Source organism: Mesorhizobium sp. M2D.F.Ca.ET.226.01.1.1 (genome assembly GCF_004022705.2).
Classification (GTDB): domain Bacteria; phylum Pseudomonadota; class Alphaproteobacteria; order Rhizobiales; family Rhizobiaceae; genus Mesorhizobium.
This window is the reverse complement of the sequence record NZ_RZOY02000013.1, coordinates 57,672-109,020: the sequence shown is the minus strand read 5'-3', so window position 1 is coordinate 109,020 and position 51,349 is coordinate 57,672. Positions and strand designations below refer to the sequence as shown.

Genomic DNA, 51,349 nt, shown 5'->3' with positions numbered 1-51,349 from the left:
ACCGGAGCAACAGGTGCCACCGGCGCGACCGGTGCCACGGGTGCTACTGGCGATACGGGCGCAACCGGCGCGACGGGTGCCACCGGCGCAACCGGCGCGACGGGTGCCACCGGCGCGACAGGCGCTACGGGTGCGACTGGCGATACCGGTGCAACTGGCGATACCGGTGCAACTGGCGCTACCGGCGCGACCGGTGCCACGGGTGCGACTGGCGATACCGGAGCGACAGGTGCCACCGGCGCGACTGGTGCCACAGGTGCGACCGGCGATACCGGCGCCACAGGTGCGACCGGCGATACGGGTGCGACTGGAGCAACCGGAGCCACAGGCGCGACCGGCGATACGGGTGCCACTGGAGCAACCGGCGCCACGGGTGCGACCGGCGATACCGGAGCAACAGGTGCCACCGGCGCGACCGGTGCCACGGGTGCGACTGGCGATACCGGCGCGACGGGTGCCACCGGCGCGACAGGTGCCACGGGTGCGACCGGCGATACCGGAGCCACGGGCGCTACCGGAGCGACCGGCGCCACGGGTGCGACCGGCGATACGGGTGCAACTGGCGCCACCGGAGCAACCGGTGCCACTGGTGCTACTGGCGATACGGGCGCAACCGGCGCCACAGGTGCGACCGGAGCCACCGGTGCGACTGGTGATACGGGTGCCACTGGTGCCACCGGCGCAACCGGCGCCACAGGTGCGACTGGCGATACCGGAGCAACAGGTGCCACCGGCGCGACCGGTGCCACGGGTGCTACTGGCGATACGGGCGCAACCGGCGCGACGGGTGCCACCGGCGCAACCGGCGCGACGGGTGCCACCGGCGCGACAGGCGCTACGGGTGCGACTGGCGATACCGGTGCAACTGGCGCTACCGGCGCGACCGGTGCCACGGGTGCGACTGGCGATACCGGAGCGACAGGTGCCACCGGCGCGACTGGTGATACCGGAGCGACGGGTGCAACCGGAGCAACAGGCGCCACGGGTGCGACTGGCGACACCGGAGCCACGGGTGCAACGGGCGCGACAGGCGCTACGGGTGCGACTGGCGACACCGGAGCCACGGGCGCGACCGGCGATACCGGAGCAACAGGTGCCACCGGCGCGACAGGTGCCACCGGCGCGACTGGTGATACCGGAGCGACGGGTGCAACTGGAGCAACAGGCGCCACGGGTGCGACCGGCGACACCGGAGCCACGGGTGCAACGGGCGCGACAGGCGCTACGGGCGCGACCGGCGATACCGGAGCAACAGGTGCCACCGGCGCGACAGGTGCCACCGGCGCGACTGGTGATACCGGAGCGACGGGTGCAACTGGAGCAACAGGCGCCACGGGTGCGACCGGCGACACCGGAGCCACGGGTGCAACGGGCGCGACAGGCGCTACGGGCGCGACCGGCGATACCGGAGCAACAGGTGCCACCGGCGCGACAGGTGCCACCGGCGCGACTGGTGATACCGGAGCGACGGGTGCAACTGGAGCAACAGGCGCCACGGGTGCGACCGGCGACACCGGAGCCACGGGTGCCACCGGAGCGACCGGCGCCACGGGTGCAACCGGCGATACGGGTGCCACGGGTGCCACCGGCGCGATTGGTGATACCGGAGCGACGGGTGCAACCGGAGCAACAGGCGCCACGGGTGCGACTGGCGACACCGGAGCCACAGGTGCGACCGGCGATACCGGCGCCACAGGTGCGACCGGTGCGACCGGCGATACTGGCGCCACGGGTGCCACCGGTGCGACTGGCGATACCGGAGCGACGGGTGCCACTGGCGCAACCGGCGCCACGGGTGCGACTGGCGATACCGGCGCGACTGGTGATACCGGAGCGACGGGTGCCACCGGAGCAACTGGCGCCACGGGTGCAACCGGCGATACGGGTGCAACTGGCGCCACCGGAGCAACCGGTGCCACGGGTGCAACCGGCGATACGGGTGCAACTGGCGCCACCGGAGCAACCGGTGCCACGGGTGCTACTGGCGATACGGGCGCAACCGGCGCCACCGGAGCAACCGGTGCCACGGGTGCTACTGGCGATACGGGCGCAACCGGCGCCACAGGTGCGACCGGAGCCACCGGTGCGACTGGTGATACGGGTGCCACTGGTGCGACTGGAGCAACCGGGGCCACCGGTGCGACTGGTGATACGGGTGCCACTGGAGCCACCGGCGCCAGAGGTGCAACCGGCGCTACGGGTGCCACGGGCGCAACTGGTTCGACCGGCGCCACGGGCGCAGCTGGTGCCACTGGCAGCACTGGAGCTACCGGTTCGACCGGAGCGACTGGCGCAACGGGAGCCACCGGTGCAACCGGAGGCACCGGAGCCACAGGCGCGACCGGACCGAAGGGAGCCACGGGCGCTACCGGGGCAACCGGTGCCACCGGCGCCACGGGTGCGACCGGACCGAAGGGCGACACCGGGCCTAAGGGCGATACCGGGCCGAAGGGAGCCACGGGCGCGACCGGAGCAACCGGTGCTACGGGTGCGACCGGACCTAAGGGCGACACCGGACCGAAGGGCGCAACTGGGGCAACCGGTGCCACGGGTGCGACCGGACCGAAGGGCGACACCGGGCCTAAGGGCGATACCGGGCCGAAGGGAGCCACGGGCGCGACTGGGGCGACCGGCGCTACCGGCACCACGGGTGCGACCGGACCCAAGGGCGATACCGGGCCGAAGGGGGCCACGGGCGCGACTGGGGCGACTGGCGCAACCGGAGCCACGGGTTCGACCGGACCCAAGGGCGACACCGGGCCGAAGGGAGCCACGGGCGCAACCGGCGCAACCGGCGCCACGGGTGCCACTGGGCCTAAGGGCGATACCGGGCCAAAGGGCGCGACCGGAGACAGGGGCCCGACAGGTCCCACCGGCCCGACCGGTCCGACTGGATCCGGTGGCGGCAACCACAACTCAAGTGTTGTGACGGCCTCGACGCTGGCGACGACGTCGACCCAAAAGACGGCAAAGGTCACCACCAGTTCCCTGGGGCTCAAGGATACGACGCACTTCCTGCAGTCCGGCTCGGGCGATGGTCCCGCCGGCGGCCATGGGTCGTTCCGCCAGCTTCTCGGCCAAGTGACCGGCTCGGTGACGACCGACCTCCTGAATGTGCTCAGCACGATCTGGGGATCTGGTCAGAACCAGAATAAGTCGTCGGGCGTGAGCACCGACCTGGCCTCGGACAAGACCAAGACCGGCGCCGGCTTCGGCAACATCGACGACACGTTCAAGAAGGCTTTGAAGGATATCTTGAAACCGCATGAGTGAGGGCGAATGGCGACCGGACGGGCCTCGGTGGAAACCGGCCCAGGATTGAGAAACGGGCGTGCGGGCCTTGCGCAAAATGCAAGGTCCGCGCGTTCATCGCTCCGATTGGCGAGAGGGCTCGCCTGGCCAACCCGCTCGGAGTATAGTGCAGGCTGCCGGGGAACGCGGGTGGGGTCGGCCCGTCTCGGCAACGTCGCCCGCGTGACGGAAGTAGGGTAGATGGTTGGTGTACCTATCAACGCCGAAGGCCAGCCGGTCCTGATCAAGGCTGACACGAAAGCGGACGCGCCCGGCAAGGTTGGGCCAGACAGCGAAGCGGCACGGAGTCCTGGCGGGCCCGCCGAGTTCGATCGGCTCGCGCCGCGCTTGAAGGCGACGGTGCGCGTGGCCCGCTACCACGGTGTCGAGCTCGACCCCAACGAATTCAGGGCGGCGAGCGCCAGCCCGGTTCCGGGCGCCGCCGATCTCTCCCAGTGGGCGCAGAACGGTGGCATGTGGGCGCGCGCTGTCCGCATCCGCTGGTCGCATCTTTTGCGCTTCGAGCAGACGGGGCCGGTGGTTCTGCTGTTCAGTGACGGCGGCGCGGGCCTGCTTACAGGGGCGAGCGCCGAACGGAATATCGTTTTCCTCAAAAGTGTCGATGCGCCCGACGACGCGGAAGGCGTGCCGATTGACGAGCTTCGGCTGTTGCAGGTGTGGTCGGGTGAAGCCGTCCTCTTGCGGCCGACACGATCCTTCATCGCGGCGGATGCGCCCTTCACCTTTCACTGGCTGGTCGACCTCGTGCGGCTGGAGAGCAGGCCGCTGCGTGATATCGGAATCGCCTCGTTCACGCTCAGCATCCTGACCATCCTGCCGCCCCTCATCGTGATGACTGTGGTCAACAAGGTGCTCCAGTTCAACAGCATATCGACCCTGGTGTTGCTGACCGCCGTGATCGCCGTTGTCTTCGCTTACGAGACGCTCCTCGGCCACGCGCGGCGGCTGATCATCAATGTTGTCGGCGCCCGCCTGGACACCAAGCTGAACTTGCACGTCTTCAGCCGGCTCCTGCGCCTGCCGCTTGACTATTTCGAGCGCCATCCGGCCGGCGAAACCATGTACCACCTTGCGCAGGTCCACCGCATACGCGAGTTCCTGACTGGCAAGCTGCTCAGCACGTTTCTCGACCTGATCACGCTGTGCGTGCTCATACCCGTGATGTTCTACATAAATGCCACGCTTGCCTGGATTGTGCTTTTTTGCGCGGGGGTGATCATGGCGATCATCTTCGCCTTCCTTGCGCCGCTGCGCCGACGCTACCAGCAGGTGGTCGACGCAGAGACCTGGAAGTCGGCCGCGCTAGGCGAAACCGTCGTTGGCATCAAGACCGTCAAGGCGCTCGGTCTCGAACCGCAGCGCAAGGCGCTGTGGGACGAGCGGGTGGCGGAGGCAGGCAAGGCGCGCCTCTCCTTCGGGCAACTGGCGAATTGGCCGCAGACCCTCGTGACGCCGATAGAGCGTGTCATGGTCCTCGGCACCATGTTGATCGGCGCCTATCTCGCGATGAACGACCGATCAGGATACATGGTCGGCAGCCTCTTTGCCTTCATGATGATCGCTCAACGCGTCGCGCAACCGCTGGTCGGCCTGGCTCGGCTGGTCGAGGATTACGAAGAGGTCGGGGCCGCGATCGGCGAGGCCGCGTCGGTACTCAACCGCCCGCTGGAAAGCACGTCCACTTCCGCGGGGTTGAGGCCAAAACTCGTCGGCGAGATCAAGTTCAGCGATCTGACCTTCAGTTACATCGGCACCAAGACGCCGGCGCTCGACCGGGTCAGTTTCGACATTCCGGCAGGTACGATGTTCGGTATTGTCGGTCGCAGCGGGTCGGGAAAATCGACGATTGCGCGACTGTTGCAGGGGATCAATCGCGACTACAGCGGATTCCTCAAGCTCGATGGGGTAGACCTCAAGGAAATCAACCTTCGCCACCTTCGCCAGGGGCTGGGCGTTGTCCTTCAAGACAACTTTCTCTTCCGCGGCTCGATCAGGGACAACATTATTGCCGGACGTGCCGGCTTGACGCTTTCCGACGCCATGCGCGCAGCGCACCTCGCCGGCGCCGCCGAATTCATCGAACGCATGCCAAACGGTTACGACACCTACATCGAGGAAGGTTCGCCCAACCTGTCGGGCGGCCAAAGGCAGCGCCTGGCGATCGCCCGCGCTCTCATCCACGATCCGACCGTCCTGATACTTGACGAGGCGACCAGCGCGCTCGACCCCGAGAGCGAGGCCGTCGTCAGCGCCAATCTCATGCGCATCGCCAGTGGTCGCACGATGATCATAGTTTCGCACCGGCTGGCCTCGCTGACCGAATGTGACCAGATCCTGGTCATGGATCAGGGCAGCGTCCTCGACGTCGCACCTCATTCGGTCCTGCTGGAACGGTGCGGGGTCTACCGCCAGCTCTGGTTCCAGCAGAACCGGCATCTTGACGGCCGACATGGCCGTCTGGCGGCAGTGCCGCCTCGGCTGACTTGAGCTCGGTTGGCCATGAGCAGCACCACCTATTCCACCCTTCCTGTCCGCCGGCGCCAGACGGAGTCGCGCGATCCGACGCTGCCTGCCATTCTGGAATTCCAGTGGCCATCGACGGCCGTCGCCAATGCGCCCATTCCGCGTGTGGCGCGAAGCATCGTCTGGATCATCTTCAGCCTGGTCGTCGCGTTGGTAACAGTGGCGGCACTGATACCGGTCGATCAGGTTGTCACGACACGGGGCCTCGTGGTCTCACAGTCTCCCAACATCATCGTCCAGCCGTTGGAGACAGCGATCGTCCGCTCCATCGAGGTGCGGGAAGGACAGCGTGTGAAGGCCGGTCAGTTGCTGGCCCGGCTCGACGCCACCTTTGCCTCTGCCGATCTCGCGGCATTGGCCACCCAGGTCGCGACCCTTGAAGCCGAAGTTGCGCGCTTGAAGGCGGAGGCCGATGGAAAGCCTTTCAGCTATGACGGGCTCGACCCGAGCTGGACGCTGCAGGCCTCGATCTTCGATCGCCGCAAGGCGGTGTATGATGCCAAGCTGGAAAGCTTCGACCGGCAGAGTGACGAGCTCACGTCAGTCATCTCACGCTCCCAGTCCGATGCCGATGGCTACCGGCAGCGGTTGGCCGTCGCGGGGTCGATCGAGCAAATGCGCAAGCAGCTCGAAGCGAGACAGGTTGGAAGCCGACTCAATACGCTTCTCGCCGAGGACAACGCGGCGGAAATGTCGCGAGCACTTACCAACGCCGAGCAAACATCGGAGGCCGCCAAGCGCCAGCAGGCGGCGGTCGCGGCCGAGCGTGACGGCTACATTCAGAGCTGGCGTGCCGAGGTCTCGCAAAGTCTGTCGGAAGCCAATTCGCGCATGTCCGACGCCCGCGAACTTCTCAACAAGGCGAAGCTGCGCAAACAGTTGGTGGAACTGAGGAGCGAAGCGGACGCCACCGTTCAGTCGGTGGCCAAGGTTTCCGTGGGCTCGGTCATGCAGTCTGGGGAGCGGCTGATCACGCTGGTCCCGACCGACGCGGTGCTTGAAATCGAAACGAACATTGTCGGTCGCAGCAGCGGCTTCGTCCATGTCGGCGATCCAGTGGCCATCAAATTCGATACCTTTCCCTATTCGCAATATGGCTTGGCTCACGGAACGGTTCGCACGGTCAGCCCCGACTCCTTCTCGGCTAGGGAGCAGGCGCGCGACCCGAACAGTTCGTTGGCCATGCTGCCCGCCGATACTGAGCTGTTTTATCGCACCCAGATATCCATCGATGACATAGCCCTGCATGGCGTGCCTGCTGGCTTCGCAGTAAGCCCCGGCATGCCGGTCACCGCGGACGTTAAGGTGGGTCGACGCACGGTGCTAAAATACATCCTCGGTGCGATGCTTCCGATAGGTCAGGAAGCGATGCGGGAGCCCTAAGATGGCGATCTTGGATCGGCTGACTGGGTTGCACCCGGCGCTGGCGCTGCGCAGAGCGGTTCGGCTTGCCGAGAGTGGAAAGCTCGCAGAGGCCTTCCCCCTTATGGCGATCGCCGCTCGGGCCGGCTTCCCCGAAGCCGAGTATCGCGTCGCCCGGTCTTACCTCGAAGGTTCCGGTGTACCGCCAAGCCGATCGGAGGGCGCGCGATGGCTGCGACTGGCCGCTGATCACGGCAGTGCAGATGCACAGGCCCTTCTCGCCGCGCTTTTCGTGGCCGGTCTCGCCGCGAACGAAGACGACGCGCAAGGCAGGAGTTCGCAGCGCCTGTTCGAAAAGGAATCCCCACAGGCCCCGGACTTTGCGATGGCTCTCCACTTCGCTGGAAAAGCGGCCGAAGCAGGGTCGGCAACCGGGCAGGCGATTCTCGGCTACATCCTCAGCAAAGGTCCCCAGGCCCTGCGCGACCTCGATGCCGCGCATGGCTGGTACGAGAAATCCGCGGCGGCGGGCTGCCCGGAAGGATGCCTCGGTCTTGCCCTCTCGCTCGCCAGGCGCAGGCAGCCGGAGGACAGGGGAAGGATCGCCGCCGAGGTCCGACGCGCGGCGGACGCGGGTTTGCCGACGGCAATCTATCTTCTGGCCGCCCTTACTGAGCATGGAATGGGCGTGCCGGTCGATCTTCAGGCCGCGGCGCAACTCTACCAGCTTGCCGCGGAGAAAGGCCTCGCATCAGCTCAGCTCAGGCTCGGGCTGGCGCTGACCGAGGGCAGTCTGGGAGGTCACGACCCGATGGCTGGAGAGGCATGGATGCGTCGTGCCGCCGTGGCCGGGAACCTCGACGCCGCCTATCGCCTCGGCGAACGGTATGTAAAGGGCCCCGAACCAGACTATGCGGAGGCCGCAACGTGGTACAGGCAGGCCGCGGATGCAGGGCATCAGGCAGCCGCGCGTGCCTTGGGCTCGCTTTATCTCTCGGGAAATGGGGTGGCTCAAGACGCCGAAGAGGGAAAGCGATGGCTGCGCGCCGCCGCAAAAAGGGGCCACCGGGAATCGCAAGTCGACCTCGCGAACCTCGTTCTTGACGGTGCGGTCGGGCCTGACGACGGTGTTAATGTCGCGGGATGGTTCGAGGCGACTGCCTTGTCAGGTGACTTGATATCGGCCTTCAATCTCGGCCTCTGTTATGCGGAGGGGGTGGGTGTTGTCAAGGATCAGGAGCGAGCGGCGCATTGGATGAGACGCGCGGCCGAAGGCGTGGCGCAAGCACAGTACATGTACGCACGCATGCTTCAAGACGGGCGTGGTGTAGCCAGCGACCTTGCGCAAGCCCGCTTGTGGTTCAAGCGCGCGGCGGACGCCGGTATGGCCGACGCGCAGGCGGCTCTGGCCGAAATGCTGCTTAACGGGCGCGGCGGAGAACGGTCTCCGCTGGCCGCTGCACACCTTTTCAAACAGGCCGCCACCGCAGGTCACGTCGGCGCAATGTTCGCGATAGCTGCGCTTTACGAAACCGGGGAAGGCTTGTCTTTTGATCACAAGGCGGCGCAGAAATGGTTCGTGGCCGCCGCCGAGCGAGGTCATGGGCATGCGCAACTCATGCTGGGCCGCTATCTTTCCAAAGGCATTGCCGGCGAGCGCGACCCAGCTGCGGCTCGCATCTGGCTCGAGCGCGCGGTCGCGCAAGGTGTCCATGAAGCCGCCGATGAGCTTGCGGATCTCCAGCCGGCTTGAGGTCTTCGAACTGTCTCAAGCATTTGGCCGGCTTCGCGGTATTGCGCTGCCGTTGGAGCGGTGACGGTACTTTTCGCGACGCTGGGGTGCGCCCGCCGGACGCTGCACTTCCGCAAACGTTCGCTACCCCGGCTGACGGTCCGAAGAAGAAATGAGAGCCGAGCAATTTTGGCGATCATCAGCTTGACACTCATGGACCTTTGGTCCCGGCCCGCCCTTCCAAAAGGCGGGCCGTTCGCGTTGTGACTTGGTTTCTACCTGAGGAGGGGACCATGTCGCGAGAGTTTGGGTCGCGCTAGCCGTGTTCGAAGCGATGATCCCCGCGTATATCGTATGCTCGCTCTTGCAAAGGAAGAAGTAGCAAGACTGGCTTGGTTCGTTCGCATACTTTGCGTGATAACGATGATGGCGATATGGCTGGGAATCGAAGCGTTAGACGCTCTCCGCGCCGCCGACCGAATTGCGGGCACTTGTGATTCCTATCCAACATCTCAATCGCTGTGTCGCTAAGTATATGCGAGTGACATGCACTATTGGCCGGTTCCCGTAACCTTTTGCCGGCGAGATTTGACTGCCTCCAGCAGTTCGCGCTCGTTCGTATGAGCATTCCGAAAAATGGCCACGACCAATATCGCCAAAATTTCAGCGTTCGGGTCCAAGGGATCGAGGCGTTCATCCGCGCAGACCTGATTGAACACGCGTTCGCAAACAGCCAGATCGAGAGGGCTAAGACAGGTACGGTTGAAACGCTGACGCAGCATGTGAGCGAACCTTTTCAGGGCCCGCCGCCCGTGCTTTGCGGCGGGCTTGTATCACGAGGCATGAACGATGTTGTCTATAGCTTTCTAGCAACGTTACTCCATAGCCGGCGATTGCGTTGTCAATAATCCCAAAATCTGCGCGCACTCGCGAGACCTATATTGCCCGGCCGTCATCAGCTGGTAATAGTCTTGCCGCTTATTTTCCGGTATACGAAAGCCGCGCCGAAATTCAGCCGCCTCTTTTGGAGATCGAGTGCATCCAAGTTTGCTGGCGCTGACTTTCAAACTCGCCAGTGAGCATCCGAGCTTTGCCGCGATGTCTTTCAATGGTTCGTTATTGACGTATCCATCAAGAATTATCTTGCGGCGAGCTTCTCCTTTAACCTTTTCATTCATTTCGTGGTCTCCTCACGTCGCTTTCACGATGTCGGAATCTATAGGCACCACTCTGAAATGTGTCGTTAGCCTCGCATCCAGAAACTTATCTCAGGATGCATTTCTCGCTGTAACTCAGCGTGATCGATGATCCGGCCAACAGGCTTGCCAGATACCTGGAATACACCACATGATTGCGGGGGGCATGGGCATACCGGAATCGGATATGGCACCCCGCGCGATGGACGCTAACAAGCAGGACGAGGCGCATACGAGGCAGGCGCCGGAACGTGAGCGACGTCGTTGGCCCCGCGACGTTCAACCTGACAACGTGGCGGCTCCGCCAATCGCGCCGGCGTTGGAGCCACTGTCTTTTTCAACGCTGGACCTGGCACCGAAGGACCAATTTCCCGCTTGGCAAGCGCATGTGGCACCGCTTGTCGAGCTCAGGTTGCCGGACAACAAATCGCTGGACGATGGCTTCCCCGCCGCCCACACGGCCTGGAATCTTGGTGGCATGCTGATCGTTGAACAGCGGACGCCGGCACACAGTTATATCCGTTCCGCGGCAAAACTTCGCTCCAGTTCGATCGATCACTGGTATGCTGTCATGCCACATACTGGCCGGTCATGGACGGAGGTCGATCGCCGCGTCGCGGAGGGACAACCGGGCAAACTTGAGATAAGATCGCTGGGCTACCCGTTTCGCGGCAGGACAACGGATTCGGAAAGTCTCATTCTCTATTTGCCGCGTGATTTGTTCGCCGACACGGCGGCAACCCTCGACGCGAACAACAATTCCATTCTTTCGGGCAACTTTGCTAACCTTCTGATCGACTACATCGACAGCATCGTGACAAGACTGCGAAGCCTCACAGCGGACGACCTGCCTCGCATCGTACACGCAACACGCAGCATGATCATTGCGTGCCTCGCACCGCCGGCCGAAAACGCGGCTGCGGCCGAACAACTGGCGAGTGTCGCGCTAATGGAACGGGCGCGTCGATACGTCCAAAGCAACCTGGACACGATTCGTTTGACGCCGGATTCAATGTGCCGGGCGCTCGGGGTTTCGCGATCTCGTCTCTATCAGTTGTTCGAACCGAGCGGTGGAGTGCTCCATTACATTCAAAGTCGCCGACTTTTGGCAGCCCATGTTGCGCTCAGCGATCCGGCGGACAGCCGGCGCATCGTTCAAATTGCGGAAGCGTTCGGCTTCAGTTCAGCAGCAAATTTCAGCCGAGCATTTAGCAAGGAGTTCGGTTACAGCCCCCGCGAAGGGCGCAGGACGACAGTGTTGCCGCGTCCCGCCCACTCTGTTTCGCTTGGCGAGCATGATAAGGCCTCCTCCTTTGAAGGATGGCTCAAGGCGCTTGGAAGCTGAGCACAAGCGCCGCGCCGTTTGAGATCGGCGACATTTCATCAGAACGCCTCGCGGGGTTCTGCTAGATGCAGAGCAATCCCCTGCCGGGCAAGAGACTGCGTGGGGGGACGGCAACCAAATGGCAACAGCCCTGGGCGGAAGATGCCGCGCCGATATCGAGATATGTACGCCCGGATAAGAATTTGGATGCGCAGCTAACGACAACGCGACGTTACTCGTAGATGTTTGCGATGACTTTAGCGGGGGGCTCGGCACAGGCGGCAGGTTTCCAAGTTGGGGGGAATATCGCACCGCCTGTGCCGACCGCGCCGCCGCTATCCGTCAAAGGTGGTGGCGTAATCGAGTTAGCGTGCCAAGGCCGGGGGACGGCCGGCTGGTGTTCATTCCGCCGCAAGATGGCTTCGTGGGGGCTCGACGGCTTAGTGGGGGCTCGGCACAGGCGGCAGGTGTCCAAAGTTGGGACATCAGATCGTCTGTGCCGCTCGCGCCACTTCTGTCCGTCAAACGTGGTGGCGTATTGAGTAAGCGTGCCAATGGCCGGGGGCGACCGGCCGGTGTTCAATCCGTCGCAGAATGGCTTAGTGGGGGCTCGGCGCAGGCGGTAGGTGTCCAAGTTGGGGATACCGGATCGCCTGTGCCGCTCGCGCCACCGCTATCCGTCAAAGATGGTGGCGTTGTTGGGTAAGCGTGACAAGGTGGACGGCGAACGGCTGGCATTCATTCCGCCGCAGATGCCAACTCTTGCCAAGCAGCCGCCCGAAGATGACGGGTGGGTCCACGAGGTCAAGCTCGACGGCTACCGGACGCAGATCATCATCGATAAGGGCGGCGTGCGGCTCTACAGCAAGAATGGCCGTGACTGGACGACAAAATACTGGCCCATCGCACTGGCGGTCGACCTGCCCTGCCGGGCTGCCATTCTCGACGGTGAGATGATTGTGTCAGGCGAGCGGGGCACGCCCGATTCCGCTGCGCTGGAAGCCGCGGTCTGGAATGAGCCGAGCGAACTGGTGTTCGTCGCGTTCGATCTCCTTCATCTCGACGGTCGCAATCTTACCCCCCTACCTTTGTTGCAGCGCAAGCACGCCCTGCGGCGACTGGTTGAACCCGGCCTTGGCAAGATCCAATACAGCGAGCATTTTGAGCGCGGCGCGCTGGCGAACTTTGGCGTCATCGAGAAGACAGGGCCTGGCGGCATTATCTCGAAGCGTTCCGACAGCCCCTACAGGAGCGGACTGTCGAAAACATGGCTAAAGACCGAATATTTGTGAAAGCCGGTCTTGAATTGCCAGGACAGCCCCGCACAGCGAACGCCGCTCCCCGGGGCTCCAACAGTTCGAATCACCTGCGGTGATATTTTACCATTAGCTAATTTACGTTTTGTTAATGAAATAACGTGTTCAGCGTGTGGATAACGTGCCGTCAATAGCAATGGAGCATGAATTTGCGATGTGGCGCACGCGGCGCTTGTTAAACCGCCGAGTTGAAAGTTTGCCAAGCTTGTTACTTATGTTATTTCTAATCTGGGGGACGCTAATTTACACCGCCTATGGAGGTGGCTTTTGCGCCCAGAGGCATCAGGCGTCGGCACAGAGAATGAGAAGTCTTCCTCGATCGATGTTTCACGTGCCGGCGAAGCGCTTCTCGCTGACCTGTTGGCGAATACGACCGAACTTTTGTCGCTCTATGATCGCGACTTTCGGCTAACGCACTACGCAGCCAGGCTCAAAGGCCTGTACGGAGGCGCGGTGGCGCCTGGCGCCGCCATTTGGGAGATCTACCCGAGCTTCCTCGATACAAGGTGCCGTGACGAATTTCTTCGGGTATTTCAGGGCGGCCCTGCGGCAAGCATCGACTTGCCGCGATCATCGGGCGAAGCGCCTAGGTCCGTTTTCGTCTTCGGCACCGCAGATGGTGTCGGAATCATCGAATCACAGGGGCAGGGAGGGCGCAGCGCGGCAGAGGAGCAGGAGCATGTAATTCTGCTCCATCAGGCGACCCACGACGTGCTGACCGGACTGCAGAATCGACGGCAATTCGGAGAGCGACTGCAGGAAGCGCTGGCGGCAATCGGCGGCCCAAAACCGAAAGCCGCCCTGCTCCAGATCGACCTTGACGATTTCAAGTCGGTCAACGACACGCTCGGCCATGGAGCAGGCGACACGCTTCTGCAGCTCGCGGCAGGTCGAATCCGCGACGCGCTGCAGGATGGCGAATCTGCATACCGGTATGCCGGCGACGAGTTCGCTGTCATCCAATTGGGCAAGGAGCAGCCGGTGGAAGCCGAGCGCCTCGCTGGATCCCTGGTCAATGCCTTCAAGGACCCGTTCGTCATCAACGGCATTCCCGTTTTCGTCGGTTCAAGTATCGGAATAGCTTTCGGGCCGGAGCACGGGACCGACGGCGAGCAGTTGATGAAAGCCGCCGACATCGCTCTTTATGCAGCCAAGACGGATGGACGCGGCTGCGCCCGAACGTTCAATCGCTCGATGCTGCTCTTGCTCGAGCAACGCGAGAATCTGCGGCGCAGCCTTCGAACCGCGCTGGAGCGCGGCGAGCTCTATATTGAGTATCAGCCGCTCATCCGGCCTCCTTCATCGGTGACCGGTTTTGAAGCGCTGCTGCGTTGGCGACACCCCGAGATCGGCATCATCCCGCCCGGTGTGTTCATTCCGATCGCCGAAGCCGACGGTCTGATGGACGAGATTGGACGATGGGTGCTCGAGCAAGCCTGCCGTCAGGCATTGACGTGGCCTTCCTCGCTGACAGTCGCAGTCAACCTGTCTCCGGCTCAGTTTCTGAGTGGTTCGTTGACAGATACGGTCGCTCAGATCATCGACGCAGTGGGAATTCGAGCTGAAAGACTTGAACTTGAGATAACCGAAAATGTTCTTCTTGAGAAGACAATAGATAATATAGATACATTAAATACCTTGAATGTCTTGGGAATAAGAATCTCTCTTGACGATTTTGGGACATACTACTCATCGTTGAGCTACCTTAAGAACTTTCCATTCGACACCTTGAAGATAGATCAATACTTCATCGCGGACTTAGAAACCGATCTCAAGAGCCAAACGATCGTGCAATCGATCATCAATCTGGCGCACGGCCTGGGTATAAGCGTCACCGCCGAAGGGGTCGAGACGACGGCACAGGCACGGTGGCTGGTCAAGGAGAATTGCGATTGCCTGCAGGGCAATTTCCTGGGACGGCCGCTTGGAGCCGAGGCAACCAGCGATTTCATCAGGCGGTCGCCATCAAAGGAGGTGCGAGCGATGGAGGAATCAAATCGGGCGCTTTAGCCCTGCACTCTTTGTGGAGGGTTGAAAAACGATCGAACTGGATAACCGCGCAATGCGGAAAACTCATCACGAGGCGGTTAGATTTCCGTCTCGGAGGTCAGGAGGATGCTGATGGGATCTGTTCATCACGAACCGGCTGGCGAGCCGACTTTTGAGGCGATGATCCAGATCGACATGGAGATCAAAACTTTTGTCTCCGCTTGGAAACACTGCGACTATGTCTCGACATACATGGCGCGGATGATCAGTCAAAACAGATCAGACTCGGTCCGACATTCGAATCTGTTTTCCTCTGCCTTCAACGAATTGCTGGAGGTCGCTTTTCGTACGCGCCATACTGACGGCGAACTGGCATGCAGGGTGTCTCGCCATGGCGCGACGGATAGAATCGAGCTGACATTTCCTTGCGTGCCGGAGGAACGCCAGTTCTACCAGGAGGCCGTGTCGCAAGTCGCCGGATTTGAGGCCAGGGAGCGATATCTTAATTCCGTATCTGGAGATCTGGCGCCCAGCCGGGAGGTGGTACTTCTGGAACTGGCTGTCGACTACAACGCGACACTCAGGGTCGAGGAAGCCGAAGGCGATGCGGTCAAGCTTGTCGTGGATCTTCCACTTGAGGGCCTGCAGCATTGAGCCCTTACAACCTTCTCCCGCGCTTCAAGGCCCAATACGACGCGAACAACCAGGAGTTCTCGATATCTGGGGTGGTCCGGCCGCAGGCGATCGATGAGCTTGGGCCCAGCCTGGCATTGCTACGCGATGCGATCGGCCGTGTACGCGGCGTTCTCTATGTCAATGTCAGGCGCCTGACGCAGATGAATAACGCTGCATTCCACGCCTTTTCGAGGATCATTATTGACGCCTGTCGCGCTCGACCCGATCTCAGATTTGTCGTCATCACATCAAGCGTCGTCGGATGGACCTCAAGAAAATTCGGTCGCTTGAGCGGAATCGAACCGAACATCACGGTCGAGGAGTATGACAGCGAATTCTATCCAGGGCAGGGCTTCCTCGAGGAAGGCGGGTTCGTTCCAATCCTGCGCACACAGACAAAGATGACCTGGCGCCACGAGCGTACAATCTTGCCGCGACACGGCATGAGGCCCGGGATCGTTATGGCCGACATCTGTTGCGGGCTCGGCGATTTCGTCGTGCTCGTGCAGAAAGAGTTCCAGCCATCGCGGATCGTCGCCCTCGACCACTCCATATCAAGCCTGGACTACGCGCGACGAGTGATGCGCGAGTTCGATATCCGGGGCATCGAATATACTTATGGCGATGCGTCGGAAATGCTGCTCGACGAAGCGCAGTTCGACTTGGTCACCTGCCGACATTCGCTTCAAATCTTCAATCGACCGGAACTCATCCTCAAGGAACTCTACCGCATATGCAAGCCAGGCGGGCGGGTCTACATCACCAACGAGAAGAATTCGCATTGCCTCGGCGAGCCGCGCGCAGAAAGCATTCGTTGGACATACAATGAAGTGGCGAAGCTGTTCGCGCATTTCGAGATGGACGTCGAGCTCGGGCCTAAGAGTCGGCGGTACCTGATTGAAGCCGGATTCGAAGACATACGTGTCGAGACCTTCATGGTCACCAACCTGGACGGAGATCCGCAGGACTTCGCCGATGTCATTGTGGCTTGGGCGGATGTCTATGCGGGCGATATGGCCACCAGACGCGGCGATGGGCCGGAGTTCATTGCACGATTCCGGCAGGGCTTTCAGGATCACATTTTCGCTGCGCTGCACCCCAAGGGTTATGCGGGTTGGCCGATCTGGGTCGCATCGGGGCGGCGGCCTCAATGAAAGCCGACGATCAGCCTAAACCGCGCTTCGGCCTGCGCTCCTTTCGAGCAAAATTCGTATTGGTCGTTGGCGGCGCGGTGCTGTTCGACCTCTTGCTGAGCGGTGGTCTGGCGCTTTGGAACGTTCAAAAGCTGTCGCGCGACGCCACATCGGAAGTCGGTGAGGGCCTGACCACCGCAAACCAGGAATACATTCGCTCGTATGCCGACTCGACAGCGTTAAGTGTCGACCTCCTGCTCGATCGAGTTCATGGGGACGTGAAGGCGCTGGCTGGCGTTCTGCAGGCACAGATCAACGATCCGAGCAGGCAGCAACAGGTTGGAGCAACCCTTTCGCATCAAGCGCCGGGGTCGGTGAAGGTCGTCTATGACGCGCAGGGCGATTGGGCGCAGAACCTGCCGGGCACGCCTTCCGTGATAAGCGTCTGGGGCTACCTGCTGGGCGCTGACCACACTCCGCTGCCCAGCGTTCAGCGGGAAATAGAAGACAGTACCGTGATCGATCTCGTCGCGCCGACCCTCATGGCCAGCGGATCGCCAAAACTCCAGATGTACTATATTGGTCCAAAGGAACGGCCGATCTTCAGGACGGTACCCTATACGGACCAGGCGCAGACCTTCGACCGACTCTATCCGGGTCACAACAAGGCGGAGTTCTGGGAGTTCTTCTTTCCGGGGATATATGGGTCATGGCAGCAATGGGCCAGGGATCCGGCCTTGCGTCCGGTCGCCGACGACATCACTCAGACAGCGCCTTACACCGATGCGATCACGGGAAAGCTGATCGTCAGCTTTTTCCACCCGCTGTGGACGCGCGATCGCTCCGGTATCGCCGGTGTAGCGGGTGCAGACATCACTCTCGATCAGCTCGCGGAAGTCGTCGAGCGCGTGAAGATCGCCGAAACCGGGTTCGGCTTCCTCACCATGTCGACCGGCAATGTGGTGGCGATCAATCCATCGGGCCAGGCGATCATCGGCCTGACTTCATCCAATGATGCGGGCACGCAAGGCGTCACCGGTCTGGAAAGGTCGTTGCGGGGAAGTACGCAGCCGGCCATCGCGTCGCTGCCACTCGACCAGAACAATGACGGTGTCATTCAGCATATCATGCTCGAGAACAAGGGCGAACGCGTGCCCTACATAGTGGTCCTCAAGAGATTGAAGCCGACCAACCTGTGGAGTTCGGGACCGGTCAAGTCCGAAGCGATGTCGGTCGGAATCGTCGTTCCCGAACGCGAGATCTATGCGTCTTTGTTCGCCGCGCAGAAGAGTATCTCCCTCGCGACCAATCGTATCCTGCTCTTTCAGATCGGCGCCATCGTCGTTTCGCTTCTGATTGTTTTTGCGGCAGTGCTCGGGATCTCGAAGCGGATCACGGCCGGCCTCAGGGCGCTTGCCAGCGCCGCCCAGAGGCTCCAGTCCAAAGACTATTCCGTGCGCGTGAGCATTCCAACGCGCGACGAGGTTGGAGCGGTAGGCGTCGCCTTCAACCGAATGGCCGAGCAGATCAGCTTTCACACGGAAAACCTCGAGCAACTCGTCGACGAACGAACCAGGGAGCTCGGTGACGCAAATCAGGAGATTTCCGCGCTCAACGAAAAGCTGCGGGATGAGAACATCCGGCTCGGCGCCGAGCTTGCGGTTGCCAGGCACATCCAGATGATGGTTCTGCCGAAACCGTTCGAACTCGAAGCGATTCCGGGGCTTGAGATCGCGGCCTATATGCGGCCGGCCGACGAGGTCGGTGGCGACTACTACGACGTTCTGCAGAACGGATCGCGGGTGAAGATCGGCATCGGCGACGTGACAGGTCACGGTCTCGAGAGCGGCGTGCTGATGCTGATGGTTCAGTCGGTTGCGCGCGCGCTGCAGGAGACCAACGAAGGGAATCCGCATCAGTTTCTCGATCGGCTGAACAGGGCAATCTACAAGAACATCGAGCGGACGAGCACCGGCAAGCATCTCACGCTGGCCTTTCTTGACTTTGAGGATGAGCGGGTAACGCTATCCGGCCAGCATGAGGACGTTCTCGTCATGCGCGCGGGCGGGGAAGTCGAACGCATCGATACGCTTGATCTGGGTCTGCCGGTTGGTCTGGAGAATGACATCTCGCCGTTCATTGACACGCGTGATATCGCGTTCGGGAGCGGTGACGTGATCGTTCTGCACACCGACGGCGTGACCGAGGCGGAAGATGAAGACAAGAGACTGTTCGGGTTCGAGCGCCTCTGCGAGAGCGTCCAAAAACGTCATGGCAGGAGCGCCGAGGACATCAAGACCGGGATCATCGATGATCTGATGACCCATATCGGTATCCAGAAGATCCACGACGACATCACCCTCGTGATCATAAGGCATACATGAGATGACAGCGCTGTTCGGTACCCCTGACATTGCAATCGGGATGAAGGAGAATGTCAGTCGCCTGCGGCTGTTCGACGGACCTCTCGACTTGAGTTGGCGCCATTGTGCCACGACCTCGGACTTCATTGCCGATCTTTTCGCGTTGCGCTTTCAGTCGTCCCGCAATGACTACATGGAAGTGCGACATAGCATCGGATATCTGGTCAACGAGCTCATCGAAAATGCGGTCAAGTTTCGCGCACCGGGTGAGATCGTGATCGAGGCGTCTATGGATTCGGAGTGCTTCAAGCTCAAGGTGTCGAACGACGTCGACGGTGAGAACGCGTCTGAGTTCCAAAGTCTCCTGGCGGACATCACGGTTGGCGACCCCAAAGACCTGCTGATACAGCGAATTGAAGCGAACGCCGCGAATCCTGACGTGGCGCGGTCCGGACTGGGGTTGCTGACGTTGATGAGCGACTATGGCGCACGCTTGGCCTGGATATTCAGCTCCGCCGATGAAAGAGATCGGATTTGCCTGGAGACGTATGCCTCCATTCCGATATCGCAAACGCACAACTAGATGAAACGAAGCCAAGCAATGGAAATCAAGACGGACGACTACCGGGTGTGGATTGAGGGAAGCAATATTTTTTTCGACGGTGCAATGCGGCTTGCCAGTTCAGAGGCAGGTGCGCCCGTCATGGCTTTGGCGAACAGTATCCTTGCCTCAAATCCTTCAACTATTACCCTCGATTTGAAGGACCTTCATTTTCTCAACTCTTCCGGCATCAATCTGCTGGCGAAATTTACCATCGAGGTGCGCAAGCATCCCGATGTTCGTCTCGTCGTGCGCGGAACGCCCGACATACCCTGGCAATCGAAATCATTGCCGAATCTGAAGAAGCTGCATCCCGCCCTGGTGCTTTTGATGAACTAATCGGCCTGTCAGAACGTCAATGAGGCGGCGACGGACTGCGGCCGACGTATACTGTTGGGGAATGGATACTTGAAAACGTCGGCCGCCGGCACTTGGCCGGGGCGCGCCACTAGAGGCGCATACCCAGATTCAGGCGTGATTGGATCGCCTTCAATCAGTGTGCTGGTGAACAAGCGGTTACTTTCCACAGGCTTGTGAGCAAGGGGGCGCTCGAACGGTCGAGCCTCATGTCAGCCCACAAATTCTCTCGGCGACCACAACATAACTGTTGTCTGTCAATAGCCCGCAAGGCAGTTCGGTGAAGTCGATTCAAGAAGCTCGGCCAGGCACTCGTCGACCGCATTTCTCTGATACGGAATGGAGGCTTTGCGCCTCGTTCCCGGAAAGACGTCAGCCGGCGACTTTTGGGTAATCTGATGGAGGCTGACCGGCGGCACCAAGGTCAATCTCATCCCTTCCACATTGTTGAGCGAAGAAGAGCCTGCAGATGGTCTGGCAGGTCGAGTTCGCCGCGCGCCTCGATCTCCAATAGATATCGGGCCTTGCCCCAGCGACTACCCTCCGTGATCGCAGGGTACGCGCAGATGGCGAGCAGTGCCTTTTCCTCTGCTTGGCTAGCTCTGTCGCAGTCGCGGCTGCTTCCGCCCATGTCGTGGACGGACTTGATGAACTCCGCGTATGCTGTCTTGTGCGCCTCAATCAATGCACGCAATTCGATGGACGGCTCTTGGTCTCGGCTTGGCAGCTCTGTGGCGAGAGCCGCCGCCGAAACCGTCGACGCGACGACAGCGCTGCTGGAGTGAAAGAGCAGGGCACGGCGATTGATCCTGGACGTGTGAACTCTCCTCTTAAATTGTGGCAGGCAAGGTCGGTTGTCGCAGAAACCACCGCACAGTACCACGAAGCTTCGCGCAAAACTGTCAGGATGCATGGCCGTCACAGCGCGCCGCCAATCTCATTAGGTGATGTGGCAGGCTATGCTGGTCTTCCTCCCTCGTCACCGAAAGCCGACCGGGCGGGCCGAACGGTTGACGATCGGCAGGTGTCACAACTTTCCTACTCCGTTGTGCTGGCTTTTTTCCTGCGCCAGTTGGTGTGCGACTGCGCGACGGCCAGTTTCAACTCAGGTGTGATCTCCAAGGGCGCATTCTCTGCCCCATGTGGGCTCTGCAGTCCCTCGACGTGGACGGTCGGGAATGGCAGTTCGATGCCCTGCTCCTTGAAGGCCTGGCGGAGGCGTAAAACATTGCGAAGGCACCTCCCGGTCTCTGGTTCTGGACGGCTCCGAGTTCACCGAACGGTATTGTGAACAGCGGGCCACGATTCGCGGGCCTATTCGGACGATACGAAAGACATCTGACTTTAGCTCGCGAAAGACTCCATAAAATCAACGGTCTGAATACGTCTGCTTTGCGCTGCAGGGCCGTCATTCGTACGGCTCCGGTTCACCAAAGCCACAAGCCGTAACAAGAGCGACGCCAATCGGCGCATTTGTTGCTGGTCCAAGAGGCGAACAAGGGACGGACGAATTGGCAGCAGGCCAAGAGGATTCCGCCTTGCGGGCCTGGTATTTGTCTGACATAATTTACCATCTCCTAATTTTGTAGCGGGTAATTGGGGTTTAGAGATGGCGAAGGAATCTTCGAGTGCCGCTTCTTCAGCAAATAAAGCGGATACAAATCTGATAGGTAATTCAGAGGGAAACGGGCTGAACTTCATGGCCTCCCAGGCTCGCGAGGGCGGGCCAGGCGGTGACGCTCCAGGTGTCGACAAGATACGCGATCTTTTGTTCGGCAATCAGATGCAGGACTATGATCGCCGCTTCTCCAAACTTGAGGAACGGTTCTTGCAGCGATTCAAGGATGTCGAATCCGAAACCAAGCGCAATCTTGAAACCTACGAGTCGAATGCCAAGAAGCAGGTCGACTCGCTGGCGACGCAGTTGCGCAACGAAAAGGACGCGCGCGCCGAGGCCGACAAGGAGATTGACCGCAATCTTCGCGATCAAAACCAGGCGCTCGAAAAGCAGGTGCGCGCCTTGTCGGATCAATTGAGCGAGCTCGAGCGCGAATTCGCGGATCGCATGAGCAGAAGCGACCATTTGCTGCGCGAGGAAATCAAGCAGAAGAACGAAAGCGCTCAAATGCTGATGGAGAAGATCTTTTCCGATCTCAGCAACGTCAAGACCGACCGGAATCTTCTGGCCGGCCTGTTCGTCGAGGTCGCGAAATGTCTCAACCAGGATCCCGTCGGCAGCAAGGGCAATTCGGAGCGTGGCTGGAAAGTGAGTTGATCGGAACTTGACGTCGAGCGTCGAACCAATCAGCCTATCTCAAAGACAAGCTTCGAACGATACCGGTATTGATCGCGAGGCTTTGGCCCGCCTTTTGGTGGAAATTGCCCGGAACGTCGATCCGGACAACCATGCCCTTTACGAAGGCGTTCCAGCCGCCGACCATCGGCTGGAAAGGCTCCGCCAGTTGCTCGTCGGCGGCGAGATCTCGGAGCTGTCACGCGTTACCCACCTGCTCGACGAACCCGAGCAGCTTGCCACCGCGGTGGGCAACGTTCTGCCCGAAGCAACCGCGCGCGCCTCGCATACGCAACTCGGCGAGGCCCTTGCCCCGGCCGTCGAGAGGGCCGCGCAGCGGTCCATCCAAAAGAACCCGAACACGCTGACGGATATATTGTATCCGGTGTTTCTGCCGGCCATTCGCAAGTCGATCGGCGAAAAGATCGACCAGACCTTCCAGTCGCTGAACGAGTCTCTAAGGCATATATTCACATGGCACGGGTTGAAGTGGAGGTTTGAAGCCTGGCGAACGGGGACAAGCTTCTCGGCAGTTGTTCTCAAGCATTCTCTTATCTATCGCGTGGAACATGTCTTTCTCATCAGTCGCGCTTCCGGGCTCCTGATTGCGCATGTAACTTCCCAAGATGCAACCAGCGAAGACCCTCAACTCATTTCCTCGATGCTGAGCGCGATCCAGGATTTTGTGAAGGACTCTTTCAAAGAGAAGGAAAATAGCGGCCTCGACACTATCCGGTTCGGGGAACTTCGCCTCTGGTCGGAAGTCGGACAGTTTGCGACCCTGGTTGCGGTGATCCGGGGAAATCCTCCGGAGGAACTGCATGAAGTCATCCGCGATGTACTGCTTCGCATCCATCAAGAATCCTCGCGGGCCCTGGAGCGGTTCGACGGCGACAGTTCCCAGTTGCCCGGCGTGGAGACGCAGTTGCAGACCTGCGTCGAGCTGCAGCACATGGATTCGAAAGAGGGATTTCCGTGGCTGGTGGTGACGGTGGCCCTGCTGGCTTTGATCGTGGCGGGCGGCTGGTTCTTTCTGTCCTGGCAATCCGCACACCGCTGGCAGACCTACTTGTCGCGGCTGGCAGCCCAGCCGGGCATCGTCGTTTCGGACCAAAAAATCCGTGGCGGCGACTTCTATGTCGCCGGCCTGAGAGACCCGCTCGCTACGGACCCGCAGTCGCTGCTGCCTGGAACGGAGGTCGATCCCGCCCGCGTTCATTCAAACTGGCAGTTCTATCAGAGCTTCGAGCCGCAATTCGTGCTGAAGCGGCTGTCGGCGTCGCTGGCGCCGCCGGATTCGGTACGACTCTCAGTCGTCGATGGTCGCATCGTCGCCGAAGGTGAGGCGACAACCACGTGGATCAACCGGGCGCGGGCCGCTGCCCAGCAGCTTTCGGCAGGCGGCCCGGTCTTCGACATCTCCGGGGTCCGCGATGTGAGCGCCGAGGAGCGCTGGCAGGCCTATGTGTCGCGACTGGAGACCCTGCCTGGCATCATCGTCGCCGATCAGAATGTGCGCGACGGACAATTCTACATTTCCGGCCTGAGGGACCCGCTTGCCGCGGACCCGCAGTCGCTGCTGGCCGGAGACCAGGTCGATCCCGCGCGTGTTCATGCAAGCTGGCAATACTACCAGAGCCTTGAGCCGCAGTTCGTGCTGAAGCGGCTGACGGCGTCGCTTGCGCCGCCGGATTCGGTACGGCTCTCGGTCGTCAACGATCGCATCGTTGCCGCGGGTGAGGCCACCACCGCGTGGATCAACCGGGCGCGCGCGGCCGCCCAGCAGCTTTCAGCCGGCGGCCCGGTCTTCGACATCTCCGGGGTCCGTGATGTGAGCCCCGAGGAGCATTGGCAGGCCTATGTGTCGCGACTGGAGATGCAGCCCGGCATCATCGTCGCCCAACAGAATGTGCGCGACGGCCAATTCTATATTACCGGCCTGAGAGACCCGCTCGCCGTCGACCCGCAGTCGCTGCTGTCGGGGACGCAGGTCGATCCGGCGCGTGTTCATGCAAGCTGGCAATTCTATCAGAGCCTCGAGCCGGCGTTCGTGCTGAAGCGGCTGACGGCGTCGCTGTATCCGATGGATAAAGTGCGACTTTCGATCGTCAATGGCCGCATCGTTGCCGAGGGTGAGGCTCCCGACACCTGGATAGATCGGGCGCGCGCAGCGGCAAGACAGCTTTCAGAAGGCGGGCCGGAGTTCGACATCTCCAAGGTTCGTGATGTGAGCCCCGATGCACGTGCGGCGGAGCATTGGCAGTATTATGTGTCGCGACTTGAGGCCCAACCGGGAATCGTCGTCGCTCAACAAACGGCGAGGGGCGGACAATTCTACATTTCCGGTCTGAGAGACCCTCTTGCCGCCGACCCGCAAGCTCTGCTGTCCGGAACGCAGGTCGATCCCGCCCGCGTTCATTCACAGTGGCAATTCTATCAGAGTCTTGATCCGAAGTTCGTGGTGAAGCGGCTGACGGCGTCGCTGTCCCCGCCGAAATCGGTTCGGCTTTCGATCATCCAGGGTCGCATCGTTGTCGTGGGCGAGGCACCTGCCGGCTGGATCAGCCGGGCGCAGGCCACCGCCGACCAACTTTCGGCGGACGGAGTGGTTCTGGATGTCTCGCAGCTGCGCGAGCTGAACCTTGCAGAGCTTAATCAGCTGAGAGAGGCCATCCAGACGACCGATATTTACTTCTCTTCCGGTAGAGTTGTTCCGGGGCCGGAGCAGACGCCGGTGCTTGACAGATTGGCTGATCAGTTGAAGGAATTCGCCGAAAATGCCCGCAAGGCAGGCGTGACAGCACGGTTCATGCTGACCGGCCATTCGGACATAACAGGCCGTGAGACGGCCAATGCGTCGATCAGCGCCGCCCGCGCCGAGACAGTTCGCGCGCTTCTCAACAAGCGCGGCGTCGCTCCGGAACTGCTGCAGGTTCGGGGCGCCGGCACCTTTGAGCCGGCGGTGCCCGAAAATGAAAATAGCCTAACTGGGAACTCCACCAATCGCCGGGTTTCGGTTACGGTGAACCTGGAGTAGTGCGGAGCCCAGGATGCTGCAAAAAAAGATCTGCATGTTGGGCGGGTTCGCCGTCGGCAAGACGAGCCTCGTGCGCAGGTTTGTCCATAGCATCTTCTCGGAAAACTACCTGACCACGGTCGGCGTCAAGATCGACAAGAAAAGCGTCGCGTTTCCGGACAAGACCGTGGACCTGATCTTGTGGGACCTGGCCGGCGAAGACGACATCGGCTCGTTCCGCGTCAGCTATGTGCGAGGCGCGACCGGGCTCGTGCTTGTCGTCGATGGAACCCGGCCAGCCACTCTTGCCGTGGCGCTCACGCTGCGCGAACGGTGCGAGGCCGAATTCGGCGCCATGCCGTGCATATTGCTGTTCAACAAATCGGATCTGACCGATCGGTGGGCAATATCGGAGGGCGAGATCGACGAACTCAAGCAACGTGGATGGCAGATCTATCTGACGAGCGCGCTTTCGGGCGAACATGTCGACGATGCGTTTCGTCAGCTTGCTTCGATGGTCGCCAAGTAGACCATGTCCAGCTTGCCGGAAGAAGTCAGAAGCTGGATATACGACTTCTTTTCCAATGAGCGCTTCGCCGCGTATCTGAAGATCGACGCCCGGCAATGCATAGAAGCCAAGGGCGGCAAGCTCGACTTTTATGGGCTCTCGTCGCTTCGCATCGGCGAGCCTGTTGCCGAGCAGCTTGAATTCATGGAAGGGCTGCTGCCTTGCCCGGAGCTTCCATTTCATATGCCGATGATGGAACTGCCCGGCGGGCATGTCGCGGACCTTCACTTCTTTGGCGAGGGCGACTCGGTGTGGCTGCTCTTTCTCGACGCCACGCCCGAACGCGACCACCAGCAGCGGCTTCAGCAGAAGGCATATGAAATGACGCTCCTGCAGGAGAGGGAGCGTCAACTCAATGCGAAGCTGCAATCGACGAACGAGGCACTGAGGGAGAGCCAGGAGGGTTTGTCGCGCGAGTTCCGGCGCGCCGAATCCCTGCTCCTCAACATTCTTCCGGCCTCGATCGCGGAGCGGCTGAAGGCGGACGAGCAAATTGCAGACAGCCACGCGGAGGTCAGTGTGCTTTTTGCCGACATCGTCGGTTTTACGGAAAGAGCGCGGAGCGTCGGAGCCACGACGACGCTCGCTATCTTGAATTACTTCTTCAGGGCGGCGGATCTGCTCTCGGAACAGCATGGCTGCGAAAAGATCAAGACCATCGGCGATTGCGTGATGGCGGTCGCAGGCCTGCCCGTCGCGCGATCCGATCATGCGCAAGCCCTTGCGAACTATGCGCTCGAACTGCGGGAGGCGGCCAGGCGCGAGCGCTTCGCAGGAGAACCGCTTAGCCTTAGAATTGGAATTCACTCCGGACCGATCGTGGCGGGCGTCATCGGCAAAAGGCGGTTTGTCTATGACCTGTGGGGCGACACCGTCAATCTCGCCGCGCGCATTCAAAAGGCCGCGGAGCCCGATGAAATCCGTATTTCAGATGCAACCCACGAATTGCTCGGACCGGATTTTGCCTGCGACCCACTCGGGGAAACGGAATTGCGTGGCACGGGTCGTGTGCGGATGTGGCGGCTCCGCGGCTGATTTGCCGCTTGGCAGTGCCAAAGGGGGGTCGGCACGCAATCGCTTCTATCCCCGCATAATGCGATAGACGGTAGCATTACCCTCCACGCCTCGAAGAGGCGCGTCAAAGGCCACGACACGATGGCCGGCGAGCAGGTCGCTGACCCCCGGCGCGGAATGGAGCGCCTCGGAAATGCAGACCTGTCCGGCTTCCGCCAAGGACTGCACGCGCGCGGCCACATTCACGGTCTGGCCGAAATAGTCGAGGTTGTCGTTGAGCGTCACGGCAATCGACGGTCCACAGTGGGCACCGATTTTGAGGATGATCCCCGGCCCGTCATGGTCACTGTTGAAACGATCGATTTCTTCAAAGATGTGGAGTGCGGCCGAAATCGCATCCGACGGCTGCGAAAACGCAGCCATCACCGCATCCCCAATCGTCTTGACCACCGCTCCGGAATGTTGCTGAACCGCCGCGTTGACCAGAGCAAAATGCTCGCGGACCAATGCATAGGCGTTGAGGTCACCCAGGCGCTCATACATGGCGGTCGAGCCCTTGAGGTCTGTGAACAGGAAGGTGATCTGCCGGATGCCGAGCCCCTCCTTCTCGTCGACACGTTCGGACCGGAACAGCTGGCGGAACGTTTGCCGCGCAAGCAGCGCTCCGCCGGAGACATAAGGGTCGAAATCGAGCGCCGGCTTGGTGGTCAGCGCGACAAGCTCGGGCGGCCAGTTGATGGCAAGCAATGAACCTCGCACCGGCCCCCTGTTCGCCACCTCAATGACAATCGGACCAGGCGGCACGGCGGGCAACGCCGGCAAGAAGCGTTTGCCGTCATAATCGATCTTCAGAAGCGTCGGCGCCAACACCAGATCGCCTGATATCGGCACAGCGAATGCGGCCTGCGTCTGCACGTTGACGCCCGCAAGGGCGCCCCGTCCCAGGTCGGCGCGGAGCACCGTGGTGGTTCCGGGCGGCAGAAAGGTCATGCCCCGAACGAAGCCGCGCAGAACGTCAACAAAGCGAACGTCTTGCCCGGGTAATCGCCCGTCATGTCCGAAGTGCAGCTTCCAGTGAAAATCCTCGACAGGCAGCGTCTCGGGATCATGGTGCGGCAGGCGCCGCAGTTTCGGCGATATCGAGAAGGTGACCTCAATGAAATCGTCGAGGTCGGTGTCGCCCGACACGTCGCACAGGCCACAGACGTAGTGGGTCTTCAGCGTGCGCAGGGCGCCGAAACTGTCGAGCACCATCCCGGACTGGGGACAGAGCACATCCCAGCTCATGTCGAATAGCCCACAGCGGGCGGCGTGAAGGAAGAGGTCGATTGCTTCAGGCTCGGCGATTGCGCGGTCGCGAGCAAAGGCCAGCGGATTGACACGATAGAGCGAGTGGTCGTCGGCGCTCCTGATCAGCGTCTCGAATTTCGAGATGACGCGTGGGCTCCAGGCCCGGGCCTGCTCCACCTTGGTCATCTTGCTTTCGAGAAGACGATCGTCGACTACAGTCACGCTCGATCCTCACCTTGCCTGGCGACAGCCTACTAAAAAATCAGTGCGATGCGAATGGGTTGACTTCCTTGGTTGTACGACAGTCGGCCTGGATCAGCATGACGTTTCGTCGAACCGCCAGCCTGATCTATCTCCTGGTGGAGCTTTCCTACTCCGTTGTGCTGGCTTTTTTCCTGCGCCGATTGGTGTGCGACTGCGCGACGGCCAGTTTCAACTCAGGTGTGATCTCCAAGGGCGCATTCTCTGCCCCATGTGGGCTCTGCAGCCCCTCGACGTGAACGGTCGGGAATGGCAGTTCGATGCCCTGCTCCTTGAAGACCTGGCGGACGCGTACATAGAATTTGCGTTTCATGCCGAAGGCACCTCCCGGTCTGGTTGTGACCTTGACCCTCAACACGATACCGTACTCGCCGAATTCCTGTACGCCCTGCATCTTGATCGGTGAAAGCACCCAGGGTTTGAATTCGGGATCCTCCGCCAGTTCGAGGCCTATTCGCTTGATCAGCTTGCGAGCGAAGTCGATGTCGGTGTCATAGCCGACGGTGATGTTGAATTTGTCGGTAACCCAGTCACGGCTCTGGTTCTGGACGGCTCCGAGTTCACCGAAAGGTATTGTGAACAGCGAGCCACGATGGTGGCGCAGCTTCACCGAGCGCAGCGAAAAGCTCTCCACCGTCCCCACATAACGGCCGGCTGTAATGTATTCGCCGACACGAAACGCATCATCGAGCAGAAAAAACACGCCCGAAATGACGTCCTTGACCAGGGTCTGCGCCCCAAATCCCACAGCGACGCCAACGACGCCAGCGCCGGCGATCAGCGGGCCGATCTGGATGCCGACCGATGCGAGCATCATCAGCACCGCCATAACGACGATCACTGCCAGCAGAATGTTTTGGATGATCGGCAAGAGCGTGTGCAGCCGCGCCTGCTGCGGATCGACGACCGGCATCTCCTCGTCGCTGATCTCCGCGTGCTGCGTTTCGATGCCCAGCTTTCTCTCGATCAAGGCTTTGATGATCGACCAGCCGAAATCGGCGGCAAGGGCAATGACCACGACATTGATCAAGCCGCGCAATATGAGCGTGGTCGTCGTGTTGCTGTCCTGCATCGACTGCATGTCCAGACCCCAGGCACGCGCAAGAAGGTAAGCCGCCGCCAGGATCAAGATCATCCGGATTGCGCGATCGATGACAGCGATCGTCACCGCCGGGATCGTAGGCCGGCCAGCCTCTTCTGAACCCGGCCGCAGGACGAAATTAACCCCGCGCTGCGTCAACACGATTGCCAAAGGCAGGAAGAATGCGGCGAAGGTAAACCAGAACAATATGGGCAGGCCGGCGATGCGCAGCAGGAAAAGGCCGATGAAGTAAGCAGTCAAAAACCATGTCGCTGCCGTGTGACCTGCTTGGTGCGCGTCCTCTCGCCGTGTTCTTGGCCGACGCCAAACGGCAAGCAGAAAGAGCAGCAGCAGCACGAAATCGGCACCTACCGACAGCACCAGCATTCCGTCCTGATCAATGCCGAGACCCGGCAAGAGGATGAACGCGGCGGCGAAGAAGGCGAAGACGCCGAATATCCTGGGTACCCAATAGAACCAATGGTCGGCCGTTTCGTTGGTGACCGGCAAAGCGCGAACCTCGACAGCGTTTTCGACCTGCATGAAGGAGGGGACGAGCAGGGCTGCGAGGTACATGCGCACAGCCGCTGTGGCGACCGCAGCCATCAGAAAGGTCAGCACGATCTCGCGGATAAGCATTGGCCAGTCGAACAAGATGAACGCGCCGGCGCTGCCCAGCGCGAACGAGACGATCAGCAGGCTGGAATAAAGCGTGCGGCCACCAATCTTCTTGGCCCGTCCGACTGGCGTATCTTTCGATTGTGCGATGATCCAAAGACGAAACGGGCGGGTGAGCTTGTACGTTGCCCAGCTGAGCGCCACGCCGGCAGCGATGAATATAGCGACCAGCAAAAGCACGCCGGCGGGGCCTCTTCTGGACATATCCTCCATGGTCTCTGCCCGAATGCGTGCGAACTGGCCTGGCAGCGAGGGCAAGGTTCGCACGATCCGTTCGATATGGTGCTTGATCCGATCGAGCGTCGAGGACGCCATCGTATTCATCCGGCCTGGCGCGGACACGGCGGCGGACGATGCGCCGGACGGCGAAGCTCCCGCCGCGGCAGGAGCTCCCGTCGGCCCGGCGTCCTGCTTTCGTTGTTCGGCCACCCAGGCCTTCACCGACGGATCGTCGAGAAGCTCGAACAGTTGCTTGACTTTTTCCGGCGGAACGGTCGCCGGCGCCTGCGCCTGTGACGGACCAGCCAACAAGAGGGCGATGCCAAAGACGAACGGCCCGGCAATCCGGACAAGCATGGCAGTTAGATATCCGGGACGTCGTGCCCAGCGCGCCGGTTCCCCGGCTACCAATCGTCGAATCTTGAGTCGCATCGCGCTGTAACCTTCCGGTCAAATCGGCAAGCAACGACATCTACGTCCGTCGTTGCCCTACCTTGAAGAAACCGACATTGCCGTGCAAGACGTCGCCGTCCCAGAGCGCGCGATCGAAGTGCCTCTCAAAGTTTCCCGCCCTATTGGATGTGATCCCCAATGTTCATCAAAGGGATGAGGTCCGCTCCCACTCAATTTACGTGGACGACGACGTAGCGTCCGCCATAGGGTTGATAATATGTGCTGCCGCAGTGCCAAAGCACGGTTCCGTTGATCGAGGTCTTCACGCACGCCGCCGGGAGCCTGGCCACGTAAATGGTCGAGCGGCGGATCGTTCGGCGCGTGGTGCGCCTCGCGACGCCTGCGACGCTGCCAGGCGTGAGCGGATGGCCAACTCGCGCCTGCGCGTCGCCGACGAAAGGAGCGAAGGGCGCAAGGGCATCGATGAGCCCCGCAAACATCAAGGCGACGACGATCCCGGCAGCGCCGGTCAATCTCAAGCTAGGTCTCGTCATTTTTGATCCTCCCAAGAGCTCACCGCTCCGTGCGTTTTTATCTCCGGCCTACGCAGCCACGCATCCGACGCAAGCCTGTGCCGAACCGTAACCAAACTGGTCCCCACCTTGCGGCCGGAGCCGGTATATAGTTGCATTTTAGAATCTACTAATTCTGAAGTTCGACTTCTATCCGGATTGCGCAAATTCCATCGAACCGCTTGCAATGATGACCGGCATTTCTCGGCGCAGGTTGCGCCCCAGTCACGATCTTCCGGCGCGCTGCAGTGTTTCGTAGGGAGATTCGCCGAAGAACAGTCGATAATTCGCGGCGAAGCGGCCCAGATGGGTGATCCCCACATCCATAGCGACTGCAGTAACGCTCAAACCGTCAGCACGTGCCGTGGTAAGGAGCCGTCTGGCTTCGTTGAGGCGGAGCGCTCTGATGAATTCGAGCGGGGTTACAGCGAACGTAGTGCGAAAGGCGTACTCCAGCTGTCGACGGCTTACACCGATTTCCTTGCACAGTCGAACGATGGGTATGTCTTCCTGGATATGAGTGCGAATGAAATCCTCGGCCGCCGACGCTTGTCTTAAATGACGACTCGTGGAACCGGCTGTCCCGGTCTCACGAATGTCTGCGCCCGCGAAGGCGTCAGCCACCACCCCTAGATATTCCATGAACGCAGCTGGAGGCTGCTCCGGCAGAACCGAACCGCCTGCAGATGTCCCGAGGCGGTCTGCCATCGATTTCATTTGGCGCCGGATTCTTTGCGCTTCCTCAGGGGCGAGCCGAACTGCGGCCAGGCGATCTCTGATCTGCTCGATGACCATTCCAGCAGCAATCGACTGGATCTCTATCCAGGTCGCGGTCGGAACTATGGCGACTGCGTAAGTCAGACCGCGCCGGACCGTTGCCGTCACGCCCGTGCCGGCCGGGATTGCCAATATCAAGTCGTCTTCGAGCGGGATGCCGCATATTGTCGATCCGCTGGCCCGTTCGATGGCCAGTAATGCCACGGAGCCTGGATCGAAACCGCCACGGGCGCGGAAGGCGCAGTTGAATTCTGGCAGGTCGAGCGCCCACTTGCCGGGGGACTGGATTTGCCGGATGCGTGAGGGAAGCCAGCCGGCCGAAAGCCTGTCGACCGTCACGGGCAAACCAGAGGCGGCGCTGGTAAGGTGGTCAGGGCCAAGTAGCACATCCCTGTACGAAGGCGATGAAGGCCACGTGGGCAAGCAAGGCGTCCTTTGCGCAAAGTGGATAGAAGAACGATTGTATTAGCATTAGCTTAAGCGCAAATTGCGCGAGATCAATCGGCACTTAGGTACCCCGACCAACGGCTTAGTGGGGATAGACCGTGCGGCCAAGTGGACAGAGCGCAAGGCGAGGGTTCATCCCAACAGGGAGAGTGGTCTCTGCTTGGGATAGTCGGGCAGCAAAAACGACAAATGGGGACGATGATGAAGAAATTTCGTTTGGCCGTCCTGGCAACGGCAGGTGCATTGGTACTTGGTGCGGCCAACGCTTTTGCAGCAGACATCACCAAGCCACAAGATGAAGGTTGGACCTTTACCGTCGCCCCGTATCTGTGGGCATCGGGCATCAAGGGCGAAAGCGGCCTCTTCGGATTCCCGCCTCAGGATATCGATGTGAGTTTCAGCGATGTGCTGCACCACCTCAAATTCGGGTTTATGGGGCTCACGGAGGCTCGCAATGGGCCTTTCACAATCAGCACGGACATAGTGTATGCCAAGCTCGACGCCAACATAGGTACCCCGAGAGGAATCCTCGCCTCCAACATCGACGCGACGGTGAGCACCTTCATGGGCACCGCGCTCGGTGGTTACAGCGTCTACTATCAGGATGGGATGAATTTCGATCTTGTCGCCGGCGCCCGTCTCTGGTCGGTCGACAACAGTTTCGACTTTCATGGAGGTGCGCTGGATGGCAGGTCGGCCAGCGACGGAGACACATGGGTCGATCCGGTGATCGGCGCCAAATTCAAGGCCGACGTCGGTAACGGATTCTACCTGGCCGGCTGGGGCCTCGTCGGCGGCTTCGGCGCCGGATCCAAATCGATGTGGGACCTGATGGGAGGCGCCGGGTATCAGTTCAACGACAAGATGTCGATGTTCGTCGGCTATCGGGCCGTACACGACAATTACAGCCACGACGGCTTCGTGAACAAACTCACCCAGCAGGGTCCAATGCTGGGGTTCACCTATCAATTCTCACCAGCCCATCCAGGATAATAGCGGATTGATATGAAGTGGCGGGTTCCGGGCGGCGCTTGCGACTGCTGAGAATGAGGATTTGCGGCGTGAAATACCTTTTTGGCCGCACCCGGAACGTTGAAACCGCCCGGCAGGTCCATCCCGCTGGGCGGCGCTCCCCATGGCCAGCAATGCCGGCCCAGATATCAAAACTTTGCGCAAAGTGGATAGCGGCACGGTTGTACTAGGAATAACCTGGAACCCGAATAGCGCGAAATCAAACAGCGCAGGAATATCGCCGACGAACGGCGAGTGGGGATTATGCGCAGGCTGAACCAACTCCAGAGACGTGCACAGAGGGCACCGGGTGCTCCTGAAGCAATCATCTGTTGTGTAGCTGGCGACTGCCTGGCGGGAGATCTGCGATCAGACGCGAATTGGCTTTGAGTGGAGCGGCACGAATTAGCAGACCAGGGGCGTAACATGAGCAACGATCGTGACTTCCCGGCTGAAGCCGGCATAACCAGCAAAATTACGCGGCGGGACGCATTGATGGCCGGGACGGCTGCCGCCGTTTCGCGATTGGCCGTACCCGTCGGCCTTTCAGGCGCACTCGCCGGGCTCGCCGGCGTCCAGGCTGAGGCGGCAGGGCCATCGCAGCCGAACATCGTCTTCATCGTTGCGGACGATCAGGGTTGGAAAGACGTCGGCTATCACGGATCAGACATCAAGACGCCTAACATCGACAAGCTTGCCTCGGACGGGGCGAAGCTCGAAGAATATTACGTGCAGCCGATGTGCACACCGACGCGTTGCGCCCTTATGACCGGCCGCTATCCGCTACGATATGGCATGCAGGTTGGCGTCGTCCCCGCCGCGGGGACCTATGGTCTTCCCCTCGACGAGACCCTTCTTCCGCAAATCCTCAGAGAAGCTGGCTATCAGACGGCGATGAGCGGTAAATGGCATCTCGGTCACGCCAAGACGGATTACTGGCCGAAACAACGTGGATTTGATTCATTCTACGGGGCAACGGTCGGCGAGATCGACCATTTCAAACATGCTTCGCACGGTATCGCGGACTGGTACAGGAACAACAAGCCGATCAAGGAGCCGGGCTTCGACAACACCCTGTTCGGTCAGGAGGCCGTCCGAGTCATCAAGGCTCACGATCAGAAGAAGCCACTCTTTCTCTACCTCGCCTTCACCGCGCCCCACACGCCGTTCCAGGCGCCGAAGGAGTATCTCGACCGGTATAAGAACATCGCCGATGAGAACCGGAGAGCCTATGCCGCCATGATCTCGGTGATCGATGACGAGATCGGAAATGTCGTCGCCGCCCTCGAGGAGAAGGGAATTCGGGACAATACCCTGATCGTTTTCATGAGCGACAATGGCGGCGTCGTCAACTCGATGTTCACGGGCGACTCGAAGGTGAGCGGTAAGCTGCCGGCGGATAATGGCCCCTATCGCGACGGCAAAGGCACCCTCTATGAGGGCGGCACCCGCTCGGTCGCATTCATGAACTGGCCCGGCAAGATCAAACCTGGCGTCTTCAATGGCCTCATGCACGTCGTTGACATGTTGCCCACATTGGCCGGGCTGGCTGGTGCCAAGCCCGGCAAGGACAAACCTCTGGACGGCATGGATATGTGGCCGTCCATCAGCGAGGGAAAGCCTTCGCCGCGCACGGAGATCGTCTACAATGTCGATCCGATGACCGGCGCGGTGCGCGAGGGCGACTGGAAACTGGTGTGGGGGGCGTCGCTGCCGCAAAAGATTGAGCTTTTCAATTTGGCGCAGGACAAATCGGAAGCCACCAATCTGGCCGATAAGAACCCAGACAAAGTCAAGGCGTTGCAGGCAAGGATTACCGAGCTCGCGTCCCAGATGAAACCGCCGCTGCTGCTGATGGAGGCTGTGCGGCTGACCTATTTCACGCCGCTGGTGACACCAAGCCCGGAAGACATGTTCGCCGCGGGAGATTGAAAGGCGGATGCGTTCTGCCGTTCAGACGAGACCAGCCGATGAATGAGGCTCGACTTGCCGCAAGGCCGGCGATTTCGTCAAACGGCGATATGCTTTGGATCCCCGGCGGCGAATTCCTCATGGGCTCGGACAGCCACTATCCGGAAGAGGCGCCGGCGCATCGCGTCGTCGTCGGCGGCTTCTGGATGGATCGCACGACCGTCACGAATGCCGAGTTCAGACGCTTCGTCGAGGCCAGCGGTTACGTCACGCTGGCCGAGCGTCCGGCAAATGCCGCGGACTATCCCGGAGCCAGCGCCGAGGCCTTGGCGCCGGCCTCGGCCCTGTTCGTCAGACCTCCGCGCGGCATTGATCGCAACAATCATTACAACTGGTGGGCCTACGTGCGTGGCGCCAACTGGCGGCATCCGCGGGGCCCTGCGAGCGGTCTCAAGGGGCTCGAAAGCCATCCTGTCGTGCACATCGCCTGCGAGGACGCGGAAGCTTATGCGAGCTGGGCAGGGAAGGCGCTGCCGACCGAGGCCGAGTGGGAGTTCGCCGCGCGCGGCGGGCTGGACGGCGCCGACTTCGTATGGGGCGACGAACTGACCCCAGGCGGCCAGCATATGGCCAACACCTATCAGGGCGAGTTTCCCTATCGCAACGACTGTGAGGACGGCTACGAATGGACCGCGCCGGTCGGCTCGTTCCCGGCAAACGGCTATGGACTTTGTGACATGGCCGGCAATGTCTGGCAGTGGACTGCCGACTGGTATCAGGAGCACCGCCGGATCGAGAGCCCCTGTTGCACGATGGACAATCCGCGCGGCGGGGAGCGGGACGCGAGCTACGATCCGCTGAAGCCCGACATTCGGATTCCGCGCAAGGTCACCAAAGGCGGGTCCTTCCTGTGCGCCCCCAGCTACTGCCGCCGTTACCGCCCGGCTGCTCGCATGGCGCAGCCCGTGGATACCTCCACCTGCCACCTTGGGTTTCGGTGCATCGCGCGTTCGTCGTGACGAGCACGCGCTGAGATGTTCAGGTCGGGGAAGACAGGACCTAGCGCTTCGTGCGAATGTAGCTTCATGAAGGGCATCGGATTCTTGTTGCCGTCCCCTACACCACGAAATGCGGAACCAGAGTGAACAGCGCTGTCTGGCCTTTCGCATCGCGCCGGTTGCATGGGAGACGATGAATTCGCGGACGGAGAGGGGCGATCTGCGGCCTCTTGGTAATACGAATTGAAAATTGCGCCCTCATGTTTCACAACAGGTCGGTTAGGCCTCAGGATGGCTTGCCCAACCGCCCAGGCTCCTCAAGGTGAGAATTCGAAAAGACGTTCAACAATGACCCAGCACGCACAAGACGCTCGAATTCTCATGTACAGCCACGACACGTTCGGGCTCGGCCACCTGCAGCGCTGCAGGACGATCGCGCATTCGCTGGTCGAGGATTTCCGCGGACTTCAGGTGCTGATCATTTCAGGCGCGCCTATCGCCGGCGCCTTCGACTATCGCGCCCGTGTCGACTTCGTGAAGATCCCCAGCGTCATCAAGTTGCGCAACGGCGAGTACACCTCGCTGGAAAAGGATATCGATCTGCATGAGACCCTCAGGATGCGGCAGTCCATCATCCGCCACACCGCCGAGACCTTCCGGCCGGATATCTTCATCGTCGACAAGGAACCGCTCGGCCTGCGCGGTGAGATCGAGGACACGCTGTCCTACCTCAAGACGCGGGGTACCACGCTCGTGCTTGGCCTGCGCGAGGTGATGGATGCGCCGCATCTGCTCGAAGCAGAGTGGGCACGCAGGGATGTGATGCGCAAGATAGGCCTGTTCTACGACAAGGTCTGGGCCTATGGCCCGCCGGATTTCTACGATCCGTTGACCGGCTTGGATGTGCCGCCGGCTGTCAGGGCAAAGATGAGGTTCGTCGGTTTCCTGCAACGGCGCCTGCAGCGGATCGAGTTGCCCGGCCACCGGCCCGAGGGCGAGTATATCCTTGTTACCACCGGGGGCGGCGGTGACGGCGCGGAACTGATCCACGACGTCATCGATGCCTATCAGCAGAACCCGCAATTGCAGCATAGGGCCCTGATCGTGCTTGGGCCCTACATGCCGGCGCGCAAGCGCAACAAGCTGCTCAAGAAGGGGGCCAAGATCCCCTACATCAAGATCATCGAGTTCGACAACCGCATGGAAGACCTGATTGCCGGGGCCAAGGCGGTAGTGGCGATGGGCGGTTACAACACCTATTGCGAGATACTGTCTTTCGACAAGCCGGCGCTGATCGTGCCGCGCACCGAGCCTCGGGAGGAACAACTGATCCGCGCTCGGCGCGCAGCCGAACTCGGCCTCATCGAGATGCTTTTGCCGGACGAAGCCAAGGATTCCCAGCGGTTTGCCGATGCACTGGTGGCGCTGCCGGACCGGCCCCGCCCATCCCAGAGCAATGCGCATCTGAGGCTGGAAGGACTGCCCCATATTTCCGAAATCGTCGCGGAACTGCTCGACCGGCGGGCTGGCCATCACCTTTCGGTCATCGAAGGACTGAACTGAGTTGCAACGTCGCAAGATCGTCGTGGTTCTGAAGGGCTATCCGCGGCTGTCGGAAACCTTCATCGCGCAGGAACTGCTTGGTCTGGAGCGTGCGGGGTTCGACCTGGTACTCGTCGCGCTCAGGCGGCCGACCGACGCAAAACGCCACCCCGTGCATGACGAGATCAAAGCGCCCGTCCATTATCTGCCGGAATATTTGCATGAAGAGCCGCTGCGCGTGGTTCGCTCACTGTTTGCTTGTCTGCCGCGTCCGGGCTTCTGGCGCGCGCTCGGATCGCTGGCCACCGATATCCCCCGCGACTTTACGCGCAATCGCGTGCGCCGCTTCGGGCAGGCACTGGTGCTGGCGGCCGAATGGCCGGAGGACGCGGGATGGTTGCATGCACATTTCGCGCACACGCCGGCATCGGTGACGCGCTATGCCAGCCTGCTTCGTAGCCTGCCTTGGAGTTGCTCGGCCCATGCCAAGGACATCTGGACTTCGGCAGACTGGGATCTGGCCGGCAAGCTTTCCTCGGCGCGTTGGACGGTAACTTGCACGAAAACCGGCTTCGACCGTCTGAAAGAACTCGCCAACGGCAAGTCGTCCGTGCATCTGAGCTATCATGGGCTCGATCTTGATCGCTTTGGCAGTTTCGGCGAGACGCGAAAGCAGCATAACGGCTCGGCGCCGGACGAACCGGTTGTCGTTCTGAGTGTCGGGCGCGCCGTTGAAAAGAAGGGTTACGATACCTTGCTGGAGGCCCTTGCCCTCTTGCCTGGCGATTTGGCGTGGCGTTTCGAGCATATCGGCGGCGGCGAGGAACTGGAGCGGCTCAAGGCACTGGCGCGAAAGCTCGGCCTGGATGGCCGCGTCTCCTGGAAAGGCGCGCTTGCGCAGAAAGAGGTGCTTGAGCACTACCGGAGCGCCGACATATTCGCCCTGGCCTGCAGGATCACCGCAAATGGCGACCGGGACGGTCTGCCGAATGTCCTGGTGGAGGCGGCCAGCCAGCGGCTTGCCTGCGTGTCGACCGATATTTCTGGCGTGCCGGAGCTTTTATCGCCGGATGAAACCGGGCTGCTGGTTCCGACGGAAAACCCGATTGCCCTGGCACAGGCGCTGGAGCGCCTGATCCGTGATCCCGTGCTGCGCGCTCGCCTCGGCGACGCCGCGGAACGGCGCGTGCGAAGCAATTTCGATCATATGGCAAGCATTGGACAGCTCAAGCAACTGTTCCAACAGGAGTGGCAGGCTGCCGAATGAAGCGGCTGAGAGTCTTCTTGTATGTCCAGCACCTGCTCGGCATTGGCCATCTTGCGCGCGCCAGCCGTATCGCAGCGGCTCTGGTCGATGACGGGTTTGACGTAACCGTCGTGACCGGCGGCGCGCCGATCGCGGGGTTTCCGGGATTGGGGGTGAAATCTGTGCCCCTGCCACCTGTCACCTCAGGTGACGAAGGATTTTCCGGACTTGTCGACCTGCAGGGCAAGCCCATCGACGATGATTTCAAGAAACGGCGTTCAGAGACGCTGCTGCAGGCATACCGGGATTGCAGGCCTGATATCGTCATTATCGAGGCGTTTCCATTTGGGCGCCGGCAGATGCGTTTCGAACTTTTGCCGCTGATCGAGGCCATCAACGCGACCTCGCCCAAACCGCTGCTGGCGACGTCCGTCCGCGATATCCTTCAGGAGCGCGTCAAGCCGGGCCGAAATGAGGAAACGGTCGATCTCATCAACAGGCATTTCGACCTTGTGATGGTCCACGGCGATCCGGCTTTCGCAACCATCGACAAGACTTTTCCACTGGCTGGGGCGATCAGGGCCGAGGTCAGCTACACAGGGCTCGTTGCCGCGCCGCCACCGCCCGCGGCCAGCGAGCGCTTCGACGTTCTGGTGTCGGTTGGCGGCGGGGCTGCCGGAAGGAGCCTTGTCAGTTCCACCATCGCAGCGGCGCGGAATGCCAACAATGGCTGGAAATGGTGTTTGATCACCGGCCCAAACCTGCCGAAAGACGAGTTTGACGCGATCGCACGCGATGCCAGGCCGGGCCTGTCCGTCTTCCGCTTCCGCGAGGATTTCGCCAGCTTGCTGACCGGCGCCCGGCTGTCGGTCTCGCAGGCGGGTTACAACACGGTCTGCGATGTCCTGCGCGCGGGTTGTCGCTCCCTGCTTGTTCCATTTGCAGCCGGCGGGGAAACCGAACAAACGGTTCGCGCCCTGATGCTCGAAGAACTCGGTCTTGCAACGGTGCTGATGGAAAAGGACCTGACGCCTGAACGCTTGGCGCAAGCGATCGCACGGGCGCTTTCGGGACCGGCGCCGTCCGCGCATCGTCTCGATCTGGAAGGGGCGCGTCACTCGGCGCAAATCCTGCGCGAGCGGCTTCGAACATGGTCCCTAAAAATGAGGCCCGGTCTCGGAAGAGGGGCATGATCAAACAGACGGCGGGGCCTAAAGCGCGTCGCGCTGAAACGGATTCAGTCGACGCGCTTTAAGTCTTTGTTTTGATGCATGTCGTTGTCCTAAAACCGCTACGCGGTTTTGGCGAAATGGCTAAACAGTCCCAATCAGCATGAAGCGCGTGTAATTTTTTGTCGGCAGTTCACCCGAGAACCGCACCTCGCGTAGCGCCGCCATTGCTTCGAAGGCTGCTAGTGAAGCCACGCAGTTGATGTGCGTCGGCTCGCTGAAATAGTCATTCGATTGCAGCAGTACATTCGTGCCCCGCGGGAGCAGGGCAAGCCAGGCGCGCAGATCGGCTATGTGTTCGCAGCTCGTATTGATCACCAGGTCGGGCCGCCCGGCCGCATAGTCGAGTGCGTACATATCGGCCGTCAGCGCCTGGAACCGGTCGCCGGCTTGCCGGTTGAGGGTCCGGGCAACCGGCGCGACTTCGGGATCGATGTCGATGCTGTCAACCGTCGCGATGTCGAAGCGGGCGTCGTTGAAAAGCATTGCGGGCAATATGCCGTACCATCCACCCAAAACCCATATGCGCCCGAACCGGCCGCCGCAGCTTTCGAACAGCCTGTCAAGCGCCCACATCTTGCAGGCGACCTGCTTGTGGTTGAACGCGTTGGCGATATCGGCCTGCGGATGCTTGGCGATGACGCGCGCCAGCCCTGCCACGAGAGGGTGGTCGACATAGGCAGCAATTCCCCGCGTGAGGTCCAGGGCTTGCTCGTGCCCGTCCATGCCGGCATTGCGTGGTTGCGTGACATCCATCATATTCGTCTTGTATTTCGGGATTTCGGGGGACACAACGCAATCTTGCCCCGCCAAGCCGCTTCGCAGGCTTCGAACGTGTCGCCGGCTATGATTGCCGATGCGCCGTTCACCAGCTGATGCTTCTACTTTGTTCCCTAAACTGAAGGTCCACAGTCGCATATGGAACCCAGCCTAGCTCGCTATATCTGGACGCACACCAAGAAGCAGCAGCTCTGGATATTGGTTATCGTCTTGCTTTCGATGATCCCGTATTTCATGTCCTTTGACCTGCCGAAGCTGATCGTCAACGGCCCGATCCAAGGCAAGGGGTTCGAGCAACCGGGCGCGACCCACCCATTCATGAGGCTGCACTATAACCTGCCGTTCATCGGAGAGGTCCAGTTCTTTCCTGGCTTTCAGCTCGACCGCACGACGACGCTGTTTGCCCTGAGCCTTGTGTTCCTCCTGCTGGTCATCATCAACGGTCTGTTCAAATTCTACATCAACACCTACAAGGGCCGCCTCGGCGAACGCATGCTGCGGCGTATCCGCTTCGATCTGGTCGATCGTGTGCTGCGGTTTCCGCCGCGTTATTTCAAGCGCGTGAAATCCGCCGAGGTGGCAACCATGGTGAAGGACGAGGTGGAGCCGCTGGGCGGTTTCATCGGCGATGCTTTCCTGCAGCCGGTGCTGCTCGGCGGTCAGGCAGTGACGGCCATGCTGTTCATCGTGGTCCAGAACTTCTGGCTCGGAATGATCGCGGCCGTAATCGTGTTGGTCCAGATCGTGCTCATCCCGCGGATGCGGCGGCGGCTGATCGTGCTCGGGCGCAAACGGCAGTTGACGGCGCGCGCGCTTTCGGGCCGCGTCGGCGAAATCGTCGACGGCATCGGCGCGGTTCACGTCCACGATACATCAAACTACGAGCGCGCCGACATAGCTGCCCGGCTCGGGCTCATCTTCAAGATCCGCTTCGATCTTTACCAATGGAAATTCATGGTGAAATTCCTCAACAATTTTCTCGCGCAGATCACGCCGTTTCTGTTCTACATGGTCGGCGGATATCTGGTCATCCAGGGGCGGCTGGACGTCGGCCAGCTCGTGGCCGTGATCGGCGCCTACAAGGATCTGCCCGGACCGATGAAGGAACTGATCGACTGGGATCAGGACCGGCAGGATGTCCAGGTCAAATACCAGCAGGTCGTTGAACAATTCACCGTCGACGGTCTCATTGCGCCGCGAATCGGGGCATTGACGATCGACAATCCCGGTCCGATGACCAACCCCCTGTCGGCGATCGGTCTGTCCATGGCAGACGATGGCGGCGCAATGCTCCTCGACCGTATCTCCCTCCAGGTCAAACCCGGGGAGACGGTGGCGCTGGTCAGCACCTCAACAGGTGGAGCGGAGGCGCTTGCAGAGGCCTTCGCGCGGCTGAACTGGCCCGAAAGCGGAAGGGTCGCCTCGGGCGCCGACGACCTGCTTGAACTCCCCGAAGCAGTGACCGGCCGGCGCATGTCCTACGCCTCGTCGGATGTTTTCCTGTTCCAGGCAAGCCTCCGCGACAATCTGCTCTACGGGTTGAAGCATGCGCCGCTGACATCGGTGACTTATGACGGTGCCGCGGCGGACCAGCACCGCTGGGACATCCACGAGGCGCGCCGGTCGGGCAACCCGGACCTTGATATCCACGCCGACTGGATCGACTATGCTTCCGTCGGCGCTACCGGCCCGCATGACCTCTTTGAAGCCGTGCGCCAGGTGCTCGACGCGGTTCTTCTTTCGCGCGACATTCTGGATCTAGGCTTGCGTTCTTCGGCCGACCTCACGCGTCACACGGAGCTTGCCGGGCGGATCGTTGAACTGCGTGCGGCGCTGCGAACCCGGCTGGAACACGAAGGATTGAGTGGACTGGTGGTTCCTTTCGAACCGGGCGCCTACAATAAGGAAGCAACGATCGGCCAGAACCTGCTCTTCGGCGCTGCCGCCGGCCCGGAGCTGGCCGACAGGGCTCTGGCGGCAAATCCCTATTTTGCTTCCGTGCTGAGGCAAGCCGGCCTCGATCGCACGCTCTACGAAATGGGCTTGGAGATCGCCGAACAGGCGATCGAGCTGTTTGCCGACCTGCCGCCCGATCACCAGTTCTTCCAGCAACTCGCCTTCATGAGCGCCGAGGAGATACCAGCCTACGAAACCTTGCTGCAGCGGCTCAAGAACCGTCCCTACGAGACGGTCTCGGAGAACGACCGCGCCATGATCGTCACCCTGAGCTTTGCCTATATCGAGCCCCGGCATCGCTTCGGCCTGCTGGGCGACGAATTGATGAACAAGATCGTTGCCGCACGCAACCGGTTCTATGAAGACTTGCCGCCCGAGCTGCAAAATGCGGTCGAACGCTACGATCCTGCCAAATACATTGCCGCGGCTACAGTCATGGACAATGTCCTGTTCGGGCGTCTGGGCAGCAACCATCCCGACGCGCCGGACCGCATACGCTCCATCGTCTACGACATTCTTGATGAACTGGGGCTTTATGGCGAACTGCTGGATGTCGGTTTGGACTTCAACGTCGGCGCCGGCGGGAGGCGGCTGACCAGTGGACAACGACAGAAGCTCGATGTTGCCCGAGCCCTGCTCAAGCGGCCCGATTTTCTCATTCTCAACCGGCCGCTGTCGGCGCTCGACCAGCGCGTACAGGAGAAGGTGCTGCAAAATGTGCTCGAGGAAGCCAGACGCGACGGCCGTTCGCCGGCAATTGTGTGGGTCGTGACGAATCCGGCAATGGCGATGATGTTCGATCGCGTTGTCGTCTTGGACTCGGGTCGTTTGGTGGAAGACGGAACACACGAGACGCTTTTGGCGGGGGGCGGTATTTTCAAGGAACTGGTGTCATAGAGCATTGGACATTCAGATGGGATCATTCCGCCGGTGGGAACTTTGCTGCAAGGTCAAGGGGATTGAGCTTTCCGGCTGGTAGGGCTCGCCACCTCAAGTGGTTCGTATCGCCACCCGGAAACGGAATTGATTTCATCTGGGCGCCGGTTGTTCTAGTCTGGCAGACGTGAATTTTGGGAGGTTTGCGACAATGCTGCTCAAGGATGAGGTTGGAATGCTGCAACGCGTTCCCTTGTTCTCCGGCATAGAGTCGGCAAAGCTCAAGCTGCTTGCGTTCACATCCGATCGCGTAAGCTACAGCGCCGGCCAGATCCTTTTCCGGCAGGGCGATGAGGGAGACGCCGCCTATGTCATCCTTTCAGGCAAGGCGGATATTCTGGTCGATTCCGACAGCGGACCGATAAAAGTTGCCGAACTGCTGCCAAATTCGATCGTTGGCGAGATCGCCATATTGTGCAACAGCTCCCGCACGGCCACCGTCAGAGCCGCAAGTCCGGTGGAAGCCTTGAGAATTCGCAAGGATCATTTCCTAAGGCTTATGAGGGAGTTCCCGGAGATGACCATCGAGATGGTGCGGGTCCTCGCCGATCGCCTAAGCCATACGACCGCGGATCTGATCGACGCACGGAGCGCCAAGTAACCAGTGACGCGCACTTAATTCTCGCCGTCGTGATGGCTCCGGCTAGCATGGGCGACTGGACCGCGAAGGAGCAGCATGGAGGACGACGTTTTCCTGGTCAGGTTTTGGGGGGTGCGCGGCAGCATTTCGGTATCGGGGCCAGAATTCTCCCGCTATGGCGGCAACACGATCTGCATTGAGATGCGATGCGGTAAGCATACGCTTCTGTTCGACGCGGGCTCTGGCCTGCGGCCTGCCGGCCGAGCGCTTCGGGCGTCGGGCGTAACCGATTTCGACCTGTTTTTCACCCACTGCCATTACGACCACATCATCGGACTGCCGGCCTTTAAGCCGATCTACGATCGGAGCTTCAAAGTCAGGCTCTGGTCCGGGCATCTCGCAGGACGCATGACCACCCGGCAGATCGTCGATGAGTTCATGCGGCCGCCTTGGTTTCCGGTGAGACTGGACGTCTGCAAGGCAAACCTCGACTACCGCGACTTCGTATCAGGAGACGTGCTTGCGCCGCGCGAAGGGGTGGTGATCCGAACCGGCAGTCTTACCCATCCCGGTGGCTGTATAGGCTATCGGGTCGAATGGGGCGGCCGCGTCGTGGCGGTGATCACAGACACCGAACACGAGCCGGGCAAGCTCGATCAGGCGGTGCTCGGCCTCATCCAAGCTGCCGACCTCGTCATTTACGATTGCACCTACACTGAGGAGGAAATGGAGCGCTACCGCGGCAACGGGCACTCGACATGGCAACAGGGCGTCAAGCTCTGCGAGGCGGCCGGTGCGCGGGAGCTTGCGCTGATTCACCACGATCCGGCACGCACCGACGAGGAATTGGACGAGATCGAGAAACTGGCCAAGGAAAGGTTTGCCGGCGCTTTTGCCGCACAGGATGGCCAGACGCTTGAATTTCCAGTCTTATCGCACAAAGCGCGCTGAGCTATTTTCCTCTATCTTCTGGTTTTGACGCAATTCCGGACGGAAAACCGCTCACACTTTTCCTGGAATTGCTCTAGCGGCGCCGCGCCCGATCAATGTCCTGATCGGAAGCCATGTGCAGGCTTCAGTCTGTGCGGTGACCGTGAACAGCCGTTCGAGGAAAAGCCAGGCCGATTCATCATGCACGAGATGGTGGGTGAGCAGGCCGACCGGCTCGCCGCCGTCGAATGCGTTCCGCAATTGCGCGATGATGGCCTGAACCAATATGCCGTGATCGCGGCAACGGCGCGTGCCATGCCAATCCATGATGTCGACATTGCTGTTGATGACCGCCAGCGAAGCCGGCCTCGGCGGCCCATAGACCGACAACGCTGCAAATCCGCTCGATCCAAGCTCGAACACCAAGCCGGCGTCGATCCTGTTCCAGGGCGGCACCAGCAAGGGAACGGCACGTGCGCTGTGCAGGCCGGTTATGCGTGACAGCCCGCGAGCCAGATCATCGAGCACCGCCTCGCGTGGCCGATGCGGGCCGAGCTCCTGCTTTTTCTGGCCCTCCGGCGCATGATTTCGGTGCGCCCAGCCATGAATGGCGACTGTGGCATGCGGCGCCTGGTCAAGCCGGGCGACAAGCTTCTCATCAGTCAGGGCCGGAATGACGGCCAGAGTGACCGGAATGGCAAATTGACCGGTGAGGTCGAGCAGCCGGTCAAGCGCAGGCGTCGGATCCACGGCGTCATCGTCGCGCAGCCAGAACTCCGCCTTGCGGTCCGCCCGTTGCCAGCGCGCCAGTTCTTCCACCAAGGGTTGCCACGTGTGATCGGCTGTCATGAAACCGGGATCTTCGCGAGAAGTTCTGCCACACGCGCTGCCGCAGCACCGAGGGAGCGTTCTTCGAGGACGAAACGTCTGGCTTCTGCGGCCATGATGGTCCTTTCGTCGTTACGGGCCAGAAGCCTTGCAATGGCAGAAGCGAACGCCGGCACATCGCCCGGCGGGGTGAGAAACCCGGCTTGGCCAACCCGCACGACCTCCGGCACACCGGCGATGTCCTGAGCCACCACCGGAAGGCCGGCGGCCTGTGCTTCAAGATAGGCAAGGCCATAGGCCTCGCCGAAACCCGGCCAGACGTAAATTCCCCCACTATAGAGGACATCCGGCACGGCGGCCGGCTCAATCGCGCCAAGCCATTCGATACGGTCGGCGGGCAAGCCGGCAAATTGCGCTTTGACCTCGTCACGGGCAGGGCCGTCCCCAACGACCGACATGGTCCAGGGGAGGTGACCGATCGAACCGAGCGCTTGCGCCAGCATACGATAGCTTTCGAGTTTGTCGCCGGGCCGCATCATGGCGACGGTAACGAGATGCGTCGGACAACCCCGTGCCGGCGTTTCACGGAATGCCGATGTGTCGATGAAGGGCGAAAGCATGCCGAAAGCAGCGCCGGGTACCACATCCGCAAGTCCCTTGCGGTCCCTTTGCGTGAAGCAGATGTTCAGCGCCGCCTGTTCGACGGCTCGCGCCACCAACGCTTGCGTATCAGCCCACAAACCGGCGTTGCGCCGCCTCGAATAGGACGCTTCCGCTGTCACATAGGGGACAGCAAAGGCCGCCACCAGCTCGGGCGCGATCAGGTCGGGCGCCTTGTAATAGGGATGATAAGTGAACCAGAGATCGGGCTTGCCGTCACGATCCCAAAGCTTTGTTAGCCGCGCGGCTTCCTCCCGGGCCTCGATCTTGAGCGCATCGAAACTTTTCGGCTCCGGTTCGCGTAGATAGAAGCGCAATTCGGATGCCAGTTCGACGCTATGTCCGCCATGCTCCAGCGCGTTGATCAGCGCCCGTGCCATCTGGCGGTCGCCGGAGGCAACGGGATCATTGGGTGACTTCAGCGGCGCGTAGAAGGCAATTCGCATCGCCGGACCCTATCATCGGAAAGCCGGCGCAAGTCAATTTCGAAGCATGATCGACTTCACCCTTCAAGCAGTGGAATGTGCTATCTGATGCCCATGGAAACAGTTGCCGCGTCCGACCCGTTTGTCGCTTCCCTGCCGGTCTTCGCAAAGTTCGAAAGCGTTGCCGATATCGACAACTATCGGCCTCTCCCCGATGACTGGGCGCTGGCCACCGCCGACATCGTCGGCTCGACCAAGGCGATCGAGGCTGGGCGCTATAAAACCGTCAATATGGCCGGCGCCAGCGTCATTTCGGCGCTGCTCAATGCGCTGGGTCGGCAAGATTTTCCCTTTGTCTTCGGCGGCGACGGCGCGCTCGTGGCGTTTCCCGGCTCGGCGTTGGAGATCACCCGCAACGCGCTTGCCGCTGTCCAGAGATGGGTGGCGGATGAACTGGACCTGGCCCTGCGTGCCGCAATCGTGCCTATAAGTGATATAAGAGCGCAAGGACTCGACGTTCGCGTGGCGAGGTTCCAGGCCTCCGAAGCGGTCTTCTATGCCATGTTCGCCGGCGGTGGCGGCAGTTGGGCGGAAGCCGAGATGAAAGCGGGGCGCTACCGCATCGATCCCGCGCCGGCCGGCGCGAGGCCGGATCTGACCGGCCTCTCCTGCCGCTGGAACCCGATCGAAGCCCGGCATGGCGAAATCGTCTCGATCATAGCCATACCGGGAGCGTCGCGCGACTTGCGCGGCTTTCAGTTGCTGGTTTCCGACATCATCGCCCTTGCCGGCAGGCAGGAGCGCGATGGCCACCCCGTACCGGCGGACGGGCCGGCCTACAGTTTGCTGCCCGCCGGGCTCGATATCGAGGCGCGGGCCACGGCGCCGGCTGGACGGCGGTGGCTGACGAAGCTGTGGGTGGTGTTCCTCATGACGCTTACGGCTGTCACCGATAGATATGGCTGGACGATCGGTAGTTTCGACCCGAAGGTCTACAAACGCGACGTGGCCAGCAATTCGGACTTCCGGAAGTTCGACGACGGCTTGAAGATGACCATCGACGTTGACGCGGACGTCTTACAACGGATTGAGAACCGGCTGAAACAGGCGGAAGAGGCGGGCATCTGCACCTATGGCCTGCACCGCCAGAAATCGGCCTTGATGACATGCCTCGTCGCCTCACCGCTGCAGCGCGATCACCTTCATTTCATCGATGGCGGGGCCGGCGGCTATGCGATGGCTGCCGCAAGCCTGAAGGCGAAGGTGCCGGTTTGATGATGGCTTGCGGAAACCGATCTTCCGCAATATGCCTCGGCCATGGTCCTTGAGACCAAGTGAGCCTCGCCACGGGAACGGACAGCCTGTCCGAATTGACGGGAAAGCAGATTTTTGGACGCCTCACGATCGATATATGACCGTCTTCTGAACCGGATTTCGACGCGCTCCGCGCAAGTCGGCGTGATTGGACTGGGCTATGTCGGATTGCCGCTGGCGGTTGCGGTCGCACGCGCCGGCTTCTCGGTTTCGGGCTTCGACATCGAAGCCCACAAGGTCGAGAGCCTGAACAACGGCCAATCCTACATCGAGGCGGTGACGTCGACAGCCCTTGCCGGCCAGGTGGCGAGCGGACGGTTCCGCGCCACTGCGGATTTTGCGGAACTGGCCGTCTGCGAGGTCATCATCATCTGCGTTCCGACGCCGCTGACGAAAAACCGTGAGCCGGATCTCTCCTTTGTCAGGAACACGGCAGGCACCATTGCGAAGCATCTGCGTCCCGGCCAGCTCGTCGTGCTGGAATCGACCACCTATCCCGGCACCACTGACGACGTGATCAAGCCCATACTGGAAGAAACCGGCTTGCGGTCGAAGATAGACTTCTTCCTCGGCTTCTCGCCCGAACGCGAGGATCCCGGCAATCGCAGCTTTGAAGTCGCGACGATCCCTAAGGTCGTGGCAGGCGACGGCATCGAAGCGGCGACGCTCGTGCAGGCTTTCTACCATGGCGTGGTAAAGACCGTCGTTCCGGTTTCCAGCACGGCGACCGCCGAGGCGGTCAAGCTGACGGAAAACATCTTCCGCTCGGTCAACATAGCTCTCGTCAACGAGTTGAAGGTCGTGCTCGGTGCGATGGGCATCGACATCTGGGAGGTGATCGAGGCGGCAAAGAGCAAGCCCTTCGGCTACATGCCGTTCTATCCCGGCCCCGGACTTGGCGGGCACTGCGTTCCGATCGATCCCTTCTACCTGACGTGGAAGGCGCGCGAATACGAACTGCCGACCCGGTTCATCGAGCTGGCGGCAGAGATCAACACGGCCATGCCGCGTCATGTGGTCGATGAACTGGCGAAGGCGCTGGACCGGCGCTGCGGCAAGGCGCTCAGCCGCTCGCGCATTCTCATCGTCGGGCTCGCCTATAAGAAGAATGTACCCGATATCCGCGAAAGTCCCTCATTGCGGCTCATTGAACTCATCGAGGATTGGGGCGGCAAGGCGGAATTCCACGATCCGCATGTTACCGAGATACCGACCACACGGGAGCACATGGCGATCAAGGGGCGCCGCTCGATCGAATTGACCGAGGCGGCCCTGAAGGATTTCGATGCTGTCGTCGTTGCAACCGACCACGACGCGATCGACTATCAGACGATCGCTGATCACGCTCCTTTGATCGTCGACACACGCAATGTTTTTGGCCGCCTCGGGCTGGACCGAGAGACGGTGGTGAAGGCCTGACGGCATCGGAGCCGGCGAATTTCTTGCGCGGTGTCAGGATCGTGGTTGCACTCCGCCGGCTGCCTCGCCACATAACGCCACGGAATACAGATGCTTTTACGCCTTCCCCTTTGCCGCAAGGACAGTCATCGGGGAAGTCTTCGCCGCTTTGGCCGCCGAGGCCGGCCTGGCTGACTTCGGGTGTCTTATCGTTGGGTGGTTGACGGACGGTGTTATGGCAGATCAAAGGATAATGGTTCCGTCTTCCGACGGGTTTCGAGATAGAATGAGCACATCGTACGCAGAAATTTCCACCATTCTCATGGATAAGGTTGCCGATTGGCTGAACGAATCGGCGCTGGCGGGCAACGACCTGGAAACATTGGTAAATGGCTTTTGCGAACGGCTGGCTGCTGCCGGCCTGCCGCTGAAGCGGGTGCATTTGAGCTTCTCGATGCTTCATCCGCTTTATGACGCGCTTGGCTTCACCTGGATTCGCGGCCAGGGCATGGAAGTGGAAGGCTTCCGCAAGGAGGCCGGCGTGCCGTCCGAGAGATTCCTGACCAGCCCATACTACCATCTGCTCAGCAACAAGCTCGACCATCTGCGACGCCGGCTCGACCCGTCCGTAGTATCGGAGTTTCCTGTTTTCGATGACCTCCGGCTTATGGGCATCACGGATTACATGGCTTTCGTCCATCCCTTCAGCGGCAACAGCAGTCAGGGCATGATGGGGTCTTGGTCCACCGACAGCGCCGCGGGCTTCAGCGACAGTATGATTTCAGCTCTGCTGCGCATCCAGAGCCATCTCGCTATCGCCACCAAGATGGCGGTGCTCACCAAGCTCGCCGACAACATGATGACCACCTATCTCGGCGGTGACGCCGGCAGACGCGTGCTTGACGGACAGATCAAGCGCGGCGAGGGCGATACAATCCGGGCCGCATTGGTCATGGGAGATATGCGCGGGTCGTCGAGGCTTGCCGAAACCGCCGGCCGTGAAGTCTATATCGATACGCTGAACCAGTTTTTCGACGCCGTTGCCGCACCTTTCAATCGCAACGGCGGGCAGATCATGAGTTTCATTGGTGATGGCTTCATTGCCGTCTACCC

The 51,349-nt window shown here is 60.9% G+C and carries 39 protein-coding genes (1 of these 39 running past the window's edge); 28 read left to right on the top strand and 11 right to left on the bottom strand.

The features are described 5' to 3' along the window. Window positions 1-506: hypothetical protein (locus EN869_RS35210; RefSeq protein ID WP_245515536.1), on the bottom strand; the 506-nt coding region annotated here is incomplete at its 3' end. A gap of 2,419 nt (window positions 507-2,925) precedes the next feature. Between EN869_RS35210 and EN869_RS35200 the strand changes: the two genes are divergently transcribed. From EN869_RS35200 to EN869_RS26775, 4 genes are all read left to right on the top strand, one after another. Then, window positions 2,926-3,273 carry a hypothetical protein gene (locus EN869_RS35200; protein ID WP_245489303.1) on the top strand — a complete coding sequence of 116 codons (348 nt, stop codon included), beginning with the start codon at window positions 2,926-2,928 and terminating at the stop codon, window positions 3,271-3,273. A gap of 219 nt (window positions 3,274-3,492) precedes the next feature. Continuing rightward, on the top strand, window positions 3,493-5,799 hold the full coding sequence (locus EN869_RS26785; protein ID WP_127229910.1) for a peptidase domain-containing ABC transporter: 2,307 nt from the start codon (window positions 3,493-3,495) through the stop codon (window positions 5,797-5,799). A gap of 12 nt (window positions 5,800-5,811) precedes the next feature. After that, complete coding sequence (locus EN869_RS26780; protein WP_127229911.1) at window positions 5,812-7,218, top strand: HlyD family type I secretion periplasmic adaptor subunit; 1,407 nt, start codon at window positions 5,812-5,814, stop codon at window positions 7,216-7,218. Between the two features lies 1 nt (window position 7,219). After that, a complete protein-coding gene (locus tag EN869_RS26775; RefSeq protein ID WP_127229912.1) occupies window positions 7,220-8,950 on the top strand; it encodes an SEL1-like repeat protein in 1,731 nt (576 codons plus the stop codon). A 530-nt stretch (window positions 8,951-9,480) separates the two neighbouring features. On the opposite strand, the gene EN869_RS26770 is transcribed toward EN869_RS26775, so the two are convergent. Further along, window positions 9,481-9,711 (bottom strand): hypothetical protein, encoded by a 231-nt coding sequence (locus tag EN869_RS26770; protein WP_127229913.1) that lies wholly within the window; start codon window positions 9,709-9,711, stop codon window positions 9,481-9,483. Between the two features lie 93 nt (window positions 9,712-9,804). After that, window positions 9,805-10,107 (bottom strand): hypothetical protein, encoded by a 303-nt coding sequence (locus EN869_RS26765; RefSeq protein ID WP_127229914.1) that lies wholly within the window; start codon window positions 10,105-10,107, stop codon window positions 9,805-9,807. A gap of 169 nt (window positions 10,108-10,276) precedes the next feature. Between EN869_RS26765 and EN869_RS26760 the strand changes: the two genes are divergently transcribed. The 8 genes from EN869_RS26760 to EN869_RS26725 all read left to right on the top strand — a co-directional run bounded on the left by EN869_RS26760 (window position 10,277) and on the right by EN869_RS26725 (window position 19,865). Next, window positions 10,277-11,470: an AraC family transcriptional regulator gene (locus tag EN869_RS26760; protein ID WP_245489304.1), complete on the top strand. Its 1,194-nt coding sequence runs from the start codon at window positions 10,277-10,279 to the stop codon at window positions 11,468-11,470. A gap of 605 nt (window positions 11,471-12,075) precedes the next feature. Beyond that, entirely contained in the window at window positions 12,076-12,741 is a 666-nt protein-coding gene (locus EN869_RS26755) for an RNA ligase family protein (protein WP_245489305.1), read from the top strand. Between the two features lie 342 nt (window positions 12,742-13,083). Then, window positions 13,084-14,775 carry a bifunctional diguanylate cyclase/phosphodiesterase gene (locus EN869_RS26750; protein WP_127229983.1) on the top strand — a complete coding sequence of 564 codons (1,692 nt, stop codon included), beginning with the start codon at window positions 13,084-13,086 and terminating at the stop codon, window positions 14,773-14,775. A 111-nt stretch (window positions 14,776-14,886) separates the two neighbouring features. Further along, window positions 14,887-15,408 (top strand): ubiquinone biosynthesis methyltransferase UbiE, encoded by a 522-nt coding sequence (locus EN869_RS26745; RefSeq protein WP_127229984.1) that lies wholly within the window; start codon window positions 14,887-14,889, stop codon window positions 15,406-15,408. Further along, entirely contained in the window at window positions 15,405-16,583 is a 1,179-nt protein-coding gene (locus tag EN869_RS26740) for a class I SAM-dependent methyltransferase (RefSeq protein ID WP_127229915.1), read from the top strand. Before EN869_RS26745 ends, EN869_RS26740 begins: the two co-directional genes overlap by 4 nt. After that, window positions 16,580-18,946 (top strand): SpoIIE family protein phosphatase, encoded by a 2,367-nt coding sequence (locus EN869_RS26735; protein ID WP_127229916.1) that lies wholly within the window; start codon window positions 16,580-16,582, stop codon window positions 18,944-18,946. The genes EN869_RS26740 and EN869_RS26735 overlap by 4 nt, the downstream gene beginning before the upstream one ends. Window position 18,947: 1 nt before the next feature. Beyond that, window positions 18,948-19,508 (top strand): ATP-binding protein, encoded by a 561-nt coding sequence (locus EN869_RS26730; protein ID WP_167498707.1) that lies wholly within the window; start codon window positions 18,948-18,950, stop codon window positions 19,506-19,508. A gap of 18 nt (window positions 19,509-19,526) precedes the next feature. Then, the gene (locus tag EN869_RS26725) at window positions 19,527-19,865 is read left to right on the top strand and encodes a hypothetical protein (RefSeq protein WP_127229917.1); all 339 of its coding nucleotides are present in this window, start codon (window positions 19,527-19,529) and stop codon (window positions 19,863-19,865) included. Window positions 19,866-20,313: 448 nt separating this feature from the next. Here the strand turns inward: EN869_RS26725 and EN869_RS26720 are convergent, their stop codons facing one another. Continuing rightward, entirely contained in the window at window positions 20,314-20,796 is a 483-nt protein-coding gene (locus EN869_RS26720) for a hypothetical protein (protein ID WP_245489344.1), read from the bottom strand. Between the two features lie 696 nt (window positions 20,797-21,492). On the opposite strand from EN869_RS26720, the gene EN869_RS26715 reads away from it, so the two are divergent. The 4 genes from EN869_RS26715 to EN869_RS26700 are packed head-to-tail and all read left to right on the top strand — an operon-like array spanning window position 21,493 to window position 26,795. Next, window positions 21,493-22,158, top strand: a complete 666-nt coding sequence (locus tag EN869_RS26715) for a hypothetical protein (protein WP_127229918.1) — start codon at window positions 21,493-21,495, stop codon at window positions 22,156-22,158. A 7-nt stretch (window positions 22,159-22,165) separates the two neighbouring features. Beyond that, window positions 22,166-25,213, top strand: coding sequence for an OmpA family protein (locus EN869_RS26710; RefSeq protein WP_127229919.1), 3,048 nt, complete (start codon window positions 22,166-22,168; stop codon window positions 25,211-25,213). A gap of 13 nt (window positions 25,214-25,226) precedes the next feature. Next, the gene (locus EN869_RS26705; RefSeq protein WP_127229920.1) at window positions 25,227-25,721 is read left to right on the top strand and encodes a Rab family GTPase; all 495 of its coding nucleotides are present in this window, start codon (window positions 25,227-25,229) and stop codon (window positions 25,719-25,721) included. A 3-nt stretch (window positions 25,722-25,724) separates the two neighbouring features. Further along, on the top strand, window positions 25,725-26,795 hold the full coding sequence (locus EN869_RS26700) for an adenylate/guanylate cyclase domain-containing protein (protein ID WP_127229921.1): 1,071 nt from the start codon (window positions 25,725-25,727) through the stop codon (window positions 26,793-26,795). 45 nt (window positions 26,796-26,840) lie between these two features. Here the strand turns inward: EN869_RS26700 and EN869_RS26695 are convergent, their stop codons facing one another. The 4 genes from EN869_RS26695 to EN869_RS26680 form a co-directional block, all read right to left on the bottom strand. After that, window positions 26,841-28,286: an adenylate/guanylate cyclase domain-containing protein gene (locus tag EN869_RS26695; RefSeq protein ID WP_127229922.1), complete on the bottom strand. Its 1,446-nt coding sequence runs from the start codon at window positions 28,284-28,286 to the stop codon at window positions 26,841-26,843. Between the two features lie 148 nt (window positions 28,287-28,434). Further along, the gene (locus tag EN869_RS26690) at window positions 28,435-30,660 is read right to left on the bottom strand and encodes a mechanosensitive ion channel family protein (protein ID WP_127229923.1); all 2,226 of its coding nucleotides are present in this window, start codon (window positions 30,658-30,660) and stop codon (window positions 28,435-28,437) included. 266 nt (window positions 30,661-30,926) lie between these two features. Beyond that, window positions 30,927-31,196 carry a hypothetical protein gene (locus EN869_RS26685; RefSeq protein WP_245489345.1) on the bottom strand — a complete coding sequence of 90 codons (270 nt, stop codon included), beginning with the start codon at window positions 31,194-31,196 and terminating at the stop codon, window positions 30,927-30,929. Between the two features lie 297 nt (window positions 31,197-31,493). After that, window positions 31,494-32,384, bottom strand: a complete 891-nt coding sequence (locus EN869_RS26680; RefSeq protein WP_127229925.1) for a helix-turn-helix domain-containing protein — start codon at window positions 32,382-32,384, stop codon at window positions 31,494-31,496. Window positions 32,385-32,693: 309 nt separating this feature from the next. On the opposite strand from EN869_RS26680, the gene EN869_RS26675 reads away from it, so the two are divergent. From EN869_RS26675 to EN869_RS26650, 6 genes are all read left to right on the top strand, one after another. Next, window positions 32,694-33,485, top strand: a complete 792-nt coding sequence (locus EN869_RS26675; protein WP_127229926.1) for a hypothetical protein — start codon at window positions 32,694-32,696, stop codon at window positions 33,483-33,485. Window positions 33,486-33,929: 444 nt separating this feature from the next. Further along, window positions 33,930-35,435 (top strand): arylsulfatase, encoded by a 1,506-nt coding sequence (locus EN869_RS26670; protein ID WP_127229927.1) that lies wholly within the window; start codon window positions 33,930-33,932, stop codon window positions 35,433-35,435. Window positions 35,436-35,473: 38 nt separating this feature from the next. Then, window positions 35,474-36,433, top strand: coding sequence for a formylglycine-generating enzyme family protein (locus tag EN869_RS26665; RefSeq protein ID WP_127229928.1), 960 nt, complete (start codon window positions 35,474-35,476; stop codon window positions 36,431-36,433). 327 nt (window positions 36,434-36,760) lie between these two features. Continuing rightward, the gene (locus tag EN869_RS26660) at window positions 36,761-37,975 is read left to right on the top strand and encodes a glycosyltransferase family protein (protein ID WP_127229929.1); all 1,215 of its coding nucleotides are present in this window, start codon (window positions 36,761-36,763) and stop codon (window positions 37,973-37,975) included. Between the two features lies 1 nt (window position 37,976). Further along, window positions 37,977-39,221, top strand: coding sequence for a glycosyltransferase (locus EN869_RS26655; RefSeq protein WP_127229930.1), 1,245 nt, complete (start codon window positions 37,977-37,979; stop codon window positions 39,219-39,221). Then, on the top strand, window positions 39,218-40,393 hold the full coding sequence (locus tag EN869_RS26650; protein WP_127229931.1) for a glycosyltransferase family protein: 1,176 nt from the start codon (window positions 39,218-39,220) through the stop codon (window positions 40,391-40,393). Before EN869_RS26655 ends, EN869_RS26650 begins: the two co-directional genes overlap by 4 nt. Before the next feature lie 120 nt (window positions 40,394-40,513). Here EN869_RS26650 and EN869_RS26645 read toward each other — a convergent pair whose 3' ends face one another. Further along, window positions 40,514-41,185, bottom strand: coding sequence for a class I SAM-dependent methyltransferase (locus tag EN869_RS26645; protein ID WP_127229987.1), 672 nt, complete (start codon window positions 41,183-41,185; stop codon window positions 40,514-40,516). A 162-nt stretch (window positions 41,186-41,347) separates the two neighbouring features. Between EN869_RS26645 and EN869_RS26640 the strand changes: the two genes are divergently transcribed. The 3 genes from EN869_RS26640 to EN869_RS26630 all read left to right on the top strand — a co-directional run bounded on the left by EN869_RS26640 (window position 41,348) and on the right by EN869_RS26630 (window position 45,632). Next, window positions 41,348-44,062, top strand: coding sequence for an ABC transporter ATP-binding protein (locus EN869_RS26640; RefSeq protein ID WP_127229932.1), 2,715 nt, complete (start codon window positions 41,348-41,350; stop codon window positions 44,060-44,062). A 190-nt stretch (window positions 44,063-44,252) separates the two neighbouring features. Then, window positions 44,253-44,702 (top strand): cyclic nucleotide-binding domain-containing protein, encoded by a 450-nt coding sequence (locus EN869_RS26635; RefSeq protein ID WP_127229933.1) that lies wholly within the window; start codon window positions 44,253-44,255, stop codon window positions 44,700-44,702. 75 nt (window positions 44,703-44,777) lie between these two features. After that, complete coding sequence (locus tag EN869_RS26630; RefSeq protein WP_127229934.1) at window positions 44,778-45,632, top strand: MBL fold metallo-hydrolase; 855 nt, start codon at window positions 44,778-44,780, stop codon at window positions 45,630-45,632. Window positions 45,633-45,683: 51 nt separating this feature from the next. On the opposite strand, the gene EN869_RS26625 is transcribed toward EN869_RS26630, so the two are convergent. After that, the gene (locus tag EN869_RS26625) at window positions 45,684-46,460 is read right to left on the bottom strand and encodes a polysaccharide deacetylase family protein (protein WP_127229935.1); all 777 of its coding nucleotides are present in this window, start codon (window positions 46,458-46,460) and stop codon (window positions 45,684-45,686) included. Then, the gene (locus tag EN869_RS26620; RefSeq protein ID WP_127229936.1) at window positions 46,457-47,545 is read right to left on the bottom strand and encodes a glycosyltransferase family 4 protein; all 1,089 of its coding nucleotides are present in this window, start codon (window positions 47,543-47,545) and stop codon (window positions 46,457-46,459) included. The genes EN869_RS26625 and EN869_RS26620 overlap by 4 nt, the downstream gene beginning before the upstream one ends. A gap of 93 nt (window positions 47,546-47,638) precedes the next feature. On the opposite strand from EN869_RS26620, the gene EN869_RS26615 reads away from it, so the two are divergent. The 3 genes from EN869_RS26615 to EN869_RS26605 all read left to right on the top strand — a co-directional run. After that, complete coding sequence (locus tag EN869_RS26615) at window positions 47,639-48,799, top strand: DUF3095 domain-containing protein (RefSeq protein ID WP_127229988.1); 1,161 nt, start codon at window positions 47,639-47,641, stop codon at window positions 48,797-48,799. Window positions 48,800-48,913: 114 nt separating this feature from the next. Beyond that, complete coding sequence (locus EN869_RS26610) at window positions 48,914-50,257, top strand: nucleotide sugar dehydrogenase (RefSeq protein ID WP_127229937.1); 1,344 nt, start codon at window positions 48,914-48,916, stop codon at window positions 50,255-50,257. 265 nt (window positions 50,258-50,522) lie between these two features. Next, a protein-coding gene (locus EN869_RS26605; protein WP_127229938.1) for an adenylate/guanylate cyclase domain-containing protein crosses the window boundary here: on the top strand, window positions 50,523-51,349 show its 5' portion. The gene runs 511 nt beyond the window's last position; 827 of the gene's 1,338 nt are visible here — the first part of the coding sequence; it begins with the start codon at window positions 50,523-50,525; the stop codon falls past the right edge of the window.

Excerpts from the sequence above, each read along its gene's own strand:
- EN869_RS26785 (WP_127229910.1), top strand. The coding sequence starts at position 3,493 with ATGGTTGGTGTACCTATCAACGCCGAAGGCCAGCCGGTCCTGATCAAG.
- EN869_RS26780 (WP_127229911.1), top strand. The coding sequence starts at position 5,812 with ATGAGCAGCACCACCTATTCCACCCTTCCTGTCCGCCGGCGCCAGACG.
- EN869_RS26775 (WP_127229912.1), top strand. The coding sequence starts at position 7,220 with ATGGCGATCTTGGATCGGCTGACTGGGTTGCACCCGGCGCTGGCGCTG.
- EN869_RS26770 (WP_127229913.1), bottom strand. The coding sequence starts at position 9,711 with ATGCTGCGTCAGCGTTTCAACCGTACCTGTCTTAGCCCTCTCGATCTG.
- EN869_RS26765 (WP_127229914.1), bottom strand. The coding sequence starts at position 10,107 with ATGAATGAAAAGGTTAAAGGAGAAGCTCGCCGCAAGATAATTCTTGAT.
- EN869_RS26760 (WP_245489304.1), top strand. The coding sequence starts at position 10,277 with ATGATTGCGGGGGGCATGGGCATACCGGAATCGGATATGGCACCCCGC.
- EN869_RS26745 (WP_127229984.1), top strand. The coding sequence starts at position 14,887 with ATGGGATCTGTTCATCACGAACCGGCTGGCGAGCCGACTTTTGAGGCG.
- EN869_RS26735 (WP_127229916.1), top strand. The coding sequence starts at position 16,580 with ATGAAAGCCGACGATCAGCCTAAACCGCGCTTCGGCCTGCGCTCCTTT.
- EN869_RS26730 (WP_167498707.1), top strand. The coding sequence starts at position 18,948 with ATGACAGCGCTGTTCGGTACCCCTGACATTGCAATCGGGATGAAGGAG.
- EN869_RS26725 (WP_127229917.1), top strand. The coding sequence starts at position 19,527 with ATGGAAATCAAGACGGACGACTACCGGGTGTGGATTGAGGGAAGCAAT.
- EN869_RS26720 (WP_245489344.1), bottom strand. The coding sequence starts at position 20,796 with ATGCATCCTGACAGTTTTGCGCGAAGCTTCGTGGTACTGTGCGGTGGT.
- EN869_RS26715 (WP_127229918.1), top strand. The coding sequence starts at position 21,493 with ATGGCGAAGGAATCTTCGAGTGCCGCTTCTTCAGCAAATAAAGCGGAT.
- EN869_RS26705 (WP_127229920.1), top strand. The coding sequence starts at position 25,227 with ATGCTGCAAAAAAAGATCTGCATGTTGGGCGGGTTCGCCGTCGGCAAG.
- EN869_RS26700 (WP_127229921.1), top strand. The coding sequence starts at position 25,725 with ATGTCCAGCTTGCCGGAAGAAGTCAGAAGCTGGATATACGACTTCTTT.
- EN869_RS26690 (WP_127229923.1), bottom strand. The coding sequence starts at position 30,660 with ATGCTTGTCCGGATTGCCGGGCCGTTCGTCTTTGGCATCGCCCTCTTG.
- EN869_RS26685 (WP_245489345.1), bottom strand. The coding sequence starts at position 31,196 with ATGTTTGCGGGGCTCATCGATGCCCTTGCGCCCTTCGCTCCTTTCGTC.
- EN869_RS26675 (WP_127229926.1), top strand. The coding sequence starts at position 32,694 with ATGAAGAAATTTCGTTTGGCCGTCCTGGCAACGGCAGGTGCATTGGTA.
- EN869_RS26670 (WP_127229927.1), top strand. The coding sequence starts at position 33,930 with ATGAGCAACGATCGTGACTTCCCGGCTGAAGCCGGCATAACCAGCAAA.
- EN869_RS26665 (WP_127229928.1), top strand. The coding sequence starts at position 35,474 with ATGAATGAGGCTCGACTTGCCGCAAGGCCGGCGATTTCGTCAAACGGC.
- EN869_RS26660 (WP_127229929.1), top strand. The coding sequence starts at position 36,761 with ATGACCCAGCACGCACAAGACGCTCGAATTCTCATGTACAGCCACGAC.
- EN869_RS26650 (WP_127229931.1), top strand. The coding sequence starts at position 39,218 with ATGAAGCGGCTGAGAGTCTTCTTGTATGTCCAGCACCTGCTCGGCATT.
- EN869_RS26645 (WP_127229987.1), bottom strand. The coding sequence starts at position 41,185 with ATGGATGTCACGCAACCACGCAATGCCGGCATGGACGGGCACGAGCAA.
- EN869_RS26640 (WP_127229932.1), top strand. The coding sequence starts at position 41,348 with ATGGAACCCAGCCTAGCTCGCTATATCTGGACGCACACCAAGAAGCAG.
- EN869_RS26635 (WP_127229933.1), top strand. The coding sequence starts at position 44,253 with ATGCTGCTCAAGGATGAGGTTGGAATGCTGCAACGCGTTCCCTTGTTC.
- EN869_RS26630 (WP_127229934.1), top strand. The coding sequence starts at position 44,778 with ATGGAGGACGACGTTTTCCTGGTCAGGTTTTGGGGGGTGCGCGGCAGC.
- EN869_RS26625 (WP_127229935.1), bottom strand. The coding sequence starts at position 46,460 with ATGACAGCCGATCACACGTGGCAACCCTTGGTGGAAGAACTGGCGCGC.
- EN869_RS26620 (WP_127229936.1), bottom strand. The coding sequence starts at position 47,545 with ATGCGAATTGCCTTCTACGCGCCGCTGAAGTCACCCAATGATCCCGTT.
- EN869_RS26615 (WP_127229988.1), top strand. The coding sequence starts at position 47,639 with ATGGAAACAGTTGCCGCGTCCGACCCGTTTGTCGCTTCCCTGCCGGTC.